52 protein-coding genes and 1 tRNA gene (2 of these 53 only partly in view) are annotated in these 57,671 nt (G+C 60.5%); 21 read left to right on the forward strand and 32 right to left on the reverse strand.

Annotated features, from left to right (window positions below):
• From A7317_RS15135 to A7317_RS15145, 3 genes are all read left to right on the forward strand, one after another.
• Nucleotides 1-538 carry the end of a tartrate dehydrogenase gene (locus A7317_RS15135; RefSeq protein ID WP_069076200.1) on the forward strand. The gene continues 542 nt to the left of window position 1, outside the view, so the window shows 538 of its 1,080 coding nt (coding positions 543-1,080); its start codon lies beyond the left edge, outside the window; the stop codon is at nt 536-538.
• A 107-nt stretch (nt 539-645) separates the two neighbouring features.
• Entirely contained in the window at nt 646-1,572 is a 927-nt protein-coding gene (locus tag A7317_RS15140) for a 2-hydroxyacid dehydrogenase (protein WP_024074567.1), read from the forward strand.
• Between the two features lie 330 nt (nt 1,573-1,902).
• Entirely contained in the window at nt 1,903-2,637 is a 735-nt protein-coding gene (locus A7317_RS15145; protein ID WP_069076201.1) for an EthD domain-containing protein, read from the forward strand.
• 122 nt (nt 2,638-2,759) lie between these two features.
• Here the strand turns inward: A7317_RS15145 and A7317_RS15150 are convergent, their stop codons facing one another.
• The 20 genes from A7317_RS15150 to A7317_RS15245 form a co-directional block, all read right to left on the reverse strand.
• Complete coding sequence (locus A7317_RS15150; protein ID WP_081329205.1) at nt 2,760-3,893, reverse strand: FAD-dependent oxidoreductase; 1,134 nt, start codon at nt 3,891-3,893, stop codon at nt 2,760-2,762.
• Nucleotides 3,894-4,200: 307 nt separating this feature from the next.
• Nucleotides 4,201-5,670 carry an NAD-dependent succinate-semialdehyde dehydrogenase gene (locus A7317_RS15155; RefSeq protein WP_069076202.1) on the reverse strand — a complete coding sequence of 490 codons (1,470 nt, stop codon included), beginning with the start codon at nt 5,668-5,670 and terminating at the stop codon, nt 4,201-4,203.
• A 16-nt stretch (nt 5,671-5,686) separates the two neighbouring features.
• Nucleotides 5,687-6,703, reverse strand: a complete 1,017-nt coding sequence (locus A7317_RS15160) for a dihydrodipicolinate synthase family protein (RefSeq protein WP_024074563.1) — start codon at nt 6,701-6,703, stop codon at nt 5,687-5,689.
• A 28-nt stretch (nt 6,704-6,731) separates the two neighbouring features.
• Nucleotides 6,732-7,742, reverse strand: a complete 1,011-nt coding sequence (locus tag A7317_RS15165; RefSeq protein WP_069076203.1) for an ornithine cyclodeaminase family protein — start codon at nt 7,740-7,742, stop codon at nt 6,732-6,734.
• 99 nt (nt 7,743-7,841) lie between these two features.
• Nucleotides 7,842-8,792: a LysR family transcriptional regulator gene (locus A7317_RS15170; protein ID WP_024074561.1), complete on the reverse strand. Its 951-nt coding sequence runs from the start codon at nt 8,790-8,792 to the stop codon at nt 7,842-7,844.
• On the reverse strand, nt 8,789-9,520 hold the full coding sequence (locus tag A7317_RS15175) for a FadR/GntR family transcriptional regulator (RefSeq protein WP_069076204.1): 732 nt from the start codon (nt 9,518-9,520) through the stop codon (nt 8,789-8,791). The genes A7317_RS15170 and A7317_RS15175 overlap by 4 nt, the downstream gene beginning before the upstream one ends.
• Complete coding sequence (locus A7317_RS15180; RefSeq protein ID WP_024074559.1) at nt 9,517-10,302, reverse strand: cyclase family protein; 786 nt, start codon at nt 10,300-10,302, stop codon at nt 9,517-9,519. The genes A7317_RS15175 and A7317_RS15180 overlap by 4 nt, the downstream gene beginning before the upstream one ends.
• The gene (locus tag A7317_RS15185) at nt 10,289-11,296 is read right to left on the reverse strand and encodes an NAD-dependent epimerase/dehydratase family protein (RefSeq protein ID WP_024074558.1); all 1,008 of its coding nucleotides are present in this window, start codon (nt 11,294-11,296) and stop codon (nt 10,289-10,291) included. Before A7317_RS15185 ends, A7317_RS15180 begins: the two co-directional genes overlap by 14 nt.
• A complete protein-coding gene (locus tag A7317_RS15190; RefSeq protein WP_069076205.1) occupies nt 11,287-12,279 on the reverse strand; it encodes a fumarylacetoacetate hydrolase family protein in 993 nt (330 codons plus the stop codon). Before A7317_RS15190 ends, A7317_RS15185 begins: the two co-directional genes overlap by 10 nt.
• Nucleotides 12,276-12,848: a cupin domain-containing protein gene (locus A7317_RS15195; RefSeq protein ID WP_024074556.1), complete on the reverse strand. Its 573-nt coding sequence runs from the start codon at nt 12,846-12,848 to the stop codon at nt 12,276-12,278. Before A7317_RS15195 ends, A7317_RS15190 begins: the two co-directional genes overlap by 4 nt.
• Before the next feature lie 62 nt (nt 12,849-12,910).
• Nucleotides 12,911-13,864: a PDR/VanB family oxidoreductase gene (locus A7317_RS15200; RefSeq protein ID WP_069076206.1), complete on the reverse strand. Its 954-nt coding sequence runs from the start codon at nt 13,862-13,864 to the stop codon at nt 12,911-12,913.
• Nucleotides 13,861-14,901: an aromatic ring-hydroxylating dioxygenase subunit alpha gene (locus A7317_RS15205; protein ID WP_069076207.1), complete on the reverse strand. Its 1,041-nt coding sequence runs from the start codon at nt 14,899-14,901 to the stop codon at nt 13,861-13,863. Before A7317_RS15205 ends, A7317_RS15200 begins: the two co-directional genes overlap by 4 nt.
• Nucleotides 14,902-14,949: 48 nt before the next feature.
• The gene (locus A7317_RS15210) at nt 14,950-16,152 is read right to left on the reverse strand and encodes an MFS transporter (protein ID WP_069076208.1); all 1,203 of its coding nucleotides are present in this window, start codon (nt 16,150-16,152) and stop codon (nt 14,950-14,952) included.
• Nucleotides 16,153-16,278: 126 nt separating this feature from the next.
• Entirely contained in the window at nt 16,279-18,807 is a 2,529-nt protein-coding gene (locus A7317_RS15215) for an efflux RND transporter permease subunit (protein WP_069076209.1), read from the reverse strand.
• 4 nt (nt 18,808-18,811) lie between these two features.
• Nucleotides 18,812-19,915 (reverse strand): WD40/YVTN/BNR-like repeat-containing protein, encoded by a 1,104-nt coding sequence (locus A7317_RS15220; RefSeq protein ID WP_069076210.1) that lies wholly within the window; start codon nt 19,913-19,915, stop codon nt 18,812-18,814.
• 71 nt (nt 19,916-19,986) lie between these two features.
• The gene (locus A7317_RS15225; protein WP_024074549.1) at nt 19,987-21,351 is read right to left on the reverse strand and encodes a DUF1329 domain-containing protein; all 1,365 of its coding nucleotides are present in this window, start codon (nt 21,349-21,351) and stop codon (nt 19,987-19,989) included.
• 12 nt (nt 21,352-21,363) lie between these two features.
• Nucleotides 21,364-23,043 carry a DUF1302 domain-containing protein gene (locus A7317_RS15230; RefSeq protein ID WP_069076211.1) on the reverse strand — a complete coding sequence of 560 codons (1,680 nt, stop codon included), beginning with the start codon at nt 23,041-23,043 and terminating at the stop codon, nt 21,364-21,366.
• Nucleotides 23,044-23,170: 127 nt separating this feature from the next.
• Nucleotides 23,171-24,295 carry an FAD-dependent oxidoreductase gene (locus tag A7317_RS15235; RefSeq protein WP_024074547.1) on the reverse strand — a complete coding sequence of 375 codons (1,125 nt, stop codon included), beginning with the start codon at nt 24,293-24,295 and terminating at the stop codon, nt 23,171-23,173.
• A gap of 157 nt (nt 24,296-24,452) precedes the next feature.
• The gene (locus tag A7317_RS15240) at nt 24,453-24,836 is read right to left on the reverse strand and encodes a Rieske (2Fe-2S) protein (protein ID WP_069076212.1); all 384 of its coding nucleotides are present in this window, start codon (nt 24,834-24,836) and stop codon (nt 24,453-24,455) included.
• A gap of 15 nt (nt 24,837-24,851) precedes the next feature.
• Nucleotides 24,852-25,790 carry a VOC family protein gene (locus A7317_RS15245; RefSeq protein WP_024074545.1) on the reverse strand — a complete coding sequence of 313 codons (939 nt, stop codon included), beginning with the start codon at nt 25,788-25,790 and terminating at the stop codon, nt 24,852-24,854.
• Nucleotides 25,791-26,104: 314 nt separating this feature from the next.
• On the opposite strand from A7317_RS15245, the gene A7317_RS15250 reads away from it, so the two are divergent.
• Both A7317_RS15250 and A7317_RS15255 read left to right on the forward strand, forming a co-directional pair.
• Nucleotides 26,105-27,016: a LysR family transcriptional regulator gene (locus A7317_RS15250; protein WP_024074544.1), complete on the forward strand. Its 912-nt coding sequence runs from the start codon at nt 26,105-26,107 to the stop codon at nt 27,014-27,016.
• Nucleotides 27,017-27,214: 198 nt separating this feature from the next.
• The gene (locus tag A7317_RS15255) at nt 27,215-28,372 is read left to right on the forward strand and encodes an alpha/beta hydrolase family protein (protein WP_024074543.1); all 1,158 of its coding nucleotides are present in this window, start codon (nt 27,215-27,217) and stop codon (nt 28,370-28,372) included.
• Between the two features lie 172 nt (nt 28,373-28,544).
• On the opposite strand, the gene A7317_RS15260 is transcribed toward A7317_RS15255, so the two are convergent.
• A complete protein-coding gene (locus A7317_RS15260) occupies nt 28,545-30,983 on the reverse strand; it encodes a TonB-dependent siderophore receptor (protein WP_069076213.1) in 2,439 nt (812 codons plus the stop codon).
• Between the two features lie 488 nt (nt 30,984-31,471).
• Here A7317_RS15260 and A7317_RS15265 point away from each other — a divergent pair, with 488 nt between their 5' ends.
• From A7317_RS15265 to A7317_RS15325, 14 genes are all read left to right on the forward strand, one after another.
• Nucleotides 31,472-31,996, forward strand: a complete 525-nt coding sequence (locus A7317_RS15265) for a sigma-70 family RNA polymerase sigma factor (protein ID WP_069076214.1) — start codon at nt 31,472-31,474, stop codon at nt 31,994-31,996.
• Nucleotides 31,980-32,942, forward strand: a complete 963-nt coding sequence (locus tag A7317_RS15270; RefSeq protein ID WP_069076215.1) for a FecR family protein — start codon at nt 31,980-31,982, stop codon at nt 32,940-32,942. Before A7317_RS15265 ends, A7317_RS15270 begins: the two co-directional genes overlap by 17 nt.
• Before the next feature lie 267 nt (nt 32,943-33,209).
• The gene (locus tag A7317_RS15275) at nt 33,210-33,497 is read left to right on the forward strand and encodes an STN domain-containing protein (protein ID WP_069077412.1); all 288 of its coding nucleotides are present in this window, start codon (nt 33,210-33,212) and stop codon (nt 33,495-33,497) included.
• 5 nt (nt 33,498-33,502) lie between these two features.
• Nucleotides 33,503-34,330: an energy transducer TonB gene (locus A7317_RS15280; protein ID WP_237141794.1), complete on the forward strand. Its 828-nt coding sequence runs from the start codon at nt 33,503-33,505 to the stop codon at nt 34,328-34,330.
• A gap of 40 nt (nt 34,331-34,370) precedes the next feature.
• Nucleotides 34,371-35,123: a MotA/TolQ/ExbB proton channel family protein gene (locus tag A7317_RS15285; RefSeq protein WP_069076217.1), complete on the forward strand. Its 753-nt coding sequence runs from the start codon at nt 34,371-34,373 to the stop codon at nt 35,121-35,123.
• Entirely contained in the window at nt 35,120-35,542 is a 423-nt protein-coding gene (locus tag A7317_RS15290) for an ExbD/TolR family protein (RefSeq protein ID WP_069076218.1), read from the forward strand. The genes A7317_RS15285 and A7317_RS15290 overlap by 4 nt, the downstream gene beginning before the upstream one ends.
• 16 nt (nt 35,543-35,558) lie before the next feature.
• The gene (locus tag A7317_RS15295; protein ID WP_069076219.1) at nt 35,559-37,271 is read left to right on the forward strand and encodes an ABC transporter ATP-binding protein/permease; all 1,713 of its coding nucleotides are present in this window, start codon (nt 35,559-35,561) and stop codon (nt 37,269-37,271) included.
• Nucleotides 37,268-39,046: an ABC transporter ATP-binding protein/permease gene (locus tag A7317_RS15300; protein WP_237141766.1), complete on the forward strand. Its 1,779-nt coding sequence runs from the start codon at nt 37,268-37,270 to the stop codon at nt 39,044-39,046. Before A7317_RS15295 ends, A7317_RS15300 begins: the two co-directional genes overlap by 4 nt.
• Nucleotides 39,047-39,059: 13 nt before the next feature.
• Complete coding sequence (locus tag A7317_RS15305; RefSeq protein ID WP_069076220.1) at nt 39,060-40,406, forward strand: TldD/PmbA family protein; 1,347 nt, start codon at nt 39,060-39,062, stop codon at nt 40,404-40,406.
• A 28-nt stretch (nt 40,407-40,434) separates the two neighbouring features.
• Nucleotides 40,435-40,791 (forward strand): thioredoxin, encoded by a 357-nt coding sequence (gene trxA / locus A7317_RS15310; RefSeq protein WP_069076221.1) that lies wholly within the window; start codon nt 40,435-40,437, stop codon nt 40,789-40,791.
• Between the two features lie 36 nt (nt 40,792-40,827).
• On the forward strand, nt 40,828-42,282 hold the full coding sequence (tldD, locus tag A7317_RS15315; protein WP_069076222.1) for a metalloprotease TldD: 1,455 nt from the start codon (nt 40,828-40,830) through the stop codon (nt 42,280-42,282).
• Between the two features lie 23 nt (nt 42,283-42,305).
• Entirely contained in the window at nt 42,306-44,066 is a 1,761-nt protein-coding gene (locus tag A7317_RS15320) for an enoyl-CoA hydratase-related protein (protein ID WP_069076223.1), read from the forward strand.
• Between the two features lie 26 nt (nt 44,067-44,092).
• Complete coding sequence (locus A7317_RS30680) at nt 44,093-44,236, forward strand: hypothetical protein (protein WP_155766404.1); 144 nt, start codon at nt 44,093-44,095, stop codon at nt 44,234-44,236.
• A gap of 44 nt (nt 44,237-44,280) precedes the next feature.
• A complete protein-coding gene (locus A7317_RS15325) occupies nt 44,281-45,315 on the forward strand; it encodes a DUF2891 domain-containing protein (protein ID WP_237141767.1) in 1,035 nt (344 codons plus the stop codon).
• Between the two features lie 120 nt (nt 45,316-45,435).
• On the opposite strand, the gene A7317_RS15330 is transcribed toward A7317_RS15325, so the two are convergent.
• The 5 genes from A7317_RS15330 to A7317_RS15350 all read right to left on the reverse strand — a co-directional run bounded on the left by A7317_RS15330 (nt 45,436) and on the right by A7317_RS15350 (nt 49,150).
• Nucleotides 45,436-45,511 (reverse strand) — tRNA-Gly (locus A7317_RS15330).
• Between the two features lie 63 nt (nt 45,512-45,574).
• Complete coding sequence (gene pgsA, locus A7317_RS15335) at nt 45,575-46,135, reverse strand: CDP-diacylglycerol--glycerol-3-phosphate 3-phosphatidyltransferase (protein ID WP_012723427.1); 561 nt, start codon at nt 46,133-46,135, stop codon at nt 45,575-45,577.
• 32 nt (nt 46,136-46,167) lie between these two features.
• Nucleotides 46,168-47,991: an excinuclease ABC subunit UvrC gene (gene uvrC, locus A7317_RS15340; protein ID WP_024074542.1), complete on the reverse strand. Its 1,824-nt coding sequence runs from the start codon at nt 47,989-47,991 to the stop codon at nt 46,168-46,170.
• Between the two features lies 1 nt (nt 47,992).
• Nucleotides 47,993-48,634 carry a response regulator transcription factor GacA gene (uvrY, locus tag A7317_RS15345; RefSeq protein ID WP_003190387.1) on the reverse strand — a complete coding sequence of 214 codons (642 nt, stop codon included), beginning with the start codon at nt 48,632-48,634 and terminating at the stop codon, nt 47,993-47,995.
• Between the two features lie 159 nt (nt 48,635-48,793).
• Nucleotides 48,794-49,150, reverse strand: coding sequence for a helix-turn-helix domain-containing protein (locus A7317_RS15350; RefSeq protein WP_024074541.1), 357 nt, complete (start codon nt 49,148-49,150; stop codon nt 48,794-48,796).
• An 83-nt stretch (nt 49,151-49,233) separates the two neighbouring features.
• Here A7317_RS15350 and A7317_RS15355 point away from each other — a divergent pair, with 83 nt between their 5' ends.
• Nucleotides 49,234-49,473 (forward strand): DNA-binding protein, encoded by a 240-nt coding sequence (locus A7317_RS15355; RefSeq protein ID WP_024074540.1) that lies wholly within the window; start codon nt 49,234-49,236, stop codon nt 49,471-49,473.
• Nucleotides 49,474-49,508: 35 nt separating this feature from the next.
• Here the strand turns inward: A7317_RS15355 and A7317_RS15360 are convergent, their stop codons facing one another.
• Nucleotides 49,509-49,949, reverse strand: a complete 441-nt coding sequence (locus A7317_RS15360) for a GNAT family N-acetyltransferase (RefSeq protein ID WP_069076225.1) — start codon at nt 49,947-49,949, stop codon at nt 49,509-49,511.
• A gap of 19 nt (nt 49,950-49,968) precedes the next feature.
• Complete coding sequence (locus A7317_RS15365; RefSeq protein WP_069076226.1) at nt 49,969-50,715, reverse strand: carbon-nitrogen hydrolase family protein; 747 nt, start codon at nt 50,713-50,715, stop codon at nt 49,969-49,971.
• Nucleotides 50,716-51,336: 621 nt separating this feature from the next.
• Between A7317_RS15365 and A7317_RS15370 the strand changes: the two genes are divergently transcribed.
• Entirely contained in the window at nt 51,337-52,428 is a 1,092-nt protein-coding gene (locus tag A7317_RS15370; protein ID WP_069076227.1) for a 3-deoxy-7-phosphoheptulonate synthase, read from the forward strand.
• A 51-nt stretch (nt 52,429-52,479) separates the two neighbouring features.
• Here A7317_RS15370 and A7317_RS15375 read toward each other — a convergent pair whose 3' ends face one another.
• The 4 genes from A7317_RS15375 to A7317_RS15390 all read right to left on the reverse strand — a co-directional run.
• Nucleotides 52,480-53,181, reverse strand: coding sequence for an NAD(P)H-dependent oxidoreductase (locus tag A7317_RS15375; RefSeq protein ID WP_069076228.1), 702 nt, complete (start codon nt 53,179-53,181; stop codon nt 52,480-52,482).
• 135 nt (nt 53,182-53,316) lie between these two features.
• Nucleotides 53,317-54,924, reverse strand: coding sequence for a 5-guanidino-2-oxopentanoate decarboxylase (locus A7317_RS15380; protein WP_069076229.1), 1,608 nt, complete (start codon nt 54,922-54,924; stop codon nt 53,317-53,319).
• Nucleotides 54,914-57,022, reverse strand: a complete 2,109-nt coding sequence (locus A7317_RS15385) for an acetate--CoA ligase family protein (protein WP_069076230.1) — start codon at nt 57,020-57,022, stop codon at nt 54,914-54,916. The genes A7317_RS15380 and A7317_RS15385 overlap by 11 nt, the downstream gene beginning before the upstream one ends.
• An 18-nt stretch (nt 57,023-57,040) precedes the next feature.
• Nucleotides 57,041-57,671: the 3' portion of an acyl-CoA dehydrogenase family protein gene (locus A7317_RS15390; RefSeq protein ID WP_069076231.1), read on the reverse strand. The gene runs 530 nt beyond the window's last position; 631 of the gene's 1,161 nt are visible here — the last part of the coding sequence; its start codon lies beyond the right edge, outside the window; it ends in the stop codon at nt 57,041-57,043.

The raw sequence follows: 57,671 nt of genomic DNA on the forward strand, positions 1-57,671 counted from the left end.
CCGCCCGAAGAAACACCTCACCTCCGCCACCAAGTCCAACGGCATCGCGATCACCATGCCGTACTGGGATGAGCGCGTCGTCGAGATGGGCAAGAAATTTCCTGAGGTAAAGGTCGACAAGTACCACATCGACATCCTCACCGCGAACTTCGTCCTGCATCCGGACTGGTTCGATGTGGTGGTCGCCAGCAATCTGTTCGGTGACATCCTTTCCGATCTCGGCCCCGCCTGCACAGGCACCATCGGTATCGCGCCGTCAGCCAACATCAACCCGGAGCGTAACTTCCCGAGCCTGTTCGAGCCGGTGCACGGCTCGGCGCCGGACATCGCCGGCAAAGGCATCGCCAACCCGATCGGACAGATCTGGTGTGGCGCGATGATGCTCGAACATCTGGGCCACCCGCAGGCGGGCGCAGCGGTGCTGGCTGCCATCGAAACCGTACTGGCGATGGGGCCGGATAATGCACCATTGACGGCCGATATTGGCGGCAAGGGCAACACCGAAGCCTTGGGCAAGGCCATCGCCGCTGCGGTCTGAACCGGCAAATAACGCGCAATCTTCCGTTCACGGCCCGTGATACGGGAGATTGTTGCGTGTGACTTTGGCATCGTCTGAACACCTTGCCAGCGCTTGCGAGAGACACCATGACCCTGCTATTCAAAGTCGACGAGGCCCGTGGCCGCGCCTGGAAATCGCTGTTCGAAACACACGCGCCGGACATCGACGTGCGCTTCTGGCCGGACATTGGCGACCCGTCGCAAGTACGCTACTTTGCCGCCTGGCAACCGCCACGACAGCTGCATGAACGCTTCCCGAACCTGCAAGTGATCTTCGCCACCTCGGCGGGAGTCGATCAATTCGACCTCGGCGAGCTGCCAGAGCCTATCAAGGTCGTCCGCATGCTCGACCCCGGCATTGCCCAAGGCATCGTCGAGTACGCCTGCTTCGCCGTGTTGAGCCTGCACCGACAGATCCCTCTGTACCTGCATCAACAACAGGCCGGGCGCTGGCAAGACCACTTCCTGACCCCGGCAGCGCAACGTCGGATCGGCGTCATGGGCCTGGGTAATCTGGGCGTTGCGGTGCTGCAGAGCCTGCGTGCGTTCAACTTCCAGTTGCATGGCTGGGCGCGCTCGCAGAAGAGTATCGACGGTGTGCAATGCCATGCCGGCGACGACCAGCTCGAGTCCTTTCTCAGCCAGTGCGACATTCTGATCTGCCTACTGCCACTGACCGACGACACTCGCGACATACTAAACGCGAGGACGCTGGCCGCACTGCCAAAGGGTGCCAGCCTGATCAACCTGGGCCGGGGCGGTCATCTCAAGGAAGACGATCTACTTCAAGCGCTGGATAGCGGACAACTGAGCCACGCCATTCTCGACGTGCTCAACGAAGAACCGCCATCGCCGGATCATCGGTTCTGGCAGCACCCACATGTCTGGCTGACGCCGCACGTTGGCGCAATGACGGCACCGCAGAGCGCGTTCGAGGTATTGCTGGCCAATATCAGGCGTCATCAGGTCGGCAAGCCCATGCAAGGCTTGATCAAGCGCGATCATGGCTACTGAGGCTCCGCACAGTACGTCCGGCCAAGTCACCTTCTGAACTCCAGCACTAAGGCCGACGGTGTCCGCGAGCGGCTCCAGTGATCCGCATCGATGCCATTTGGCTCGCCACCGAGCCGATGGAAATGCGCGCCACCACCCACCCAAGGCTCGTCAAGCATGCTATTGCGCGATACCTCCTAGCGGAAACGCTGATTGGTTCGCCAGTCCGTTCTGGTTATATATTTTATTGCTGAATAAAGTAACGCCCGAACATCGCGCATAACAAATATGCATTAAATATTCAGGACACTACATTCATTTAAAATCAGTCCAATAAACGCGAGAGCTCTCATGATTAAAATGCTAGCCGCCGTACGCCGAAAACCTGGAATGACCCATGCTGAGTTTTTGGAATATATAGAGCATCAGCACGGAAAAATCGCTCGAGCCAAACCATTGAGTGTCAAACGATACGTACAAAACCATATCATCGACGGCGCGTTCGGAATGGACTCCGATGTGACCTATACAAGAAATTTTCACCGAGACTCCATCACGGAGTTATTTTTTGATGATATGCCGGGTTTGATTCACACGTTCAGCGATCCCTATACCCAACAAACCGTAGGGCCTGATGCAAAAAACTTCGCGGACCTGTCTAACCAGGCCGCTCAGTTGATGGATGAAGTCGAAACCGTCCCTGCAAGTTCAGGGTCCCTCCACAGCAAAGTGATGATTTTTTTGAAAAAGAATCCAACGGTGTCTTTGGATTCTTTTTTCAGCGCATGGGATTCGGCGCACGAGGCAATCATCAGCCGACACCCAGACTTTCAAAGTGCACTCCGCCGGCATGTTCGTTCCAGATACCTGCCCGACGGTGACAGGGTAACCGCCTATTTCGGCCCCGACATAACGGTATATGAAGGCGCTTGCAGCATGTGGTTTGAAAATGAAAGCGCTCTTTCCAGTTTTCGTCAGTATCAGCGCGCACTGTTCCAACAGCTTTCTGACGAAGGGATTGTGGTGTCAGCGGAGTCTTTTTTCGTATATGTCAAAGAGGTGGTGATTATGGGCCTGAACCGGTAAACACTTAATCAACGGAACTGTGCTCAACCGCGCGTCAACGCGGACTCAAGCCGCTGAGTCCGCGTCCTGTGCCGCGCACCATAGACATAAGTGCCAGGCACCAGAACAGCGACTTATTTGATTCAGATGGGCTCGGCCAACATCGCAGTAGACTCGCGCATGATCTGAGCATGCTCGTCCTTGTCACCCCCACTTTTTTCTATCTCGCACAGCCGCGCGGAGTTTTCGACCACGAGCTGGCAACGCTCCCAACGCCGCGCTTCGAACCGGTTCAGGGCAGTCTGTAGATCGGCGCTGGCGAGCAACTCTTCGGCGAGCACGATGGCGCTCTCAATACCAATTCCAGCCCCGGAAGCCAGATGTGGCGTGGTGGCATGCACCGTGTCCCCAATCATCACCATGCGGCCTTTATGCCAGGGCAACGGCACCAATAGATTGGCCAGCGGACGATAGTCGATATTGGCGCCCGGCTCATACAATTGAGGCACCAGCGCCTGCAGGATCGGGGCGGGGAACTCACCCAGCAGCCGCGCCATTTCACCTGGCCAACTGGCCGGATCGATCCACTCGGAAAACTCGCGGCTTTCCATGAGGAACATGTACATGTGCGTTTCGGAAATCGGATTGACGCCAACCTTGGTGCGTCCGAGCCAGTGACTGGGCCGCACGATTTCCGGCGGACGCCTCAGTACAGCACGCCAGACACTCTGGTGAATGGGTTTCGGCGCAGGCGCTTCGGGGAAAAACGCCTTTCGTATCTGCGAATGCACACCATCGGCGGCAATGACCAGGTCATAGCGCCCAGAGGTGCCGTCGGTGAAAGACACTTCAAGGTCATCCGCGTGCTCGATGATGCCGTCGAACGTGATGCCGAGGCGCACATGGGTGCCTACTTGCCGTGTCTTGTCGGCAAAAATACGAGCCAGCACCGGGCGCAGAATGCCGCCGCCACAAGGAATCGCTTTATCACTGAGCGGAGGTCGAAGCGCCAACTGCACAATCAGGTCGCCTGCCGGTGAAAACACATCGAAATTGGTCGACAGATACCCTTGCGCGGCCACCTGTTCAAGAATCCCAACGGTATCAAGCGCTCGTAGCGTGGGCCCACTCAGGGTAATTCCCGCCCCTAGAGGGCACCACAAAGGATCTATTTCGACCAGGTCAACTTCCACCCCCTGGCGGGCGAGCTGGATAGCCGCGGTCATACCGGAGAACCCTCCTCCGATCACCAGGACCTTATTGACTGCTGCAATCATCACGCTCTCCTAATTATTCTTATTCACCCGGCTGACAGTGCATGGCACACCGACGAGCGTTGCGGCGTCGTCGAGTCAATGCTGCAGAGTCATGAGTTTCCGACGGAAAATGTCAGATCAACGACGAGACTATCGAATTGGTTATCTGCGCTGAAATCGCTTTGCACAATCCGAGGTATCGCTTCAGCTGATGGGTCTTGGCGTTGCGACAAAACCCGGTGTTATCCGCGTGCCTACGGATAAATAAAAAAACCGATTGATTGCAGTTCATTCGAACCGCAATCAATCGGCCTTCAACGACACGGATTCACACGCTTTCCAAGCCATCCCAGCAGAGGTATTTCACTTCAAGAAATTCGTCGATCCCAAGGTGCGATCCCTCGCGCCCAAGACCGCTCTGCTTGACGCCGCCGAAGGGCGCGACCTCATTCGAAATCAAACCACAGTTGATGCCCACCATGCCCGATTCGATACGAGCGGCGTTGCGCCAGATGCGTGCCGCATCACGGCTGAACAGATACGCCGCCAGGCCAAACTCGCTGTCGTTGGCCATCGCAATGGCTTCGTCATCGCGGTCGAAACGCAACAGCGGCATGACCGGGCCGAAGATCTCTTCGCGAGCGATCCGCATCCCATGGGTCACGTCGGCCAGCAGGGTGGGCTGGAAGAAACCTCCTCCCAGCACATGGGGCTTGCCGCCGGACAGCAGTCGAGCCCCTTGCGCCAGCGCGTCATCAACCAGGGCCTGGGACTTTCGTACTGCCGCGTCATCGATCAACGGCCCGACCTGCACACCCGGTTCCAGGCCATTGCCCACCTTCAGGCGTGCCATGCGCTCGACGATGCGTTCGGCCAGTGCGTCATAAATCCCTGACTGCACCAGCACCCGGTTGGCACCGATGCATGACTGCCCGCCATTGCGAAACTTGGCCAACATCACCCCGTCAGCGGCGGCATCCAGATCAGCATCGTCGAAGACAATGAACGGGGCGTTGCCGCCCAACTCCATGGAGCATTTCTTCACCGTCTGCGCCGCTTGCGCGAGCAACAACCGACCCACTTCGGTGGAGCCCGTGAAAGTGAGCTTGCGCACCAACGGGTTGGCCGTGAGCTCACCGGCAATGTCGCGGGTGTCGTTACCCGTGATCACACTGAAAACACCGGCCGGCACACCCGCGCGTTGCGCGAGTTCGGCCAGCGCCAGTGCGGTCAGGGGCGTCTGACTGGCCGGTTTCACGACCATCGTGCAGCCGGCCGCGAGGGCCGGGGCGGCCTTGCGCGTAATCATGGCAGCGGGAAAGTTCCAAGGCGTGATCGCGGCGCACACCCCGATGGGTTCGCGCAGTACAACGATGCGCTGAGTGTCCTTTACGCCGGGAATCATTTCGCCGCGAACCCGCGTGGCTTCCTCGCCAAACCAGCGCACAAAAGACGCCGCGTAATCGACTTCGCCGCGCGCCTCCTCCAGGGGCTTGCCCTCCTCCAGGGTAATCAGCGTGGCAATATCCTCCCGATGTTCAACCATCAACTCATACCAACGGCGCAACACCTCGCCACGGCGTTTGGCCGTCAGGCGCCGCCACGGCCCAAAGGCCTCCTGCGCCGCGTCGATGGCGTGCCGGACTTCAGTTTCGCGACAGCGTGGCAACTCGGCCAGCACCGTTTGATCCACCGGATTACGCAGCGTGTAACGACCGTGTGGCGTCTCGGTCAACCAGTCTCCAGCGATGTAGGCTCCGGTACGCCACAGTGTCGGGTCCTTAAGTAAATGCTTCACGGTGCAACCCTCCTGATCAGCACGGGTGACGCCCGATCATGAAGGCGGCATCAGGGTCCGAAGTCACTGGCAGCCCCGACGCGACCAACCCTTGACGCAGAGACTTCATGAAGCGATCCGGCACACGCATCGCCGGGGCGCGGAGTGGGCCGCCGTTGAAGCCGGCGAGCCAGTCCTGGTATTTCCACATCGTGCGGTTGAGCACACCGGTGCCGCCGGCATAGCTTTGCGCAGCGGCGCCGTTGGCGCTGCGTGCCGGATTGACCTTCCAGTACAGTTCCATCGCTTCTTCGAAACGCCCCGTGCGGGCCAGCTCGAAAGCTTTCGGGTAGTAGTCGCTCATCCACGCGGTGTTGCTGGTGCCGGAAAACTGCAGCTTCATCAGGCTCATCAAGGGGATCGCATCGCCTTCGATCGGGCAACTGATCACCACTTGGTCACGGAAGTGGTGGTACATCTCGCAAATGCCCGCCGGCAATGGGAACCCTTGCTCGGACTTGATGGCGGCGATATTCGGGCAATCGGCCAGCAGGCGACGGACCAATTCCAATGACATCCCCGCCGGATGCACGCGCTCAAAGCCCCAGAGCGGAATCGGGAAGAGCATGACCGCAAGGTCCGTGGCGTCGCAGAATGCCTTGGTGTAGTCGTAGATTTCCTGCTCGCTGGTCGGCCAGAACTGTGGCGGATAGGACAGCAGGACGATGTCAGCACCGGCATTCTCGGCGAGCTTCACCGCCTCGATATTCTCGGCAAGCGTGCCAAAAGCCGCGTGGAAGAACAGGATCAGGCTTTTCCCCGACTCACGCGCCCAAGCGGTGAATTGCGCGTTTTCCTGGGCAGAGATGGCCAGCTCGCTGCACAGCAACGTGGCGCTGTAGCCCAGCCCGACCGTATGTTCGATGTCGTGGCGTATGCCACGCTCATTGAGGCGCTTCAGATCAGCACTGAAGCTTGGGAGGGTGACAGCCGAGCAGCCCACCAGGTTTTCACGCGCCCAGGCACGGGCATCCGCTTTGTTGTAAGTCGCCATGATGATTTTCCTTCGGACAGTGGAGGGGTTATTTCGAGACAGGGACAATGCTGGCAGGCAACTCGAGTCCGAGGCCTTGTTGCCGGGCGCGCTCGTACAGCACTTGCGCAATGACAACGTCTTGCAAGGCCGAGCCCACCGATTTGTAGAGAACGATGTCGCTGTCGTTCTGGCGCGGGATGACACGCCCTGCCACCAGGTCCGACAGCGCGACCAATTTGTCGGCGACATAGACACCGGCAGTGATCGCCGCAATGGCATCCCCCGTATCGTGGAGTACCTCTTGCGGCATATCCGCGACGATGCACACGGCTCGCTCCATCGTGACCGGGTCAACTTCCCGTTGTTCAGGCAAGGTCGAACCCAACGATACGATTGTGGTACCCGGGCCAAGCCACGCGCCTTGCAGTACTGGAGACTCGTCACGGCTGCGGGCGGCACAGATCACCACATCACAGTCCTGCACGGCCTCTTGCGCGCTGCCCACCGCGTGAATATCCAGCCCCGGCCTGAAGCTGTCGGCAAACCGTTCGCGGCTCGCAGGCGTTGGACTGAACACGCGAACATGGGCGACATCGCGCACGGATTTGAGGCAATCCAAGGCGCCACGCGCCTCGAACCCCGCGCCAATCACACCCACCCGCAGCGCACGCTGGGGCGCCAGCAAATCCACCGCCAGCGCAGCGGTTGCCGCGGTGCGCAATCCGGTTACCCGATTGCCGTCGATCAGGGCACTGAGCGCCATGGTTTGCTGGTTGAACAACGCGATCAAATAGCTGGCGCAACGTGCCCGCATGGAAGCCGCGATCAACTTGCAGCCCATATGGCCGCCAGTCGGTGGTACGGCGGTCAAACTGCGCAGCCAGATCCCATCGCCCCGCGCCATCGACCGGGGCGGCACCATGGCATCCGAGGTAGGGCTGGCATAGGCCTGGGCGAGCGCCGCGACGGCGGCGCTCCAGTCGGCGAGCGAGGCCACATCGGCATCGCTGAGAAAAAGCGTCGGGGCAACGACGTGGTGCTGTTGGGCGTGATGCATAGCGCTAACCTCGCAATCGAGTATCAGTCGGTGATTGACTGACACCCTACGAGGCACATCCCCCACCGAATACTGCTGGGGATCGAAAGCAGCTATCGCTCAAATCGATGGCATCGCCAGGCTGCCGATCAAGCGTCGCACTTCACGGGAGGCACGGGTCAAGGGGCGACGTGGTGACTCGACCAGTACCACAAAGCGCTCGAGAAGCGGCTCGACGATACGTGACGAACTCAGTCGCGGGTCCAGAGAGCCCGGTAGCACAGAGGCGATCGCATAGCCGCCACCCGCGGCGACGACTTCATATTGGAGCTGCACGGAGTCGGCTTCGACGGCAACGCATAATTCCACGCCTTGCTCGGTGGCCAGATGGTCGAGCCTGGCCCTCAACAGATGCGGTCGCCCAGGCACGACCAATGGCAACCTCGATAGATTTTTTAATGCAATATCTCGCTTGACGAACAGCGGATCGGCGGCCGGTCCTACCAGGTGCAACGGCAGCCTGGCCACAAGATGGGCCTGCCCGATGCTTGCCTCGCTCTCGCGCAGCACCAGCGCCATATCCAGACGACCATCGTGCAACTGCTCTTCGAGTTGAGCGCTCGCGCCCTCGATCAGGTGCAACCTCACACCGGGCATCTGGGCGCGTACCGCAGAAAAAAGCGTCCCGGCAAACCGACGCACCGCAGACGGCAACATGCCCACGACCACCTCCCCCACCGGCTTTCCCCGCAGGTTGCGAATGTCATCGGCAAGGCCTTCAGCGTCCGCAAGAAGATCCGATATGCACGGCAGCAGTTGCTCCCCAAATTCGGTCAGGACCACCCCGCGCCCCGTGCGATGAAACAGGCGCTCGCCACATTGCGACTCGAGCAAGGCAATATTGCGACTCACCATGGACTGCGGCATATCCAGCAGTACCGCGGCTTTGCTGAGACTTCCAGCCGCCACGACACGCACGAACAAGGTCCAGCGAGGATCGATGATGGTCAGCGCTGTTGCCGGATAGTGCGAGCCATTGCCCGGTACATCGGCACTCTGAAGGTCCTTCATGGCCTCAACGCTTGGCGAGCCTGCTGCAGGTACTCGCGACTGTCCTGAAGATGCAGGCGCATGGCCGCGCGCGCGTATTCAGCGTCCTGGTTGAGGATCGCCTGATAGATCTGTTCATGCTCGCTTTGCATGCGCTGTTCATAGTGCAACGGCTCATCATGAAACAAACGCGCAGAATCCAATCGACTGCGCGGAATGATGATCACGCCCAGGTTGGCCAGTGTGTTGGCGATGTAGTGATTACCTGACGCCTGGGCAATGCTCAGATGGAACTGAAAATCCAACGCCGCCCTGTCATTGACACTGACGGCTGGCTGTCCGAGTTGATCGAGAAGCCCCCGCAACCCGGCCAACTGATCCGGACGACGTCGCTGGGCGCACAGCCCGGCAGCTTCCACCTCAAGACCGATTCGAAACTCCATGATCGCCAGCGAATCATCGAGGATGCCGAGGGTAGCCGGGTCGATGAATGCCCCCAGCGACAGGGCGCTGCCGCGCACAAACGTGCCGATCCCGTGGCGTGTCTCAACCATTCCAGCAGCCTGTAGACGCGACATGGCCTCGCGCACCACGGTCCTGCTGACCCCATGCTCAAGCATGAGGGCCGACTCGGTGGGCAACTGTTCACCGCCCCGCAGTCGCCCCTCCAGAATGTGCCCGGACAGCAGCGCCTCCAGCCCCCGGGACAGGCTGCTGCGTTTTTTTCCTGCGGCCGCCGGCACGTTCACGCCTCGAAAATCGCTACGGCACGGACGAAACCGGCCGACGCGTGCCGGATCTTGTAGGGGAAGCAGGACACCTGGAAACCATGAGCCGGCAGGCACTCCAGGTTGGCCAGTTTCTCCATCTGGCCGTAGCCGATGTCACGCCCGGCCTTGTGCCCTTCCCAGATGATCGAGGCATCGCCCGTGGCCGCGAAGCGTTCGCGTGTGTACTTGAACGGCGCATCCCAGCTCCAGGCATCGGTGCCGACCACACGCACGCCGCGCTCGAGCAAATACAACGTAGCCTCGCGGCCCATACCGACCCCGGCATCCAGATACCCTGGCTGACCGAACAGCGCGCCGGCGCGGGTGTTGACCAGGACAATGTCCAACGGCTGCAGCACGTGGTCGATGCGCGCCAGCTCCGCCTGCACTTCGGCGGCGCTGACCACATGGCCATCGGGCAAATGACGGAAATCCAGCTTCACGCCGGGTTGCAGGCACCAGTCCAACGGCAACTCGTCGATGCCGAAAGCCGGCTTGCCACCGTCGGTGGTCGAGGCATAGTGCCAGGGGGCGTCCATATGCGTACCGCTGTGCGTGGTGATCTGCAGGCGCTCAGCCGCCCAGGATTCGTCGCCAGGCAGTTGCGCCTTGGACAGGCCGGGAAACATCGCGGCCATCTCCGGCCAGCCTTGCTGATGGTCCATGTAGTCGATTTTCGGCAGCAACGGCGGTGGATCGGTGTAGGGGTTGTTGTCCAGGGTAACGGACAGGTCCACCAGGCGGCGTTTAGTTGATTGCATGTTCGCTCACTCCAAGTGCCACCCGCCCACGCGCACGGCGCGCCGGGGCAGCAGCATTCAAACTGTTTCGTATCAAGGCGGCAGCCGAGCCGTCATGGCGAAAGCCAAGGGCACGGGCCAGAGGGGTTTTCATGGCAGGGAAGTTGCCAAACAACGCTTGCAGCCCGGCATCCGGTGCGAAGCTGATCAGCGCACGGCGTTCCTGGCCATAGGCAGCGGCCAGGGCATCGATGACCTGGGCAATGGACAGGCGCAGCAGCGGGAGTTGCCAGACGCGTGACTCGCCAAGCTCGGCGGCCGGCAGTTCGGCGGCCCGCAACAGGTTATCCACGCAACACCGCACCGACATCCACCAGGCCTGCGCCTGCGGTGAAACCGGGCAGCAATACGGCTGGCCTTCGGCGAAGGCATGCAGCAGGTCGCTCATGAACGCCGAGCGCAGCCCGTTGGGTTCACGTGGACGGGCAACGATGCCGGGCAGGCGTACGGCACGGCCGTCCACCTCGCCTCGTCGGGCCAGGTCGTTGAGCGCCATTTCCACCATCGCCTTGTGCGCACCGTAACTCAACTGCGGGTGTGGCACGGCGCGCTCATCGAGGCGCGCCGGCAAGTCGCCGCCGTACACCGCCACGCTGCTGGCATACACCAGCACCGGCGCGCCAGGCTGCGCGCGCAACTGGTCAAGCAACTCCAGGCTTGCCAGCAGGTTGACCTGATAGCCCAGTGAATAATGCTGCTCGGCCGCTCCCCCAGGGATGCTGACCAGGTGAAAAACCACATCAATGCCATCGGCCAGGGCGCGACGCAATAACGCGGCATCGGTCACACTGCCGCAATGCCGACGCAGGCGTTTATCGTCAGCAAACCCCACCAACTCTTTATCCAGCAGGATCAACGCGCTGATCGAACGGCCTTGCCATTCATTCGCCTGGAGCAATCGGTTGACCAGCGCCCGGCCGACAAAACCATTGGCCCCGGTAATCATCACGCGCATGGGAGGCCTCCGCGCACGACACGTTGGTCTATCGCCCCGAAGACCGACTGCCCGCGCAGGTCGAGAACTTCCATGCGCACGCGATCACCGAAGCGCATGAAGGACGTCTGCGGCGCCCCTTGCTCGATCATCTCGACGGCACGACGCTCGGCGATGCAGGCCGCGCCAACCGTGGGGTCGGCATTGGAAACCGTGCCAGAACCGATCACGCAGCCGGCCCTGAGGCGCCGGGTCAGCGCCGCATGGGCGATCAACTGATGAAAGCCGAAATGCATGGCGCCACCGTGGGCATGCCCGAACCACTGGCCATTCCATTCGACCCTCAGTGGCAAATGCACACGCCCGTCCCGCCAGGCCTCGCCCAACTCGTCGGGGGTGATCGCCACCGGGGCAAAACTTGACGAGGATTTGGCCTGGATAAACCCGAAGCCGGTCTTCATTTCACGGGGGGCGAGCGCACGCAAGCTGACATCGTTGACTTGCACAATCAGCCGAATATGGTCGGCGGCGTCTTGCGCCGAGCAGCCCATGGGCACCTCATCGACCACCACCGCGAATTCACCTTCAAAGTCGATACCGTGGCTTTCACTGGGCAGCACGATGTCGTCGTGGGCCCCCAGGAAATCATCGCCACAGCCCTGATACATCAAGGGTGTGTGTTCAACACCTTCGATCGGATCCAGCGCGAACGCTTTCTGCATGCGCTCGCCATGACTGAGGAAGGACGAGGCATCCAGCCATTGCCAGGCACGTGGCAAGGGTGCGGCAGCGTGCTGCGGATCGAAGGCGAAGGCGCCGGCCAGGGTGCCTTCATTCAAGGCGTCGTAGCGCGCGCGTAACGCGGTTTCGACGCTCGACCATTGTTCAATGGCAACCTGCAACGTCGCCGCAATATCGCTGGCATCGGCCGCCCAGGCGAGGTCGCGCGACACCACCAGCAGGCGACCGTCGCGGCTATGATTCTTGAAGGTACTGAGCTTCATGCCTGGCCTCCTTGCAGTTCGGGCGCGAAGCGGCCATCCAGCAGGACAAACAACATGCGTGCCATCTGCTCGGTGCGATTGCTCCAGGCGTGGTTGGTACCTCGCTGCACGACGATGTCACCGCGCTTGAGGTGCACTTCCTCGCCATCGAGCACCAACCAGACCTCCCCCTCCGTGACCACGCCGTAATCGAGGGTTTCGGTGCGATGCATCAGCTTGTGTTTGGAATCTGCCTGCCCCGTACCGGCATGGGCCTGGCCAATTTCGGCGAAGGCCGCCGCGGCATCCTCGGCGCTGACTTGGTTCTGTACGCTGTCGGGCGGGATATCCACCACACGGATAACGCTGCCCAACGGCGCCGGACTCAACTGAAGCGGCTTGCGGGTGGGGTCCTCGCCATTGTCGAGTACGGCCGGGCTGGCGCCACTGTTCCAGATCTCATGGAACACCGTACCGGGCACGGCCTTGAGCGGGAAGCTGTTGGGTGTCGGTCCGCTGAGCGCGACCACCGCCTGGCCGTGGGCATCGTGCCCGGTGACCACGCGTTTGAAACCTGGAAGCTGTTGCATGTTCGACTCCTCAATCAGTTGGCAAAACACCGCAGCGGGTAGAGATGGATGAATGGAAAACCTTAAAGATCGAGCACCAGCCGGGCACTCCTGGCACGCGAGCAACACGGTGTGAACTGGTCGTTGCGGGCCCGCTCGGCATCGGTCAAGAACATGTCGCGATGCTCCGGCTCGCCTTCCAGCACGCGCGTGATGCAGGTGCCACAGATGCCCTGCTCGCAAGACAAAGGGATGTCGATGCCGGCCTCCAGCAGCACCTGGGCAACGCTGAGCGTGGCCGGCACTTGGAAACACTGTCCGGTGCTGGCCAGTTGCACTTCGAACCCGCCCGCCTCACTCACCGGGGCAGCAGCAGCGGTAAAGTACTCACGGTGCAGTTGCGTTTCGGCCCAGCCCTGCGCACGCGCGGTGCCGAGCACGTGCTCCATGAAGCCATTGGGGCCACAGACGTACAGATGACGGTCACGGGTCGGCGCGGACAAAACCCCAGCGCTGTCCAGGCGCTGGCTAGCCTCGCCATCGTCCACATGAATGTGCACGCCATCGGCGAACGCCGAATGGCGCAGGTACTCGATAAAGGCCATGCGCCCGACCGAGCGGCCGCAGTAGTGCAGCTCGAAAGGCGCGCCGATCCGCGCCAGGCGCTCGGCCATGCAGAGGATCGGTGTAATGCCGATGCCGCCCGCGAACAGCACGCTGTACCCCGCCCCATGCTCCAGCGGGAACAGGTTGCGTGGCTCGCTGATCCGCAGCCGGCTGCCTTCGTGCACTTGCTCGTGCATGGCCTGGGAACCGCCACGAGACGCAGGGTCAAGCAACACGCCCAGCAGGTAGCGGTGACGTTCTTCCGGGTGATTGCACAGCGAGTACTGGCGCACCAGGCCATTGGGCAGGTGCACGTCGATATGCGAGCCGGCACTGAAAGCCGGCAGCAGGGAATCCTCGGCCGGGGCCAGTTCAAAGCTGTAGATGCCTTCGGCTTCGCGACGCTTGCGGGTCACCACGACATCGATCATCTCGGTGCACTCACTGGCTGCTCAGCGGCAATCAAGCGACGCAGAACACGTCGGCAACGCACGGCCCCGGCATCGACTGGCAGCAACACAGGGTTGAGGCCAAGCAGCTCAACCTCGCCAATCTGGCGCTGTTGAGCCTCGACCATGGGCTTGTCTTCACCGGCGAAAATCCCGATCAACATGTCCTGGATGAAGGTGTTCAACTGCGCATTGTCCTGCTCGAAACTGCGTGTGTTGGCGAAGAAGTAATGGGTGTTCGTCGCGTCCTGCGGCGTCATCAGATGCAGGTTCCAGGTCACGGGCCCCTCTTCCCTGGGGTGGCCGGGCGGCGTGGCGCCACTGCCCAGCAGCATCAGGCCGGGGGCGTGCCAGATGACTTCGGCCCAGACGTCTGCCCGGCTCGGGTCTTCAAGATGAGCGCCGAAAGCCGGTGGGGGGACATCGTCTGGCGCCCACCAACTGATGCGCACGCGGTCGTTGGGCAACTCCTCGATGGTCGCGCGCGTGCGTGACAACGCCCCGCCACCCAGCGTATCGGGGTGCAGGAAATCAACGTGGCTCAGGTCCATGATGTTGTCGGACAGCAACTCGTAGTGCGCGCGGGTTGGCAAATACCCATGCCCCTTGGCATGGGGTGGGGCCTGTTCGAGGAAGGAAAAATCAGGGATCTGCGCCTCGTTGGCCAGGCTCGAATCGCCAGGCCAGACCCAGATCGCCCCATGCCGCTCGACGACCGCGAACGCGCGAACGCAGGCGGCCTTGGGGACGGTCCCATCGCCATGGGGGTTGTGCGTACATTGGCCACTGCCATCGAAACGCAAGCCGTGGTACGGACACTGGACGCTATCGCCGACAACCTTGCCCATGTGCAGCGGGGCAAAACGGTGTGGGCAGCGATCGGCGAGCGCCTGGATCACACCCTGGCTATTGCGAAAGAACACGATGGGTTGCTCGACGATGGTCCTGCCAAGCATCCCACCTTGCGTCAGCTCGTCTGCCCATCCAGCGATGTACCAGGTGTTGAGCAAATAACTCATGATGATCTCCTCATTGTTCTTGTTTTCATGAAATGTCGAATAGACAGATCAGCGATCAGGCTCTGCGACGACCGCGCCGGCAAAAGCGGCCCCGCTGCCTCGCAACCGAAGGCAGGCCAGGGCCACCACAAGTTGAAGCCCTGCGATGATTCCCAGTGCGGCAGGCAAGGCGCCGATCACCCCGCCGGTGATCGCCAGCACCACCAGTGGGCTGGCGAACTCACCGGCAAAGAACAGCGCCGTGAAGCCGCCGGCCGCGCGGCCGCGCTGCTGGAAGTCAACCTGGCTCATGATCCAGGTGAGCAGGGTCGGCATCATCAGGCCGATGCCCAAGCCGTTGATCAGCACGGCGACCACCACCAGCCCATGACGGTCGGCCACCGCCAGCAACCCGCCGCCGATAGCGGCCGCGAAGAAAGCCAGGAGCATCTGCCGAGGCGCCGGGACACCACGCAACAGACGGAAACTCAAGGCGCCGACCAGTACGCCGAACTGACTGGCGCCCATGGTCAGGCCGATCTGCTGCGACCCTTCGACATGCAGCAGGTTGAGCAGATAACTGACTTGTACCGGCACGATGAACAGGCTCAAGCCAGCCAGGAATGCCAGGGCATACAAGGGGGCCAGGGCGCGCCAGGGGAATGCCCTGTCCGCTGTGGTTGTCGCGGTGACGGCCTGCGCGCGCGGCTCCCACAGCAACCAGGCCATCAGTGGCAGGAACACCAGCCCCAACCCATACAGGGCAAACGGCGTGCGCCAACCGTGCTCGCCGAGCACACCGCCGACGGCAATGAAGATCGCCGCCGACAGCGAGGTCGCAACCATTTGCAGCGCGAATATGCGTTCACGTCGCGCGCCGCTGTAGTAGTCCCCCATCATCGTGGTGCAACAGGTCATGATCGCCGCCTCGGCCACACCGATGCCGGCGCGGCTGATCACGATGACCTGCAGCGACTCCAGCCATAGCGGCAGCACGCCACAAACCGTGTAGAGCACCATCGCACCGATCAGCAACGGCTTGCGCCCCAATCGGTCGGCGATGATCCCGGCGACGGGGGCCAACAGCGCAATCATCAACGCCGGCAGCGTCAGGGCGATGGGCACCAGCACCGCGACACCTGGCGTGTCGGCAAAGTGTTCCTGCATACGCGGCAGGATGGGAGCCAGCAGCACCGCACCGAGCACCGGCAGGCAACTGCCGAGCAAGAGCAACAAGGACTGCGGCAGCCGCGCCTGGCGTTCAACGTTCATCACGCACCTCCGCTGATTGGGTCGCGCAGAACGCCATGCCGAAGGCGCTCAGGCCGGCGATAAGGTCAAGCCATAGAGGCTGTGGGAACAGATACATACGAGGCATCGCAACGTCCTTTCTTGTTGTTATGGCGCGACCGGATTAGCCGCCACAGAGACTGTCTTCTTGCACGATGAGTGCTGTTCCCTGGTCCTCTGCTCGGCGGTGACGGGCGTCAGCGCCGCAGTGACCAGGCAGTGGGGCTCATCCGCGACTGTGTGCCCAACCGGTTCCTTGCTCACACGCTTGCTCGGCAACAGGAAGTGAGCCAGGGCCGGCAGCAGAACCAGGGCACCGACCATGTTCCAGACGAACATGAAGGCCAGCAGCACGCCCATGTCAGCCTGGAACTTGATCGGCGAAAACATCCAGGTGGCCACGCCGATCGCCAGGGTCACCCCGGTCAGCATCACCACCTTGCCGGTGGACAGCAGTGCCCGGTAATACGCCTGCGACAGGCTTGTGCCCTGGCGCATATGCCCAAGCAGGATGCTCATCACGTACAGCGCGTAGTCAACGCCGATGCCCACGCCGAGGGCGATCACCGGCAGGGTCGCGACCTTGACGCCGATGTTCAGCCAGACCATCAGCGCCTCACAGAGTACCGAGGTGAGCATCAGCGGAATGACCGCGCAAATCGTGGCGCGCCAGGAGCGGAAGGTGACCAGGCACAGCAGGATCACCGCACCGTAGACCCAGAACAGCATTTCGCGGTTGGCCTGTTTGACGACAATGTTGGTCGCCGCCTCGATCCCGGCATTGCCTGCAGCCAGGAGGAACTGGACCTCGTCGGTATTGTTCGCCGCGGCGAATTGCTCGACGTGATCCACCAGGCGGCTGAGGGTTTGCGCCTTGTGGTCGGAGAGGTAGACGTACAGCGTCAGCAGGCTGCAGTCTTCGTTGTAGAGCCCGCGTGGTGCCCCGGCGGTGACCATGTTGAGCATCGCCTGGTTGTTCTGCAGCTCGTACCACTTCGGGCTGCCTTCGCTGAGGCCGACCAGCATGCGGCGGTTGAGCAGCGCCAGGGAATTGGTCGAATCGACACCCGGCAACGTGCGCAACTGCCAGTCGAGGGCATCGACCTTGTTCAGGATGTCATAGCGCGAACAGGCGCTGGCGGGGGTCTTGATCATGACCGCGAACAGGTCGCTGCTGGCGCCGTAATGCCGGGTCAGAAACGCGTCATCCTGGTTGTAGCGCGAATCGGCCCGCAGCTCGGGCGCGCCGGCATCCAGATCACCGACGTTCAATTGCAGGCTGACGATGAAGCCGAGCGTCGCCAGCGCCAGGCTCAGGGCGATGCACAACGCCGCCCAGCGCCGCTGGGTGAACAGGTCGAGGAAACGCCAGAACCCGTGGCGATGCTGACCGGCCTGTTCAGCGTGCTCGCTTTTCAGGCTCAATCGCGCCGCACGGCGGCTGACCCCAACGTAGGAGAGCAATATGGGTAGCAAGATCAAATTGGTGAAGATCAACACCGCCACGCCGATACTGGCGATCATCGCCAGGTCCTGGATCACCTGGATCTTGATGATCATCAGCACCGCGAAACCGACCGCATCACAAAGCAGCGCGGTGAGCCCGGCAAGGAACAGGCGGCGGAATGTGAAGCGTGCGGCGACCACCCGGTGCATGCCGCGCCCGATGTCCTGCATGATGCCATTCATCTTTTGCGCCCCATGGCTCATGCCAATGGCAAACACCAGGAACGGCACCAGCACCGAATAGGGGTCCAGTTGATAATTCAGTAACGGCAGCAAGCCAAGCTGCCAGACCACCGCCACCAACGAGCAGAACACCACCAGCAAGGTGCTGCGAATGCAGCGGGTGTACCAATAAAGCACGACCGTGGTGATCAGGATCGCCACGGCGAAGAAGATCAGGATCTGCCGCAGGCCGGCAATCAAGTCACCGACTTTCTTGGCAAACCCGGTGATGCGAATGTCGATGCTGTCGCTCTGGTATTGGCTACGCAACGCCTCCAGCTGTTGCGACAGCTGGGTGTAGTCCAACGCACGGCCATCCGGGGTGCGCTGTAACAGCGGCACTTGAATGATGCTCGATGCCTGGTCGAACGCCACCAACTGGCCGAGTTCATTGGACAGCTGCACATTGCGCCGCAACGCCGCAAGGCTCGCGGCGCCGCCATCGTATTTATCCGGAATGACCGGCCCACCCTCCAGGCCCGCTTCGGTCACCGCCACCCAACGTGTGGCCGGTGTCCACAGCGACTTCATGTACGCACGGTCGACACCGGGCAGCAGGTAGATCTTGTCGCTCAACGCCTGCAGGGTCTTGAGGTAGGCGCTGTCGTAGATATCGCCCCGCTTGTTGACCACGGCGATGCGCACCGCATTACCCAGCCCGCTCAGCTCCTTCTGGTGCTCAAGGTAGTTGGCGATATAAGGCTGATGGGTGGGGATCATTTTTTCAAAACTGGCATTGAGCTCGACACGACTGGACTGCCAACCCAGCACCAACGTGGTCGCCAGACACAGCAACAACACCCACAGGCGATGGTTGAACAGGGCTCGTTCGAGCACCGAGCCAGAACGCGGATCGAAGTCTTCGAACGCATTGGCTGGGGACTGGGGGAAATTACCAGGAGACGTCATAACCTCACTCCGAAGCGGCAGTGGCTGGCTGCGCAAGACGCTGCAGCCCGGTGAAACCAGCAACGATCAGGCTGCCATCGGCGGCCTCGATCACACTTGAAACAGGCTTGCCCAAGGGGTTGCCCAGTGGCAGCAGCGCCGCCCCGGTCTGCTCGCTGTTGCGAAACAGCGTGCCGCCCTGGTTGACCAGCAGCAGCTGGCCGTCGGCCAGGCGGATGGAGTCGTTGAAGGAGATGGGTATGGGAACTGACAAGCGCTGGAAACTTGCGCCGGCATCGTGGGAGACAAAGGCATTGCCCTTCAGGCCGGCGACCACCAGTGCGCCATCGGCGCGGCTCTGCAGGGTGAAGAAACTGCCTTCGTAGGGGCTGTCCAACTGACTGAACGACAGCCCGTCGTCGTCCGAGCGCGCCAGGTAACCCTGCTCGCCAGCCAGGAACCAATGTGTGCCCTGCCGACTGATGGCGTACAAGTGCAAGCCGTTCGGGTTGGCGATACGCCCCATGAGCGACTGCCAGGTGGCGCCACCATCGGTGGTCAGCAGCGCCAAACCGTAGGCACCGACGATCAACCCGCGGCGGGCATCGACGAATTCCAGGGCCAGGAAAGGTTTGTCTGGACCATCGGCGACAAGACGCTCGGCATTTTGTATCCGTACCAGTGCGGCATCCGGGTCGCTAGCCGTGGCCTGGTCCGCCTTGGCGGCGTCCAGTTCCAGCTGCGCCACGCGCACGCCGTCGAGCTGCAACGTCCAGTGCTCGCCACCATCCAGCGTCGCCAGCACCACGCCCGCGTGGCCGACCGCCCAGCCCTTTTGTGCATCAACGAAGCGTACCGCCGTCAGGCTGACCGAGACCGGCACCGACGCCTGGCGCCAGGTTTGTCCATTGTCGTCGGAGAGCAGTATCAAGCCACGCTCGCCCACGGCCACCAGGCGTGTACCGGCACGCGCCAGGTCGATCAATACGCTGTTCTGCGCAGCCGGTACCCGCATGGCCGGGGTATTGAGCGGCACGCCCACCGCAGCCTGCCCCGCCAGGCACTGGCTCGTGACGAAGGGCAAATACAGGGCCAGGAGCAAAGCACCCGCCTGACTGATTCTGTTCATAACCTACCTCGGACAAACACTCGTACCCCAAGGACATGCCGACGGGCATGCCCTTCACGCTCGGTTCAGGTTTAACGCACGCCGCGTCCGGCCATCGCCGCAGGCGAGAACTCCGAGGCCTTGTAGCGATCAACCGCGCGATACTGATCCGGCAATCCGGCGTAGACGTTCTGGATAAACCACGCCCCCGAAGTCAGGTCATAAAAACCCGAAGACAGTTGCACCAGGCCAGGCAGGTCGGGCAGTACGGACGGCAGGGACCAGAGGGTCTTGGCCAGTTGACCGCTGGCATCCCAACGGTCACCGAGCAGGGCTTGCCAGGTGTCTTCGTCGAGGTAGTAGCGGCCTTTGGGCAGTTGATGACGCTTGCCGGCGGCCAACGTCGACTCGACGACCCAGACGCGGTGCAACTCCCAACGCACGTAGTCAGGATTCAGATGGTGCTTGGCGAACAGGTCTTGCGGCTGGGCGGCGGCCTGCACCTTGTTGGTGTTGTAGGGAACATACATTTCCTGCTTGCCCACCAGTTTCCAGTCGAACCGGTCCGTGCGCCCGCCCCACACGCTCAGCTCATCGAACGACATGACGCCAGCGGTGGACGGCGTCGGTGTATCGCAGCAGGCGTTGGGCAACGTGCGCACCCGGCGCTGGCCGCTCAGATAGACATGGGCCTGGGATTTGTCGCCGTTGATGTTCTCACGCCCCAGGATCTGTTCGCCGGCACGAATCGCCGGGCCGAGATTGACGAAGCGCACCAGCCAGTAGTCGCCCGAGTAGTTTTCAGGGCCACCTTCCTGGAAGTAGTAAGGCATTTCCTGGGTCAACAAGCCGTCGCTGGTCATCACCTGGTTGCCGTCGGCCGTCATCAGATAGTGGCGGAAATGCCCCGCCACCGAGGTGCCGCGCCAGTTCAGCAGGTGGTTCCAGATGGCTTCGGTACCGTTCTGTGGAATCGGAAACGGGATCCCGCCATAGGCACCGTCGGGGATCAGGCCGGCGCTGCTGTTGACCAGTTTGGCGCGGGTCGCATTCTTGAAGGTGTTGTCATACACCCACTGCGGCGCGGCCGCCGTGCGCCGGGTCGGATAGACATCGATGCGATAGGTGTCCGGGAAGCGCTTGAACAGCTCCTTGGTGCCGTCGCTGAGCTTGTCGGCGTACTTCGCCACGTTTTGCGCGGTGATGCTGTACAAGGGTTTGTCCGCGGCAAACGGATCGCTGCGCTTGCCCCCCGGAACGTAGGCCGGATCGACCTTGGTGTAGCCACCGTCCCAGGCGGGAATGCTGCCATCGGCATTGCCTGCTTTCTCGGCACCAAAGGGCGTCAGGGTCTTGCCCAGTGCGGCGGCTTGTTCGGCGCTGGCGGCCAGCGTCATCGGCGCGGCAACAGCCAGCAGGGTCAAGCACAAGGCCTTTAGAGTGAACTGAATGGTCATGCGCGAATCCTCTTAGAACGTGGTCTTGACGGAGAAGGCCAGGTAATCCCGGTCCTTCAACGACTGCTTGTAAGTGAACTGGCTGGCGGCGTTGAGGCTGGTGTCCTCGGGACCGTAGTAGTGCGTGTAGGTCAGCCCCACGGTCACTTGGTCCAGGTAGGTGGCGGAGACGCCGATGTTCATGTCCCCTCCTCTATCGGGACCAAACCCGCTGATCACCGCCGACTTGCCCATGGGGAAATAGCTGATGCCCAGCGGCACGCTGATATCGATGCCGGGGAAGAACTGGCGATAGGTGGGCGTGTACACCAGCTTCAAGCCCAGGCCATCGTCGGTGGCGTTGGGGTCGAGGGCTGCGCGGTTCCGGGTCACGGCCAGCAGGCGGTTCCAGGCCACTTCCCCTGTCAGGTTGGCTTCATTGGAAACGAAGGAAGGGCCCAGCGATGCCAGGACGTTGAGGTTGACATGGGCCGTCCGGCCAACCGCGTACAAGGCGTTATCGTTGTTGTCCGCCTCAACGCCCGGCAGGACGGTCTGGGCGTTGGACACCAGCGGCATGTTCCAGCGCATCGATGCCTCGCCGGCAAAGCTGTACTCGTCCACGGAGGTCGCGAAACTGGCGCCCAGGACACGGATATCTTCCGGGTAGACCCAGGAATACTCGCCGATTTGCCCAGTACTGAAGTTCGGCCCGGTGGCATTCGGTTTCAAATACAACGTGGGCGTTTTCTCGTGATACTGCAGCGCGTACAGGCCGTAATCCGTCGTCCCGGTGTTGAACTTGAGCTGCAGGCCGCCCTGGCCGGAGTCCCTGGCTTTCTTATCCTTGCCATGGAAAAAAGCCGCCGGGCTATTGGCATTACCGCCAAGGACATCCGGGAACGGCCCGCCCGTGATCAGCCGTTCATTGCCCTCGCCGATGGTATCGCTGGTGGAGAAATAGCTGCCGGCGCCCGGCAAGCGGGTGGCCTCCCACTCCAGTTGGTAGAAGGCGCCCAATGACACACTGTCGGTCAGTTGGTAGGCGGTCGAGAGCTGGTTGACCGGCCGGGTGATTTCCTTGAACTGAGTGTTGGGCACCGATTGCGCCTTGACCACGTCCACCGGCGCCATGGCACCGGCGATGCCGTTACTACCGAAGAACAGGCTCTCGCCCCAGATAAGGCCGTGGCGCCCCGCGCGAACCGATAAGGCACGGTCGGCCAGGGTACCGTTCCAGTAGACAAAGGCATCCAGCAGTTCGCCATCGCCACCATGCAGATGACGCGTGTCACTGGTGAACTCGTCGAAGCCCACCGAACGCTGGTTGGCACTGGCCGCGTCGTGGTTGTCGTTGCGTTCCTGGTAAACGGTGTCGTACCAGGCTGCACCGCTCACCCGCGCGCCGAAGTCGCGATAACCGATGTCCAGTTCGGAAAGGATATCCAGGCGATCGGAAATCAGCCCCTTTTTGAAGTTGTGATCGCCGTCGTTCTGGTTCAGCGCCGTCTGCCCCTCGCTGAGCTTGCTGCTGGGGTCCTTCAGGCGCCAGGCCGCGCTGTACTTGAGCGTATTGTCCCAACGCAAGCTGAGATCGGGATTGCCGGTATCGATCTGAAATGCCTGGGCGGCCGTGGCGCCGAGTCCCAGGCTGGCCGCAAGGGTCAGGGTGAAAGGGACGCGCCGCGACGCAGCGATCTTACGAGTAGCCATCGAAGTAACCCTCTTTATTGTTTTTGTATGTCAGTTCTTCAGGTGAAACAGCGCCCACGGACGAACCGGGCCAAGCCTGCACAGGCATAAAGCATCCGTGGGAGCGCGAATTCGGTCTTGCCGGGCCTTAGATGGGCTCTGCCGTGACTTCGAGCATCCGCCTGACCAGGCCGATCCGGTCGAAGCCGCTGTCGTGGGTCATTTCCTTGTCACCGGCCAGCACCGAGCTTTCGCTGATGAATTTGCAGCGCTCGTATCGGCGCGCCATGAAGCGTTCGAGCTGCTGTTCGACGCTGCCGTCGGCGACCAGCTCTTCGCCGAGCACCACGGCATCTTCAATGGCCATGCCAGCGCCCTGGCCCAGGTGCGGCGTCGTGGCGTGCACCGCGTCGCCAATCAGCACGACACGGCCGCGGTACCAGGGCTCGCTGACGAACACCACCTCCAGCGGCTTGTAGACCACCTGGTCGCTGTCGAGGATCTGCTCGCGCAGTTCACCGATCAGCCCGGTGAAACCGTTCAGGCGCTGGCGCATCTGGGTCGCCAGCGTGGCGGCATCCATCCTCGGGTTGGCGGGTTCATGAGAGGTGACGAACAGGTACATCTGGTCGCGTCCCAGCGGCACCAGCCCGGCATTGCCGGCGGGGCCTTGGAAGGTCGCCAGGTGATCGATTCCAGCCGCGCGTGGGAAGTTGTAGCGCCACACCGACTGGCCGGTGAAACGCGGCCGGTACTGCTCACCGAACAGCAAACCGCGTATTCGCGAGTACAGGCCATCGGCGCCTACCACCAGGTCGTAACAATCGCGACTGCCATCGGTGAGCAGCACATCAACGCCCTCGTCCACCTGCTCCAGGCTTTGCACGCTCAGGCCCAGGCGAATCGAAGCACCCAGGGCAATCGTGGTTTCGCTGAGGACTTGATGCAGGGCCAGGCGCGAGATGCCGACGTTGGCCGGATACTCGGGGCCCGCCAGGCGTTGGCCGGGAATTCGCGCCAGCTGTTCACCGGCCGTGGTATTGATGGTCACATCCTCGAACGCGTAGGCAGCGTCCAGGTAACCGTCCAACACACCCAACTTGGCCATCTCACGCACAACGTTGCTCTGCTGGATGATGCCGACACCGTAGACTGTCCACTGCGTCTTGAGCTCGACCAGGTCGACTTCGATAGCCTGGCGACGCAACGCGATTGCGGCGCACAATCCACCGATACCACCACCGACGATAAGCACCTTTTTCACTGCGTTCATGCTTGTCTCACTCTTATTCTTGTTATTCACGCAAGCGTTCTGCCGGAGCGATCCGAAGCCTCACTACCGGCTGTTTCTGCACGCATTCGCTAGCGCGTTGTGCTCACTTTCTCGGCAAAGCAGGCGTTTGACTAATCGCATGTAGGGATACGATGTATCAGCAACCGCGATACGTTGACTCAGGTGCACACGCCTCCAATTGACCCGCTTCAAGCACCAGCCAATCGGCCTGCGCCTGCCATTTCAAAGCCGTCAGGTGCTCGCCCAGACACGGCCCGTAGACGCACAGGCCACTGTCCGGAAGGAAGCGGGCACCATGGGCGTAACAGACAATCTGGCTGCCATCGACGCTGAGAAAACGGTCCTTGCGGTACTCCAGGCGCACCTCCAGGTGCGGGCAACTGTTGCGATAAACCCGCACCTCGCCGTCATGGCGCAGCGCAAACACGCTGTCCTTTCCCGTGCCCAGGGGATCGAACCCACGGGACTGCCCTTCGAGCAGTTCATCCAGGCGACATAGCGCAATCACGTCGTGACTCATGGACGAAATCCGCACTCAGGCCTGCTTGGGCGGCGGGCCGCTGGGGAACCATTTTTCCCGGGACGTGAACAGGAACAACTGCGAGTTATCCGCCGACAACGGCGCCTGACGCGCTTGCCAGGCGTCATCGTGCTTGTCCATGTCGGCGTCGTATTCGATGTGGCAGCCCAGCGGGCTGTTGAAGTACCAGAACCAGTTGGAGCCGAAGAGGTGACGGCCCGGCCCCCAGAAACTGGTCCAGCCTTGCTGTTCGAAACGGCGCCCGGCCAGCAGCACTTCCGTGCCGCTGCCCATGTGAAAGGTGAAGTGCTCGCAACCCTTCATGTGCGGTGGCGTCTGGATCATGAACAGGCAATGGTGGTCATCGGAACCGGCTGGACGCATGAACGGGCCGGCGCCCACGAAGGTGTCGGTGGTCGTGAAGCCCAGGCGTTTGTAAAAGGCCTCGGCCTTGGCCGCATCCGGCACGAAATACACCACGTGGGAAAGGGTGCGTGGCAGGGCCTGCATGTCGGGGGTGATGCCCGGTTGGTTGACCGGACGCTGGGGAGCATGGCCCGGCGCATTGGTCAGGTCGGCTGGCGCGCTGTAGGGGCGCCGTACACTGATCTGGAAACCCAGGGCAAACCCCATATCGTCCACACTGTGCACCGAACCATCCGCGCCACGGGTCACCAGGCGATCGCGCCCCAACTCATCGGCGATGGCCTCAAGATCAGCGACGCTGGCCACGCCATAAATGGTTTCACGAATCGAGGGCGCTGGCCCGATGGCCGCCGGCAGACGGGCATCGTCAGCACGACGGATAATCACGGCCGTGCCGTCGAGGGCTTCAAAACGGCCGCCCTCGCTGTCGACATCGACAGGTTGCAGGCCATAGTCACGCAGGCAATGGGTACAGGCTTGAATGTCGTCGACGCCAAAAATCAAGGCATCAAGGCCAATGATGTTCATTGTTACCACTCCATTTGAATTATTCAGCACACGGGCCGGACAGCAATGCCTGGCAGTGCGCTGCTGATGCTGGTTGTGGAGTCGATAGAGCGTCACGGCCAACCGACTGTGGGCCGATACTGAAGTGGCAAAAACGTACTGACTAATCGCTTGTCGGGATGCGACCTATCGGCAAACGCAATACCTGGTCGCGCAGCACCCAATGACGGGGAAAAACCCAAAGACACAGGCCGACGCCCCTCGTCAGGGGGCTTGACGGCGCGATAGGAAGGTCGGAAGGTATTTACAAAATAAATACAAGAATCGAGACCGCCATGCGTTTTAACCACTTGGATCTCAACCTCCTGGTGGCGCTGGATGTGTTACTGGAAGAGCAGAACATCACACGCGCCGCCGAACGCCTGCACATGACCCAATCCGCCACCAGCGGCGTACTGGGCAGGCTGCGCCTCTACTTCGAAGACGAACTGCTGGCGCAGGTCGGGCGCAAGATGCAACCCACGCCCTACGCCCGCGAACTGGCGGCGCCCGTGCGCCAGGTACTGCTGACGATCCAGTCCTCGATCACCGCCAAACCGGTGTTCGACCCTGCCACCAGCAAGCGCCATTTTCGCCTGATCACGTCGGACTATCTGATCAGCGTTCTGTTTGCCCGGGTGATCCAGAAGATCTCCCTGGAAGCCCCGCACATTACCTTCGAACTGCTGGGCCCTGGCGATGCCTCCACCGAGCTGCTGATGCGCGGCGAGGCCGACATGATGATCGTGCCCGAGCGCTACCTGATCGAAGGCCACCCATCGCAACTGCTGTTCGAAGAAGAGCATGTTTGCGTGGTGTGGGACGGCAACACCCAAGTGGGCGACAGCATCACCCTCGATCAGTACATCGAGATGGGGCATGTCTCGGTGATTTTCGGCCGCAACCGGCAGTTGAGCGTCGAAGAATGGCTGATGAGCCAGTACGGTTTCACGCGGCGCATGGAAGTGGTGACCCACGACTTCAACACCTTGCCGCAGTTGATCGTCGGCACCCAACGCGTCGCCACCATGCTCCAGCGCATGGCCAGGCTCTATGCCGACTACCTGCCGCTGCGCATCGTGCAACCCCCGGTGAAGATCCCGGTGATGCGTGAGTTCATGCTATGGCACCGGACCATGGAGGGGGATCCGATGCACCGTTGGCTGCGGGCGAAGATCAGTCAAATCATCAACGAGTTGGAGCAGTAGTGGCTGCTTGAAGGGCGAGTAGAAACCCTCGGGTCGACGGCGCGCATACGTTCTATCTGCGTTCGCAATACCTCCCATCCTGACTCGCGATTAGCCAAACAATGGGCCTCCCCTTAGCCTGCTTCGAACCGCCAGGTCCGGCGATCACCGCTCAAGACCTGGCCGTCTGCCTTTGCTTGCACAAGGACAATTACCCTCATGTTTCGCTACTTCCCGACCAACTACGTATGGAACCTCTCCGTCGATCTGGCCATTGAAATGGGCGCCCGCATCGGCGAAATCGAAGAGATGTGTGCGCCACTGCAAGAAGCCGCCAAGCAGCCGGATGCCGCCGGCAGCAAGGCCTTCCGTGAAACCTGGGCGAACATGGCCGACAAGCTGTGCGGCCTGGCTGAAGAAGACGAAGCCAAAGGCCGAATGTTGTCAGCCGGCGAAAAATACAACCGCGCCGCCACCTATTACCTGAGCTGCGAACGCCTGCAGGCCCATGGTGCTCCTGGCCGCACGCAGCTGTACCAACGCTTTCTGCACACCTTCCAACGCGGTATCGAGCTGGCGCGAGAAAACTGCGAGCGCGTTGAGATCCCTTACGAAGGCAAACACCTTTCCGGTCTGCTGGTTCGTGCCGAAGGCGTCAGCGGCCCGGCGCCGATTCTGGTGCAGGTCAATGGACTGGATTCCACCAAAGAAATGAAATACCGCGTCGGCCTGCCCGCCTGGCTGGCCAAACGTGGCGTGTCGTCATTGATCATCGACCAACCCGGCACGGGCGAAGCACTGCGCCTGCATCACCTGACGGCGCGTTTCGACAGCGAGCATTGGGCCAGCCGCGTGGTGGACTGGCTGGAAACCCGCGACGACATCGACGCCAAACGTATTGGCCTGGAAGGCGTGTCGCTCGGCGGCTATTACTGCCCGCGCGCGGTCGCCTTCGAACCGCGCTTCGCTTGCGGCGTAGTGTGGGGTGCCAACCATGACTGGCGTGATGTGCAGAAGCGTCGCATGGAAAAGGAAGGCAGTTTCCCGGTGCCGCATTACTGGTCGCATGTGTCGTGGGTATGGGGCGCCAAGGATACGGACGAATTCATGACCATCGCAGAGAACGTCCATCTGGACGGCATCCTGGATCGCATCAAGGTGCCCTTCCTGGTCACCCACGGTGAAAAGGACTCGCAGATTCCGCTTAAGTGGGCACACCGAACCTATGAGCAACTGGTAAACAGTCCAAAGCGCGAGCTGAAAATTTTCACCGAACGCGAAGGGGGTGTGCAGCATTCAAGTTTTGATAACAGCATCAATGCCGGTCAGTACATTGCCGACTGGGTGGCTGAAGTGCTCGGTGGTCATACCGCATGATGGGGGTCAAACGTACCAGGCCCTCGGCAAGTGTCGGCCTTGCCTGAAACTACAACTGCACGACTCGGCGATGTTATGCACAACGGGCCCGAGTCCTGTATTCAAATGTTCCAAGTGGAGCACTTTTCAAGAAAAAGCCGGCCAATATGCAGGCCGGCGTTTTTGGGCCGTTTTAGAAATTATAGGTCGCTGTCAACCGGGTTGTACGCTCAGCCCGCACCCCGATATAGGCTGGCGTCGCCGTGTATGAGTAAAGCGTGCGGTCAAAGATGTTTTTGACGCCCAACGTCAGTGACCAGTCTTTCTGCCGGTAGAAAATCGACGCGTCAGTCTGAGCCCCGCCCGGAAGGGTGAAGTAATTGTAGCCTGAAGCGTACCCGTTTACCGTGCTGCTATAGGCATTCACGCCTACCCCCGCTCCCAAGCCTCTGAACGTGCCGTCCAATAGTTCATAGGAGGTCCAGACGCTGCCAGAGTGTTTTGGCTGGCCGACCGTTTGAGTGACGTCGGAAAAAGAGGGGTTCCTCGCTTGTGGCCCTGACGGCTCGGCGAAATCACTATAGGTATAGCTGGCATTGATTGCCCAGCCCGGGAAAATTTCACCGGCCAGGTCAAAATCCACGCCCTTGGACTTTCGCCCTTGGTTACCGATCGTTCGGCCAAATCCATCGGAGACTGGTACGCCGGTTTCTTCCATCTGGAAAATGGCGCTGGTCAAGGTCAGAGCGTCGTCGTTGAACTTCACTTTTACCCCGGCCTCCTTTGAATCGCTTTGTCTAGGAGGCAGCGGCGCGCCAGTGGCGTTATCAGCAACGTTGTTGGCCTGGAAACCTTTGTAATGGTTTGCATACACCGTTACATCGGGCGTGATGTCGTAGCTGATGCCGTAGCTCGGAACCCACTTGCTGCTCTTGAAATCCTCCTGAGAGGACGTGCCACGTATATTGGCCGGATAATCGGGCAGGTCGGGTACATAAATAGTCGAGTTGGCACTGTACAGCGTACGTCTCGCGGCAAGCATGACGTGTGTCTTATCGCCAACCTTGACCAAGTCCTGCAACAACAGCCCCTTTTGGGTCTGAAGATAGCTGCCGGAGCGGTAATAGTTGGGGGATGTGTAACTGAATTCAGGTAGATCGAAGTCGTGGCCCAGGTTGAGGTTGCCGCTGGCTGAAGCCCGATTCGCAGTGTCAAACGCCGTTGTTGTGTAGTGTTGGTAGTCAACCCCAGCCAGAAGTTTCTGTTCGAGAATACCGGTGGTCAACGTGTAAATAATATTGTTTTGGGTGTTGAAGGAATCGGTGTTCGATCCCGATTGTAGGCCTCTAGAGCGGATCAAGCCGTTCGGCCCGTAGGCCGGAGCACCACCCGCCCCCCCTGGCTCCCATAGGTGAATCTGATCTTCTTCACGGGTATAGGTCGCCTTGCTTTCAAACGTGAGGTTGTCCGTGAAGTTGTGACTGAATTCGTAATAACCTGTTTTGGTATTACCGGTGATTCGATCATCCTTGCCGGTGATGCGGTAATTGGAAAGCTTTTGTATCTTGCCTTGGTAGAAGTACGTCGCAGCGCCTGGCGTGCCTCGCCGGCCTTGGAATTCTGCGCCAATCGTCAGGCTGGTATCGTCATCCTTCCAGCGTATGACAGGAGCGATATAGTCACGACGGCCGCCGTTGTAATCCGGCTCGCTTTCATTAGCCGTCATATGGATGAGGTTAAGTCGATAGCTGAACTGTTTGTCATCACTCAACGCCCCCCCGAGATCCAGCGCTTGCTGAAATTCACCTTTGCTGGTCACGTCCACGCGAAGTTGATGCAATGGCGTGGTGATCGGCGCTTTGCGGACCAGATTGATCGAGCCCGAAGAACCCGCGCTGCCGGTCATGATGGAGTCCGGACCTTTGATGACTTCGACACGGTCCAACCCCTCGATGGGTGTAGCACCGGCGCCAACATCCGCCACCCCATTGGTGCTGGTGTTCGCAACGCTGAAGCCCCGAATGAAGTAACTATTGACTCCGCGGTTATTTTGCCAGGTTGTTACGCCGCCAGAGCTGCGCAACGCGTCTTCGAGGGAAGAGGCTTGGCGGTCGGTCAACAGTTTGTTACTGATTACCTGAACCGAGCGTGGCGTTTCCTGAATGGAGGTGTTGCCCCGCATTGCGCCAGTGGCATTGCTTGGGTTGTAGACCTCCGCATCCTCGTTTTCGGTGCTGCTGCTCACGGTTATGCGGGGAAGTACGGCATCGTTATTGGTCGCCGCTGGCGCTACGGCGGCTTGCGGAGCACGTTCAATGGTCAGTGTGCCGTTGCCGGTGATACCCAGGCGCAGGTCAGTGCTGCGCAATGCCTGAGCGATGGCTTGCTCGGTGCTCAAGAGTCCGGTAACCGCCGGCACGCGGTAATTTTTAGCCAAGGCCGGGTCGAAGGATATGGTTCTTCCGGTCTGTTGCCCGATTGCCAGAAGTGTCTGGTCCAGCGAGCCCGCAGGAACATTGAACTGCGCTGCGGCCTCTTGCGCGGTTGCCGCCAGGACAACTTGCACAGGTGACATTCCAGAAATCAGCGAAATAGCCAAAGCGAGTTTTGCCAAATTGCAGCTTGATGCCATACGTTTGCGCTCCACTTGTCCCCAGGAAATCAAAATGTTCGGTTACTGGTTCTGTGTGACGAGATGGCAAAAGCGTGAGAGGCGTGACGAAAAAAATGTATTTTCTTGGATCTACTTCCTCCTTGTTGAAGAAGGATATGAGGGCGTCGGGAGGCAGCGTCTTCCGGAAGTGTCGTTGCCGAGTAAATTTCCTACAACGGGTAGTTTATCGCTTTACCCAGGTGCATCTAGGTAACACTCATCAAGCCCGCAGAATGAATAAAAAAATTCCCGCAGCGCTATTCTCTCCGTCGATCAATGATGGAGCGCTACGGTTTTCTCCCGCACCAGTATGGCGCTCAATTACCACAACGTTGCGTATCCACGGTGTTACCTCAACTTGCCGAGCTGTGTTGGCCCAAGATTTGCGTACGTGTGCCCAGCCGCTTGACTAAGTCGCCGGACAGTCTGTGTTGAGCGTATTTATTTGCAGTTGAACGGGTGCATTCATGGCCGCCACTGACTCTCTTATTCGATCCGACTTCCTGACTGTGGTCTTTCGCAGCGACTACCGCTGGCTGACTGCACGCTTGCGGTACAAGCTTGGCTGCCGATACAACGCCGAAGATGTCGCTTCCGAGGCCTTCACCCAGTTGGCTGCAATGCCCACCCTGCAGGAAGTCAAAGAGCCACGGGCGATGCTCACCACCATCGCCAACCGGGTCATGTATGAACTGTCGCGTCGCCGGGACCTGGAACGAGCCTATATGGATGCCCTGGCTCTGGCACCCGAGGCGTGTCATCCTTCGCCGGAAGAGCAGCACTTGCTGATGGAGTCACTGTTGGCGGTCGACAAGGCGCTGGAAGGGCTGTCGGTCAATGCCCGGAGCGCGTTCCTGTACAGCCAGCTCGACGGTTTGACCTACGCGCAAATTGGTGAACTGCTCGGAGTCTCGGCGGCTCGAGTTCGCCAATATATGGTCAAGGCACTGCGGTGCTGTTATGAGGCGGCTCGCCATGAGCAAGGTATCTAAGAACAATACTGACGACGCAGCCGAGCAGGCGATCGAGTGGATGGTGTTACTGCGTTCCGGTGAAGCCACGCTCGACGATGAGCACGAATTCGCCGCCTGGCGAGCCCGCAGTGCGGAACACGATCAGGCCTGTGCCTACATAGAAGCGACGCTGGGCCGGATTCCACTCAGGCTGGCACCTACCCAGCATCAGGCGGTGCGCTCTACATTACTGGCACCATCGCGTCGTCGTGAGTTCCTGCGCAACGCCCTGTGCGTGGCAGCAGTAGGCGTAATGGGTGGCGCGCTGGTCGATAGAACCTATCCGGTCGGCAACCTCCTCGCCGATCTTTCGACCCGCACCTCAGAGCGTCGGACCTTGACCTTGGGTGACGGCAGTTCGCTTACGCTGAATGCGCGCAGTGCGGTCAACATCGATATCGATGAGGTTCGCGGCAAGCGCAAGATCAAATTGATTGAAGGGGAAATGCTGCTGCAGGCAGCGGCTTCCAGGCTACCCCTTAGTATTCAGTTGACGGGCGGCCGGGTGGAACTGGGCGATGGTCGCCTGTCCATCCGGCATCTGAATGATGGCTTCAGGGTGGCGGCCCTCACCGGGCCTGTGCAGGTATGGGATGCGGCCGGCAATTCGCGCATGCTTGCCGTAGGGCAAGGCGCTTCGGTAGGGACGAATGGCTTCAATATCTTCCCTATCTCCGCTGTAGCCGAATGTAGCTGGACGCGGGGGCTGCTGGTGGTCGATGACCAGCCGCTGGCGACCGTGATCGAAGCCCTGCGCAACTATCGTACCGGCGTGGTGCGGTTGGATCCTCATGCCGCCGCCATGCGGGTGAGTGGCATATTCCCGTTGGACGACAGCGACACTGCCATCGAATCAATAGCGCAAACCCTGCCGATTATCGTACAGCGCACCACGGGTTTCTGGGTCAGCATCAGCGCTGCCTGACGTCTGCGCTTGCCTGCTCGTGTGCTCTCGCCCTTGGCTTGACCGGCCAGAACCCGCGCCACTCCTGCCTTCACTGCAGCCCTGCAAAAAAAATCAAAAATAATCGCATTCGCCCCTCACGCTTTTACTTCCTCGTTGCACATAGGTAGTAAGAATAACTGTTAGGCGATAACCAACGTGCTGCACTCCCTCCTTCCCAAGCGTATTTTTCGGCCTGCCCAGGCCGTGAGCCTGTCAGTGCTGATGGCGGGAGGTTGTGGGAGCAGCATGGCTTGCAGCTTGGCCGATCAGCGCGATTACTCGATAGCTGGCGGCACGTTGAGCAACGCGCTGCTTGAAGTTGGGCGTCTCAACGGGTGCTCGATCGTGTTTGATCCGGGTTTGATCAGCCAGATGCACAGTGATGGCGTTCGCGGCCATTTTAGTGGCTACGACGTTGCGCGGATGCTCCTGCATAGCTCGGGGTTCGAATTGGTGCTCACTGCCAACGGAACCCTGACCCTGCAGCCAGCGGATATCCAGGTCAAGCGTACGAGTGCGGGGAGAGGCGTGTGACCAATATGAATGTGCGTGTAGAACAGCTGCCCCACGGACGTGGCTGGGATGCCAGCCAGATTGGCAAGTTTGCCGAGCCGAAAAAAAGCCGCTTGCCTATCGTCACGGCGTTTAGCTTTGCAGTGCTCATTCATGTGGCGGCGCTTGTGCTGCTGGTCACCCAGGTCAGCAAACGAGAGTTGACGATGGACGCTTCCGCGCCGGTCACCAGTGTGCGCGTAAGCCTGATCGCCATGCCGCCACCGCCGCCCGTGGTGGTGCCGCCACCGGTGGTCGAGGCGCCCGTTGCGCCAGAGCCTGCCGTGCTCACCAGTGAGTCGGCAACACGCACGATAGAGCAGGCGCCGCCCAAACCCGAGGCCAAGCCAAAGGAAGTAAAGCCCAAGCTTAAGCCCAAGCCTGTTATCAAGCCTGAACCGAAGAAAAAACAGCCTGTGGTCGAGCAAAAGCCGGTCGAGCCGAGCCCGCCCACTGAAGCCAAGCCTGACCAGAATTCGACGCAGGCCCAGGCGGCACCTGTTGCGCAAAAGCTGATGGATCTGCCCTCCGCAGTGCCCAAGGATGTGCCTTCCATAGGTTGCCGCGTGCCGGCGCCGGATTATCCGCGTAGAGCCCGGCGGCTACATGCCCAGGGACAAGTGCTGGTACGCCTGGAAATCAACCCTAAAGGACTGGTACAGCGCGCGGACGTCGTTCGCAGCAGTGGCAATGAAGACCTTGACGAGTCCGCTGTTAACGCCGTACGAGGCGCTGTTTGCAACCCTTATATAGAGGGCGGTCAAGCCATCTCGGTGCGCGCAGTGCAAACCGTTGACTTCAATTTGAGCAAATAACCGCTCGACGATGCTCGAGTGACACAGAAGAGGATTGATCATGCAAGAATTGGGGTTGGCCTACGCTTGGCAAACAGCGGATATGGTGTCGAAAACTATCGCTTTCGTCCTGCTGATCATGTCAATACTGAGCTGGGGAGTAATGATCATCAAGGCTGGGCAGTTGATCAAGCTTCGCAGCATGACGCGCCGCGCGGTGACATCGTTCTGGCGCGCCGAAAGCTTCGAGGAGGGTGTGAAGCTGCTCAATACTGGCGACGGAAACCCCTTCGTCCATCTGGCCCAGGCCGGCGTTGCCGCCAATACTCACCGGCAGCAACAGAGCTCCCAGCTGCACAGCCGGTTCGACCTGAGTGACTGGTTGGCACGCTGCCTCAAGGATGTGGTGGAAGAGCATTTGTCGCGCCTGCAAATGGGCTTGGCGGTGCTGGCGTCGATTGGTAGCACCGCACCGTTCGTGGGGCTCTTTGGTACCGTCTGGGGTATTTACCACGCGCTCAAAGTGATAGGAACGTCGGGCGATGCGTCCCTGGCCCAAGTCGCCGGGCCTGTAGGCGAATCGCTGATCATGACGGCGTTCGGCCTGTTCGTGGCGATCCCCGCAGTGCTGGGTTACAACGCGATTTCGCGTCGCAACAAAAGCGTGAGTCATGCGCTGGCGCGATTCGCTCACGACCTGCACGCTTACTTCCTCACCGGCGCCCGCGTCAGCATTACCGACAGTGCTGTACAGCCCGCCGCGGCAACTTCCGTCAAGTGCTCCGACACTGTCGCCGAGAGGGCACGGGCATGAGTATGGGTGGCTCACAGTTCGATGCCGACGACGTGATGTCCGATATCAACATGACGCCGTTGATCGACGTCATGCTGGTGTTGTTGATCATCTTCATCATCACCCTCCCCGTCATCAACCACGCGGTGAAACTCGAGCTGCCCAAAGCCGACAGCCACGCCATGGAAAAGCAGCCAGATGCGATCGATGTATCGATCACCGCCGACGGCCAGGTGCTGTGGAACAAGGAAGCGCTGGATGATGAGCAACTCAGACAACGCATCGCAGTGGCCGCAGTGCAGGATCCCGTGCCCAACGTGCGCCTGTTCGCCGACAAGGCAGTGCGCTACGAGCGGGTTGCCACCGTGTTATCCGCGGCACAGGGTGGCGGCCTGAGCAAAATCGACTTCGTGACTGAAGCCAAACCGGCAACTCCTTGAGTCCTTTGGTACCCCTATGACCAGTGCCGTAAAAACCACTGCCAGGCCCTCGCTCGCCCAGCTTTTGCTGCCCTACTGGGTTTCTGAAGACCGGTATTGGGCTTGGGGGCTTTTGGCGACCAATCTCACGATCAACTTCGGTTCGGTCTACGTGTCCCTCGCGGCAATCCGAATTGTGGCAAAAACGACGGATGCGCTGGTCGCACGAGATTGGCCTACGTTGTGGGGGGCACTGGGATTGGGGTTGGCGCTGGGGATGACAATGGCGTTTCTGGCCATCGTCAATTATGCGGCGCAGGATTACTTGCGCATTCGCTGGCGAACCTGGATGACCCACGGTTTTCTCCACCAATGGACCGTCGATCAGCGGTTTTATGGCGTAGAGCGCGACGGGCTGCTTAGCAATGCAGACCAGCGCGTGGCCGAAGACATCGACGTATTCGTGCAGCGCGCGCTGTCCTTGAGCGTGGGGACAATAACGGCTGTAGTGAATGCTTTCGCGTTCGGTGCGGTGCTGTGGTCAATGTCCGGTACCGTTGAGTTCAACCTGGCCGGAAACCACTACGCAATTCCTGGTTATCTACTCTACGCCGTGGTCCTGTATTCACTGCTGGGTATGCTGATAGCGCAATGGATGGGCAAGCCGTTGATTGCCCTCAATGCGCGCAAGCAGACCGTCGAGGCGGACTTCCGTGCGCTGGGCATGAACCTGCGGGAAAACGCTGAACAAATCGCATTTTATAGCGGTGGTCCCCAAGAGGGGCGCCGCATGATGCGGCAGTTCCGAGAGATACAGCTCAACTTTGTCGCGTTGTTGATTCGCACCTGCAAGCTATCGATTACCAATGTGACCTATTTTCACATTGGCAGCCTGGTTCCCACCGCACTGTCGATGCCGCGTTACTTGTCAGGTGCGGCCTCTCTAGGGGACATCACTCAGATTACGGCTTCTTTCGAACGCGTTCATTCCTCGCTGAACTACTTCATCTCCAGCTATGTCGAGTTCAGCATCTGGCTGGCCTCTGCCAACCGGTTGCGTGACTTCAAGGCGGCGCTGGATAAACTGCAATTCAACCGCTCGGGTATCAGGTTTATACGCTCAAGCGAGGCGGTATTGACTGCGTCGCCCCTGGCGCTGAAGGCACCCACTGGTGAACTGCTCAGCCATGTGGCCGCCATCCGTATAGAACCAGGCCAGCGCTGGTTGATCAGAGGGGCCTCCGGCTCCGGCAAAAGCACGTTGATACGCGCGCTTTCCGGGCTGTGGCCCCATGGCAACGGCGACATCACTCTGCCGGGAAGTCAGGCGACCACGCTGTTCGTCCCGCAAAAAAGCTACATCCCCGAGGGCAGCTTGCAAGCCGCACTTTGCTACCCGGATGTTGAGACCAGGTTCAGCACGGAGCAATGCAGGCAGGCGCTTCTCGATGTCGGCTTGACCGAGCGCGCGGGGTCATTGAGCGTATGTGATGACTGGCAGAAAGTACTCTCTGGCGGCGAGCAGCAGCGCTTGGCCATTGCGCGAGTGTTATTGCAACAACCGCAATTCGTCTTTTTTGACGAGGCCACCAGCGGGCTGGATATAGCCAGCGAGCGCACGCTTTATGAGGTGGTATTCGCCCGCTTGTCCAACAGCGCCATTGTCAGCATCAGTCATAACCAGCAACTCGATTTGCACTATTCACATCAACTGAACGTCACATCCGCGCGACATGCGGTGCCGGCATGAGCGCTACCGATCAAAGAACCGACAGCAGCAGGCTGCGTCCGGGTATAGGTCGCCTCGTAATAGGGTTCTGGATTTCGGAGGAGAAGTGGCTGGCCTACCTGTTGTTCGCTGTGTGCGTGAGCATTACCTTGGGTGGGGTATATGTCGCCGTGTGGGCGAACAAGGCCGGTGGCAACCTGGTCGATGCGCTAGTCGCGCGGAATTGGGCAACGCTGTTTCCCGTGCTGGTGCTCAACTTTTTGCTGGCGTTGGCCACTCCGGTATTGATGCTCATAGGCGCGGTCTTCCGGCAGCTACTTGAGTTGCGTTGGCGAACTTGGTTGACGCGTCACTATGTAGAACGCTGGACGCAGGCCAACCACTTTTTCGAGCTTGAACGCGAGGGCGTGCTCGGCAATGCCGATCAGCGCATCGCCCAGGACGTTGCCCAGTTCGTCGATATTACGCTCAACAATATTCTCAACATCATTCAAGTAGTGGTCAGCGCCGTGTCCTTCGGGGTGGTGCTCTGGGGACTTTCGGGTGAGTTGTCATTCAGTGTATTCGGGCTGGCCTTGGCCATTCCGGGATATCTGCTGTTAGCCGCTTTTGCATACACCTTTGGCCAACTGGCTGTGGTGCACTGGGCAGGCAAGTCGCTGATAGGCCTCAACAACCACAAGCAAACGGTGGAAGCCGAGTTTCGTTCCCTGGCGATGCGCTTGCGCGAAAATGCGGAGCAGATCGCTATCTATCGTGGTGGCGAAACAGAAGGTCAGCGGCTATCTGGCGCCTTCATGCGAGTACGCAGCAACTGGGTGGCAATCATCAAACGGACCTCCAGGCTGATGTTCGCCCGCGACGCCTATTCCGAAACATTCTCGCTGCTGCCTCTCCTGCTTGCGCTACCGCGCTACTTGAGCGGGGACATCAGCCTTGGCGACGTTGCGCGCATCCGAGGTGGCCTTGGCGGCCCAGCCGGTGGGGCGTTCGGCGCAATGACCAGCGTTTTGAACCTGTTCGTGCAGATATACCCAACCTTTACCCTCTGGTTGGCGCTGGTTAACCGGCTGCGGGACTTCAGCTGGGCAATCAACAAACTGGATGCGAAGCCCAATGGCTTTGAGCTGCAGCGTGGCGGCGACCGATTGATTTGTCGCGATGTGCACCTGCTCAAACCGTTGGGTCAACCCTTGCTGTCGCTCAGGTCGCTCGACATCAGCCAGGGCCAGCGCTGGTTGATCAAGGGCGCTTCCGGGCGGGGCAAAAGCACCTTGCTGCGCGCCATCGCCGGCCTGTGGCCACATGGCAGCGGGATGATACGGACGCCGAGCCATTGGCAGGTGATGTTTGTTCCCCAGCGCAGCTATACGCCTACCGGCACGCTCAAGGCAGCACTTTGTTACCCCGCCGAGGCGGCTCAGTTCAGTGACGCGCAGTGCGAGCAGGCGCTGCGTGACTGTCAGTTGCCGCACTGCGCAGCGCTGCTCCATGAAGAAGCTGCGTGGCAACACAAGTTGTCCGGAGGTGAACAGCAGCGGCTGGCGTTTGCAAGGCTGCTACTGCAACGCCCGGACCTTGTGTTCCTCGATGAGGCCACCAGTGCGCTGGACGCTGAGACCGAGCTCGCCGTTTACCGCCATATGGTCGCTCAGTTGCCTGCCACCACGGTCGTGAGTATCAGCCACAGACCCGCCCTGGACAGCCTGCACGACCACGTACTCGATCTGGACGCGCCACCGCCGTTCTCATTCAACCATCCGCAGCGTGAAGGCGCTTCTGGATATTCTTTCTGAACAGGAGTTATCCATGAATCATCAGTTCGCTTATACCGAGGAACAACTGGCAGAAGTGGCTCATGACTTGATCGCACAGGCCCAGGCGGCTGGTGCAAGCGATGTGAAGGTCTCTCTCTCAGAGATGGCCGGCCTGAGCGTCGAGGTCATCGACGGCCGTGTGAACACGCGCTCGCAACATGCCAAAAGCGGGCTTTCCCTCACGGTTTTTCGCGGTGATCGGCAAGGCACCACGCACTCCACCGATTTCAGCCCGGGCAACCGACAGCGCATGGTGAGTAAAGCGCTGGATATCGCCCGCTACACCAACGAGGACCCCCACGCGGGATTGGTGGACGGCGACGGGCTTAGCCGTTTTTACGCAGACCTCAAGCTCGACAACCCCTGGGACCTGAGTATTGAGGAGGCGCTTGAACACGCCCATCGCGTTGAGGCCGGCATACGCTCGGCAGGCAGTGAAGTGCGCAGTGACGGAGCCAGTTTGAGTACTTCGCGCTCGCAATTCCAACTGGTGACGTCACGAGGATTTTGCCGGACGACGACGCGTACCGACCACAACATCTCCGCGAGAGTCATTGCCAATCGTAATGGGCAAAGCAAGCTGGATTCGTGGATGGATTATCAAACTGCACCGCTTCGCCTCCAGGCGCCGGAAGCTACGGGTGAGCGCGCTGCGCGATCTGCGCTTGAAGCCTTGGGCGGGTGCTCAATCAGTTCGCGCAGTTGCCCGGTGCTGCTCGCGCCCAGGGCTGCCCATAGCCTCACTCAGCATTTTTTCCAGGCGGTAAACGGGAGCGAGCTGTCACGCGGTTCGAGCTTTCTGCGTGACAGCCTTGGTCAAGTGGTTTTTGCCGAGCACATTGACGTGCTCGAGGACCCCTTCCTTGTCGGTGGCACGGCCAGCGCCTGTTTCGACACCGACGGCGTGGCCGGGCAACGTCGCGCCGTGGTCGAGCATGGCAGGGTCAACGGCTATTTTCTCGGTGCCTACAGTGCGCGACGCCTCGGCATGGCCAGCACCGGCAACGCCCAGGGTGCCTACAACCTTATCCTCAAAAGCCAGCTGACGCGTGCCGAAGATGACCTGCCAACCATGCTGCGCAAGCTGCATACGGGGCTTCTGGTCACCCACCTCATGGGTGATGGCGTACGCCTGGCCTCCGGTGATTATTCGCGCGCCGCCCAAGGCTTCTGGGTTGAAAACGGCCAGATTCAGTTTCCGGTCGAGCAAATCACCATTGCCGGTCATCTGCGCGAGATGTTTGCCGGCATCGTAGCGGTGGGAAGCGACACCCTGACCCTGGGCAATATCAGCAGTGGCTCGATCCTGATCGACCAGCTGCGAATCGGCGGCCAATAACTCGTAAATTCTGAACGGAGCGAACCACATGAGCGAATTGATTCAAGACCTGTCCCTAGCGACCTTCGACGCACTGGTGACTGATTCCGAATTGCCGGTGCTGGTGGATTTCTGGGCGCCCTGGTGCGGCCCATGCAAGATGCTCGCGCCGGTGATCGACCAATTGGCCGAAGAGTATGACGGCCGGCTCAAGGTCATGAAATGCAATATGGACGAGATCAACGCCCAGGACCCGGAGGCCGGCAAGGCACGGTTCCAAGTGGCGGGTATCCCCGCCCTGGTGATTTACCGGAAAGGCCAAGAGGTTACGCGGGTTGTCGGTGTGCAGTCGCGACTGCGGCTACGCGGTTTTATCGATAAGGGAATTGCGGCCGACGCCGACTGATCATCCACCTCATTTGAACGAGCTACCCGGGATATCATGAACGCACCTCATACACACATAAATAATCTGCAGGCCGCCAGGCAGTTGCTGCTCGAACCCTATGGGCTGGACGAGCGTCTCTTGGCGCGCGTCCTGGACGATGTCATGGCGCACCAGGTCGACTTTGCGGATTTGTATTTGCAGTCGGTCAAGCGAGAGCGCTGGAATATCGAAGGAGGACTGATCAAGTCTGGTTCGTTCAGTGTTGATCAGGGCTTTGGCCTGCGGGCGCTGGACCAGGACCAAAGTGCTTTTGCCTACTCCCAGCAGATCAACGAGCGGTTCCTCATGGATGCTGCGCGTGCAGTACGCACCATTGCCCCCCCAGGGGGTAAGCAGATTCAAGTCAACCTTCAACCTACGGCACCGCAGGCGCAGTACGCCAACGTTGATCCGATCGATTCTGTGGACACGGATGCCAAGGTCGCAATCCTGAAAAGCATCGACCGTATGGCCCGGGCCATGGACCCGCGGGTAATCAATGTCTTCGCCATGATCGAGGTAGAGCAACAGACCGTAATGGTCATGCGCCACGATGGACGCCTGGCTGCCGACGTGCGTCCGCTGATCATCGTGCAAATGAGCGTGATGGTAGCCAACGGTAAGCAACGCGAAATGGCCACTACCGGCCTCGGTGGACGTTATGCGCTGGAGACGCTGGACGAAGCGAACATAGCCGAGGAGTTGCGCAAGCTGGTCGATGGCGCGTTGCTCAACCTTGATGCCATTCCCAGCCCGTCCGGCAGTATGCCGGTAGTGCTGGGGCCCGGTTGGACCGGCATTCTTCTGCATGAAGCCATGGGTCATGGGTTTGAAGGCGACTTCAACCGCTTGGGGACTTCCGCCTATAGCGGGCGCATGGGGGAAAGAGTGGCGCCCAAAGGCGTCAACGTGGTCGACGATGGCTCGCTGCTCGGCCAGAGGGGCTCGGTGAATATCGACGATGAGGGCGAAGCGGGACAATGCACGCCTCTGATCGAAGATGGGATCCTGTGCGGCTACATGCACGACAGCCTCAGCGCTCGTTTGATGAACATGTCCCCTACTGGCAACGGCCGTCGCCAGTCATATGCCCATTTACCGATGCCTCGTATGACCAACACCTTCATGCGCAATGGCGACTTGGTGCCTGAGGAAATCATCGCTTCAGTGAAGCGTGGTCTTTACTTGGCCACTCCAGGCAGCGGCCAGGTCGATATTGTCAGTGGCCAATTCACTTTCCAAAGTGCACTGGCCTACCTGATCGAAGACGGCAAGTTGGTTGCCCCTGTGCGCGGGGCCACCCTGACAGGTAACGGCCCGCAAACGCTCAGCCAAATCAGTATGGTCGGCAATGATCTAGCGCTGGACCCGGGGATGGCGGTCTGTGGAAAAAAAGGCCAGAGCATACCGGTCAGCGTCGGGCAGCCCACTCTGAAAATTGACAATCTTATCGTTGGAGGGACGGCCTGAGCCGTCTCCCACAGGAGCCCTGCATGTCTCTGGTCAACTATCGGCGGGAAGGTTCACTCGCGCTGCTGCAACTGAATAATCCGCCTTTCAACGCCTTCAGCGAAGCGCTGCTGGATGATTTCGCTCGCTGCCTGGCGCTTTACGAGCAGGACGGCGAAGCGCGACTGGCTGTCGTCCATGGGCAAGGTGCGGATTTCTCGATCGGGGCCTTAGCGCACGAGTTGGGCGTGGTGTACAACAGCGACGCAGCACGGCCTCTGGTGGACGCGGTGGAGGCTTGCGCGAAGCCGCTCATAGCCCTGATGCACGGTCGCGTACTAGGGGCGGGGTTGGAGCTTGCGCTGGCGTGCCATTGGCGCCTGGCAACCGCGACCGCCCGTATCGGGGTCCCGGAAATCCACATAGGCCTACCACCGGGGGCTGGCGCCACGCAACGCTTGCCACGGCTGATCGGGATTGAGCCAGCCGTGAAAATGCTGGTGGAAGGTACGCTCATCACGGCCGCACAGGCACGAGACCTGAAGCTGGTTGATAAGGTCCTGGAAGAGGATTGGGCGGGCCATTTCAAAGATATCGTGGACTGGGCGGCGACGCTCGGAGCGCCTCTACAAACCCGCAATCGAAGTCACCTACTCGCGCAAACACCGGAAAACTTCTTCAGCGAATTCCGGGCCACCCAGCCCGCAGAGTTTTTTTCTTACAAAGGCAAGGCTGCCGTATTGCAGGCGGTGGAAGCCATCGACCCGGATGACTTTGATAAGGGTTATGAGTTGGAGGAACGCCTTTATTTAGAGGTCGAGCAATCCGGACAAAAGATGGCCTTGATGAACAGCTTTTTGCACGATGAGGCCGCTGCTTGGCGTACGACACCACGGCCCGACGAGCATGCTCCGCCACTAAGGGCGGTGACGTTATCCGCAGCGCAGCTTCCTCTCGGCTGTAAGCTGAGCGTCGATGGCGTGCAGATTAATTGGATCAAGCCTAATGCAATGCGATCCGAGACACTGTCCGCGTTGGAAGCTACAGACGTATGGTTGGACTGTACCGAGGGACCACAGGCAGATCGGTTGGAGGCCCTCGCCAGCTATTGCGCGGCGATGAAACCGGGCGCGGTTATTGTTTATGCGATTCGCGAAGGGGAAAGCGTTGACTTGACTCAGCTCCCCGAGCAGATACAGGGGCATGCTTTGCTGCCTGCTTTTATCTACGGCACAGGACCCAAGACACTCCTACAGTTCTGGATTCGCGAGTCGAATCAACCCCAGCACGTTCAGTTGGCAGTGCGAGGTGCACGAGCCATAGGGCTGGCGTGTGTGCATTCACCTGGCCAGCGGCTATTAGGGCAAGAAATGAGGACTGGTTGGGCGGCGGACCTCGATAACCTCCTGGTCGGTGGTGTAAGCCTGGAATCCATTACGCGAGTGTGCCGAAGTTTCGGTCTATCGCTGACGGCCATGCAATGGTCGCCGCTTGGCTCCCGCCCGATCACCGAGCTCGATTGCCCGCTCGACGATGAAGGTGTGCTCCAGGCGATTCTCTGTTCCATTGCCAATCAGGGCTGTCGCCAGCTAAGTGCAGGACTGGCGATGAATCCTGAGGATATCGACATGCTGATAACCCGCGGCTATGGCTACCCACCGCACCAGTCTGGCCCCATGGCGCGCTGGTCCCAAGGCGTGGTGTCGCTGCACGACAACCTGGCGAAGTTGCAGGCGCAGTTTGGTGAAAGCTGGGAACCAGCGCCCATGCTTAAACGTTTGGCTAAGGAATTACGGCGCGCGTAGTTCCCGTAGGGCAGCTATTGCGCAGCATGCCCCCGGCCAGTCAGGGTTATCTCGTTGGCGTGCATGCCGGCCTGGAGCACGTCACCGATTTGATTGAAGACGTCCATCGTGCCCCAGGCATCGCTTTCCAGAGCCCCGCGCCGGAGTTGCCCGATGATTTGACTCCCTGACGACATCATCCATGGTGTCGTGGGTTTCAACTTGCGCGACCCCAGTGAAATTCACCTTAAATACGAAGCCGTTATCTTTAATGAACAATCTCCAATTCGTACATATCGTTTCAGCGACTCTGCGACACGTGCGCCAGGAGTTTCCGTACTCCCAAAACCGCGTGTTCGAGTCTGCCGAAGACCTGCAAAAACCAAGTAGTGTGCACCCGATTTTCTATGGCAGTTTCGACTGGCATTCCTGTGTCCATAGTCACTGGCTTCTGCTTCGTGCCTTGGAGCGAGCGCCACAAGATCCGCAGGCGCAGCAGATTGAGCAGCACTTCAACAGCCACTTCACGGGACCGAAGGTAGAGGCTGAGCTAGACTTCTTTCGTCGACCGGCCCAGGCCGGTTTTGAGCGCCCTTATGGATGGGTCTGGTTGCTCAAGCTCGCCGCCCAGCTCAAAGAATCGACCTTGCCACAAGCGCCGCAGTGGCTTGCGAACTTGGAGCCTCTGGCCGAGTTGATAGCCTCACGACTAAAGAGCTATTTGCCAAAACTTGTTTACCCGATTCGCTCCGGACAACACAACAACACCGCCTTCGCGCTCTTGCTTGCGCTCGACTATGCGCAGGCCTTCAACCACATTGAGTTTGACCGGTTACTACAGGGACTGGCCCTCTCATACTTCCAGGATGCTGTCGCTTGCCCAGACCTTGAGCCGGGCGGTGAGGATTTTCTATCTCCCACCTGGCAGCAGGCCCTGCTGATGCAACGGGTTCTGGCACCGGAAGCGTTCCGTCAGTGGTTCTCGAAATATCTACCCGCTCCGAGCTTTTCTGCGACCGGCAGTCTTTTCATCCCTGTCCAGGTCAGTGACCGCACTGATGGTCGCCTGGCCCATCTGGACGGGCTGAATCTCAGTCGCGCCTGGTGTATGACCCGTATCTCCCAAGGCTTTGCTGCCGGCAGCGATGAGCGTCGCCGACTGACCGAGTCGGCGGCGATGCATCTGCAGGCAAGCAGCGACCACCTGCATGACCATTACATGGGCGAGCACTGGCTCGCCACCTTTCTATTTTTGGCGCTTGATGCCTGATCTCTATCTCCAAGAGGGGCGTTGGATGCACCCTGCCCCCCCCAACGCTAAGGTCTGACGCCTCAGCACATAAATTCCAGGCAAAAAAAAGCCACTCATATGAGTGGCTTTTTTAAATTTTGGAGCGGGAAACGAGACTCGAACTCGCGACCCCGACCTTGGCAAGGTCGTGCTCTACCAACTGAGCTATTCCCGCGTCTTGGTGATGCGCATTCTATAGAATCCTCACCACCCGTCAACCCCTTGATTCAAAAAAGTTTTATTTCTTTTCAACGGTGGTACGCAGATGCGGCCAGGCAGCGCGTAAATACTGGAGCATGGACCACAACGTCAGGCCAGCGGCGATCAGGAGCAAGGCATAGCCCAGCAGCACCCAGAAGGTGAAATCCGACGGGTTGGCCAGCAGGATCACCAGTGCAAGCATCTGCGCGGCGGTTTTCCATTTGCCCATGTTCGAAACAGCCACATGGGCACGGGCACCAATTTCGGCCATCCATTCGCGCAGGGCCGAGACAACGATCTCGCGCCCGATGATTACGGCAGCCGGCAAGGTCAACCACAGGTTACCGTGCTCCTGTACCAGAAGGACCAAGGCCACGGCGACCATCAATTTGTCGGCCACCGGGTCGAGGAATGCGCCGAACGGCGTGCTCTGTTCCAGGCGGCGAGCCAGGTAGCCATCAAGCCAGTCGGTTGCGGCAGCAAAAGCAAATACCGAACTGGAGGCCATATAGCTCCACTCGTACGGCAAATAGAACAACAGAATGAAAATCGGAATAAGGAGAACGCGTAGAACGGTGATCAGATTAGGGATATTCATCGGCACAACTGGCTACGAGGTGAGAAGGCATTCTATTCGCTGTGCAGATTGGCATAAATCAACTCAGCGAGCTTTTTACTGATACCGGGAGCTTTGGCAATTTCGTCAATGCTGGCACGGGATAGCTCCTGCAAGCCACCAAAATGTTTAAGCAGATCGCGTCGGCGTGTCGGGCCAACCCCGGCAACCCCTTCCAGCGTTGAAGTTCGCCGGGTTTTACCGCGACGGGCACGATGGCCGGTAATGGCGAAACGATGCGCCTCGTCGCGGATCTGTTGGATCAGGTGCAGCGCGGGGGAGTCGCCCTTCAAGGTGAACTCATGGGCGGCATCATTCAAGTACAACGTCTCGAAACCAGCCTTGCGCGTGGTCCCCTTGGCCACGCCGAGCAGGATCAGGTCAGGCACCGCCAGTTCGTTAAGCACGTCACGGGCCATGGACAACTGGCCCTTGCCGCCATCGACCAGCAGGATATCGGGCAGTTTGCCCTCCCCGTCCTTCAACTTGCTGAAGCGGCGCGTGAGGGCCTGGTGCATCGCGGCGTAGTCGTCGCCAGCGGTGACGCCTTCGATGTTATAGCGCCGATAATCGGACTTGATCGGCCCCTCCGGCCCGAATACCACGCACGAGGCCACCGTCGCCTCGCCGCTGGAGTGGCTGATGTCATAGCACTCCAGGCGCTGGGGTGGCTCGTCCAGGTTGAGGACTTCGGCCAGGGCCTCGAAGCGTGCGGCCACGTGCTGTCGATTGGCCAGACGTGCCCCCAGGGCCTGCTCGGCATTGGTCACGGCCAGTTGCTGCCAGCGGGCACGGGTGCCGCGCACGCGGTGGCTGATGTCCAGCTCGCGACCACGCAGTTCGTGGATCGCCTCGATCAATGTGGGGAAATCTTCATGCACCACGTTGACGATCAATTCGGACGGCAAGTCGCGCTCGGGGCTGCTGACGTAGTACTGGCCAAGGAAGGCGGCCATGACTTCGGCCACCTCCTCGTCGATACCGGTCTGCGGGAAGAAGTTCTTGCTGCCCAGCACCCGCCCGCCACGCACGCTGATCAGGTGCACACAGGCGCCGCCCGGGTTGACGAAAGCCGCGACCACGTCGACGTCGCCGGTGCCGCCCTCCATGCTTTGCTGGTCCTGCACACGGCGCAACAGGGAGATCTGGTCACGCAGCTCGGCAGCGCGCTCGAAATCCAGGGTGCTGGCTGCCTGCTCCATGGCACCGGACAGTTCATCGGTCAGGGCATTGCTGCGACCTTCGAGGAACATCACCGAGTGACGTACATCTTCGGCGTACTCCGCCGGCTCCACCAGACCCACACAGGGCGCCTTGCAGCGTTTGATCTGGTATTGCAGGCACGGCCGCGTACGGTTCTTGTAGAAGCTGTCTTCGCACTGGCGCACGAAAAAGGTCTTCTGCAGCAGGCTCAGGCTTTCGCGGATGGCGCCGGCGCTGGGGTAAGGGCCGAAGTACTTGCCCTTCTGCTTCTTCGCGCCACGATGAATGCTCAAGCGTGGGAAGTTACCGTCGGATAAAAACACGTAGGGGTAGGATTTATCGTCGCGCAGCAGGATGTTGTAAGGCGGCCGCCACTCCTTGATCAGCGTCTGTTCCAGCAGCAGCGCTTCGGTTTCATTGGCCGTGATGGTCGTCTCGACCTGGGCGATGCGCGCCACCAGGGCGGCCGTCTTGGGCGCCAGGCCGCTCTTGCGAAAGTAGCTCGCCAGGCGGTTTTTCAGGTTCTTGGCTTTGCCGACATAGAGCAGGCGTGCCTCGCTGTCGAACATGCGGTACACGCCGGGGCGACCACTGCAGGTTGAGAGGAAGGCACTTGGATCAAACGGTGTGGTCATGTCAGGCGCTGGCGTCCACCATGCCGTGGCGGACCGCGAGCAGGGTCAATTCAACATCACTGCTGATGGCGAGCTTCTCGAAAATCCGATAGCGGTAGGTATTGACGGTCTTGGGCGACAAGCACAGCTTGTCGGAGATTGTCTGTACTTTCTGGCAACCGACAATCATCAAGGCGATCTGGATTTCCCGCTCGGACAGCGCATCGAATGGCGAGTCGCTGGTGGGCTGGAAAGATTTGATGGCCAACTGCTGGGCAATCTGTGGGCTGATATAACGCTGGCCTGCAAACACCAGGCGAATGGCTTGCACCATCTCTGCCAGGCCCGCACCCTTGGTCAGGTAACCCGCCGCCCCTGCCTGCAAGAGGCGGGTCGGAAACGGGTCTTCCTCACATACGGTCACCACTACGACCTTGATGTCCGGGTGACTGCGCAACAACTTGGTGGTGGCGCCAAGACCGCCAATCCCAGGCATCTTCACGTCCATCAACACCACATCCGGCTTCAATTCCCGAGCCTTGATCAGGGACTCCTCCCCCGATTCAGCCTGGCCGACTACTTGCAGGCCATCGATGTCAGCCAGCATTCGTGTAATGCCTGTACGAACGAGATCATGGTCATCGACTACTAGCACCCTAATCAAGCAGACACCTCGCGATATGGTCTTATAGGTTGCCGAGCACCTTAGCAAAAACCAAGGCACAGACCTAGTTGCAAGTGTCATATATATAGAGTTTAAACGCGCTGCGCCTGTTCCTCGGGTGAGGAACAGCGTTGTTTCCTGGGCAAAAGGTCAGGAACCCTAGGGCAGCGGCTTGAGTTTATCGTTCACTATCGATGAAAGCTCGGCCAAGGTTGAGGTCAAGCGCCGGATCGCATCCTGGTCCTCCTTGAACATTGCCCGGTAGTTGCCCAGGACTTTTTCTTCGAGATGACTCAGGTTATCCAGTTGCGTCGGAGTAGGAGTGCCCGTCAACACGTACAGGATGTCCACACCTCTCGCTGCCACGCGCGACAAGTAATCCGCTTTCGGTGCGCGCCCTCCGTTTTCATACTTGCCTTGGGCGTTGGCCTCTACGCCTCCTATCTCACCAAAAACTTTTTGCGACAGGCCAAGCCGCTCTCTTTCTTGCCTTAAACGCGAACCGATTCCACTCATTTGGATGTATGATCCTAAATTGGCACACCCCAAGAGGTGATACGTTCATCCCTTGGTTAAACAAATTTGAACGGTTTTGAACTATGCCCGGAATCCGCACCGCTGCACAAGCCAAGGCTTGGCTTGAACACCAAGGTAAATCAGTTCAAGCATTCGCCCGGGAACACGGCGTGGACCCGGCAACCACGTATCAAGTGCTCGCTGGGCGCAAAAAGGGACGGCGTGGAGAGGCCCACAAGGTGGCAGTGCTGCTGGGCATGAAAGAAGGGATTATCCTGGATGAACCTGAAGTCCAGCACAGCGATAGAGAAGTAGTTTCCTGAAGCCAGTATGCGCTAATTCAAGTGCAGTGCCTGTTTTAGTCGAGAGTCTGACAAAGACGCTCCATTTGCCAGAAGCACTCTTCATCCCGGACGACATTCAATCCGTGCCGGAGATAAAGCAACCTGGCAGGATTGGTCTTGAACACCGTCAGACGCAGCAGCCTCAAACCCAACGCGCGAGTCTTGAGGACCATCTGCTCCAACACCCAACTGCCCGCGCCTTGCCCGCGAAACGCCTCGACCAGGTGTAACTCGCGGATGAACAGCGCCTCATCGTCCCGGCTCAGGCTGATAAAACCTATCACGGCATTGTCGCGACAGATCAACCAGCTTTCTCGTCCCGCCCAGGCTGTATCGAAGCCTTCATTGGACCAGATGAAACCGAATTGCTCGTAGTAACGATTCATCGCTTCACGGGTGAGCGTACGTGCAAACAGCCGGTCCTGATCCGTCGCCTCGCGCAAGTGGAATGTCATACCGTCACGCCCTCCCTTTTCAGATCGCCACCTGCCGTCCGGTCCAGCGCCCAGCCTCGCGACGCGCAATGACCAGTGCTTCGCCAGTGCCGGACGCCGCAGCAACCAGGCCATCGGCAGCCCAGATGGCACTTTGCCCGGCAGAGGTCCAGCCGCCCGTTGGGCCCCCATGGTTGGCCATCACTACCAGCATACGGTGCTCAGCCGCGTACCCCTGCAACAGAGTGGTATCGGCAGCATAGCCAGCCTCGCTGATCAACACGCCGGCGGCATACACGTTTGCTCCCGATTGCGCGGCATTGCGCGGATGACTGGAGTGGGAGAAATCTGCGCACACCGCCAGCGCAATCCGATCGTCTCCCCACGCCAACGCTGCACCGCCCTGTCCCGCAATGAATGCCACCTCTTCGCCGGGATGCAGATGCTGCTTGGTGTAGACCCCCAAGGAGCCATCCGCCCCCAGCACCAGGGCACCGATCAACACGCCCGTGCCTGGAGCCAATCGGATCGGCATGCCCACCACCGCCGTCAACCGCAGCTCTCGCGCCATTTCCCGCAGGGGCGCCAGCCGTGCGTCTTCAGTCGCTATGGCCAATTCATCCGCCAGGGACGGTTCATACCCGGTCAATGACAGCTCTGGGAACACCAGCAATTGCACGCCATGGCCGGCTGCCGCCCGCATGAACGCCAGGTGCCGCTGAAGATTGGCCGGCACATCGCCCGCGATGGAAGTTGTTTGGGCTGCTGCAAGGGTCAAGGCAGTCATGGTCGCGTCCCCGCAATCATTATCGAAGTGCGACCAGCATATCGGCACTCCCCCCATAGTCGTAAGTACCTCCACGTAATAGAAATTACTGATTGAATCCAACCGCAAGCCTCTAGTAAGCTCCCCCCATCATTTGGAGACATACCATGTTGCAACTCACCCAAACCCAGGTTTGCCCTGCTTCCAGCGCCCCGCGCTCGGTCGTGGCTACCCGCGTTAACGGTTTGAGCGCACTGGTCAGCTTTTATTTTGGGTATTGGTTTAGCCACTGGCGCGCCTGATACCTGAAATCGGCGCCCACTACTCAAGGGGTCGCCTACCAGAGAAATCTAACCCCCGGTCGGCTCCCCGACCGGGGGTTTTGTTTTTTCAGGCCGCCACTTTTTTTGATTGATCAAGAACACTTAAAGGAATCACGTCATGAACTACGCCACTTATTACCGCTACGACACTTCCACTGCATGGCGATTTAGCAAGCTCCGCTCGGGACAGCCTGCCGCCTCCGATCGGTCACCTATTGGTGGCAAGCCAACTCACGTAGCCAATACGGCCAATTGTCGAACACCCCAGTAGGGCCAAGCGTGCGGGAACAGCCCGCCGCTTGCCCAGGAAGCCTTGAATATGAACTCCTCCGTCGCCGCTCTGCCCCTCTCTGCCCTGAACAGCGCCTTGACCAGCGCCAATGAAGCCCTGACCCAGCGCTTGCCCAGCGCGCTTGAGCTCAAGCACCAGTTGCCCCTCAGCCCGTTCCTCGACCAGCAGATCCACGCCCATCGCCAAGCCGTGCGTGCCATCCTCAATGGCGACGACTCTCGCTTGCTGGTGATTGTCGGCCCCTGCTCGATCCACGACCCGAAATCGGCCATGGAATACGCGCGCAACCTGAAGAGGCTGGCCCTGGATGTCAGCGACCAGATGCTGCTGGTGATCCGCGCCTACGTCGAAAAACCGCGCACCACTATCGGCTGGAAAGGCCTGGCCTACGATCCCCACCTGGATGGCAGCGACGACATGGCCGCGGGCCTGACCCTGTCCCGCGAGCTGATGCGCGAAATGCTGCGCCTGGGCCTGCCGGTTGCCACCGAGCTGCTGCAACCCATGGCCGCCGGCTACTTCGACGACCTGCTCAGTTGGGTCGCCATTGGCGCGCGCACCACCGAATCGCAGATCCACCGCGAAATGGCCAGCGGCCTGGGCCTGCCCGTGGGCTTCAAGAACGGTACCGACGGCGGCGTCGCGATTGCCTGTGACGCGATGCGCTCGGCCTCCCACCCGCATCGACACTTCGGCGTCGACAGCCAGGGCCACCCGGCGATCATCCAGACCTCGGGCAACCCCGACACCCATCTGGTGCTGCGCGGCGGTCACCGTGGGCCGAATTACGACGCGCAGAGTGTGGCCCAGGTGAAACTCGACCTGGCCAAGGCCAAGGTGGCCGCGCGGATCATGGTCGATTGCAGCCATGCCAACAGCGGCAAAGACCCGCTGCGTCAGCCGGCGGTGTTCAATGACGTGCTGGAGCAACGCCTGCAAGGGGATACCGCGCTGATCGGCATGATGCTGGAAAGTCATCTGTTCGAAGGCTGCCAACCGTTGAGCGCATCGATGAACTATGGCGTGTCGGTGACCGATGGTTGCCTGGGGTGGGATAGCACCGAGCAGTTGCTGCGCAATGCGGCAGAGCGTTTGCGGGAACACCGCGCAGCCCACTGACGGGCATCTGGGAGGGGACAGGCCCCCTCCCCCATTGAAGGGATGTTCGGTTCAGGACAGGGGGTGCAGCGCTTCGTCGAACTGCTCAAGTTTCGGGAACACCAGGGGCTGCTCATCCGCCAGCCCTTGCAGCCGCTGCTCGTACCCCATCAGAAAATCCTGCCGCGCTTCGGTGCTGATATACGGCACATGCCATGCCACAAACGGCGCCAGCACCTCAAACCCCACATACGCCAGCGTCCCGCGCAGAATCGGGCGCAACATCTCCTCCAACGGACCATGGATCGCCCCCTCGCCGAACATATGCTCGCGCCCACCCAAGGTTACCGTGACCAGCGCCCGCTTGCCCGCCAGCCCACCCTGATAGTAAAAGCGCTTACCGCCGTAACACACCCCCGACACCAGCACCCGGTCGATCCACCCCTTGAGCATCGCCGGTGCCGAGAACCAGAAGATCGGAAAATTAAGGATCAACAGATCAGCCCACAGCAACTTATCCAGCTCACCCTGGATATCCGCCGCTATCGACTGCTTTTTCACCCCCAGGCGCTGCTCCAGGGCGTACACCAGGTAGTCGGGATTCTCTCGGGTGGAAAAATCCGACGCCGATACCACCGGGTTCCAGTTCATGGCATACAAATCGCTGACCTGCACCGCATGCCCCAGTCCTTGCAGCGTGGCGATGGCCTGGTCGCGCAGCGCGGCGGTAAACGACTGCGGCTCCGGATGGGCATGCACAATCAAAACTTTCATGTCAGTTCCTCAAGCAATAGGCGCCGCCCGTTGGGCCAGTCAAACCGCTCGGCCACAACGCTGGGTGTGAGGATGTCCCGTAGGTGCATGGCTTGAGTCATGTGGTGTTCGCCCATGGTCTTGCTCCTCTGAAGGTCAACAGGCACAGGCATGTTTCAGCTCGATCAAGGTCACGCCATTGCGCTTGAAGCCATTGCGCAAGTCCGTTTGCAGTTCATCCAGGTTCTGTGGCTGGTTCACCGTGCAGCCGAATGCCTGGCCGAGCAGCGCGAAATTCGGATTGCGCGGCAGCACGCCGATAGGTTCGATCTCGAGGCTCAGCATGTCGTCGCGGATCTGGCCAAGGGCGTCGTTGTTCCACAGCAGTACCACCAGCGGGCTGTCCAGTTCCTCGACGGCGGTCGCCAGTTCCTGGGCGGTGTAGAGAAAACCGCCGTCGCCCACCAGCACCAACCCCGGGCGTTGCGGCGCGGCGAACTTGGCACCGATGCCCGCCGGCAGGCCATAGCCCAGCGTGCCGTAGCCAGTGGGGTGCAGCCAGCTGCGCGGCGCGCGGCTTTGGAAGGCATAGTTGCCGGTATAGGCCAGTTGGGTCATGTCGCTGCTGATGAAGGCGTTGACGGGCAACTCGGCGTGGATACGCTCGAAAATGGCCTGGTGGATCGACTGCAATGGACCGTGCCCCCGCGCTATTGCCTGCCGCAACGTCGCGACGTGTGATGCCGCCGCGTCAGCGTCGCGCGGTGCAGACGGCAGGCGTTCCAGCAAGGCCCGTAAGGTCTGCTCGGCGTCGCCGTTAAGCGCCACCGCACAGGGGTAGACATCATTGAATTTGCGCGGGTCGATATCCACCCGCAGCAGCTCGCCCTTGAGCGGCAAACGCTCGCACCAATAATCGGTGTCGGCCATCTCGGTGCCGACTGCCAGCACCACATCCGCCTCGCTGATCAGTTGCCAGCCCGGCGCCACGCAAAGGGTCGCACCGGCATTCAACGGGTCATCGATCGGCAACAGGCCTTTACCCGCGACACTGGTGAAAAACGGTGCCGCCAGCACTGTGCTCAAGCGCCGCAACACCGCACCGGCCGCCAGCGCGCCACCGCCGGCAATGATCATCGGGCGCCTGGCCGCAGAGAGTTTCGCCGCCGCCTGATCCAGGCAGTGCGCCGCAGGCAGGCCGCGCCCGGGACGCCGCACCACCTCATGGCTCCAGTCCCTTTGAATGGGCGCCGCCAACACATCCAGTGGTACCGAGATATGCACCGGCCGTGGCCGCTCACTGTCGAACACGGCATAGGCACGGGCGATCAATTCGGGCAAGTCCTCGGCACTCAAGGCCACCGCTGAAAACGCAGTGATCGGCGCGGTGATCGCCCGCTGGTCCTGGGTCTCATGCAAGCTGCCCCAGCCCTTGCCCAGGCTGGCGGTGTGGTTGACGCTGGAAATCACCAGCATCGGGATCGAGTCCGCGTAAGCCTGGCCGATGGCCGTTGCCGCATTGGTCACGCCGGGCCCGGTGATCACAAAGCACACCCCCGGCTTGCCGCTGACCCGCGCATAACCGTCGGCCATAAAGCCTGCGCCCTGTTCGTGGCGAGCCAACACGTGGCGAATGCCGCTGCCAGGCAACCCGCGATACAGCTCCAGGGTGTGCACGCCGGGAATGCCGAACACCGTGTCGACCGCATAGTGGGCCAGCAATCGCACCAGGGCTTGGCCGCCGGTCATCGTTTTATCGTGCATGCTCATCTCCTAAACGAATCAACGCATCGACCGCCGTGGCGCCCTGGGCATTGACCAGTAATGGGTTTACATCCAGTTCCAGCAATTGCCCGGCGTTGGCGCATGCGTAGTCGGCCACTGCACGGATGGCGGCGACCAACGCGTCCATATCCGCCACCTCGCGCCCGCGAAAGCCTTGCAGCAAGACAGCGCTGCGCAAGCTGAGCACAGCATGGCGGATCGCATCATCCGTGGTGGGCAGCAGCAGGCTGCGGCTGTCTTTGAGCAATTCCACCAGGACGCCCCCGGCGCCAATCACCAGGGCCAGGCCGAAGTCATTCTCGCGCTTGATGCCGACGATCAACTCGGCCAACGGCGGCGGCGCCATGGATTCCAGCAACAATTGATCGAAGACCACACCCGGTGCGTACGCGGCAATGTGCGCGCGCATCTGCTCAAGCGCAGTCGCCAGGGCCCCGCCGTTTTGCAGGTTCAGCGCCACGGCCCCGGCTTCGGTTTTATGCGGTAACTGAGCGCTGACCGCTTTGAGCACCAGCGGGTAGCCCAACACGCTCGCATCGGCCAGTGCCCGCCCCGGTGTACTCAACACCGCGGCCGGGGTGTTCAAGCCGAAAACCCGCAAGGCTTGCTTGGACGCCCACTCATCCAGCGCCAGGCCCTGGCCTTGCAAAGGGAGGGGGCACAGCGGAGCGAGGCGGGATTCGCCCCGCGCCAGCAAGATGCGTCGCTGATGTTGATACCCAGCGATCCGTCCCCAGGCTGCGAGTGCGTCCTCCACACCTTGCAACGCAGCAATGCCTTGGGCATGCAAACGCTCACGGGCATGGGGCGGCAGCAATTCGGGAAAAGCCGAAGTGACGAAACCGGTCTTGCCGTGCCGACTGAGCGCATTGCAGAACAGCTCGAGCAACAGGTCGCATTCCTGGCGCTCACCGGTGAATTCAGCCGGGTAGTCCAGTACCAGCATCGCAGCATCGGCGTCGGTACGCAGGACTGTGTCGAGCATGCTGTTGAGTGCCGTGCTGTCGCCCCAGATGGCAGTGGTGAAGTCCAATGGGTTGACCAGGTTGGCGTAGCTGGGCAACACCTGCGCCAGTTCACCGCGCTGGTTTTCATCCAGTTTGGGCAAGGCCAGGCGGTTGCGCTCGGCATAGTCTGCGATCAGCCCGGCATCGCCCCCGGAACAGGCCAGCGCAATCAGGCGATGGCCGCCCGGTAGATTGCCGCACGCTGCCGCCTTCAACGTCTCGACAAAACTCACCGGGCCACTGACCCGGATCACGCCCAGCCGCGCAAACAGGCTGTCGTACAACACATCGGAGCCGGACAACGAACTGGTATGGCTCAACGCCAGCTCGGCACCGATCTGCGACACGCCGGTTTTCAACGCGATAATCGGAATACCCTTCTCCAGCGCCTTATGCGCGGCGCGGGCAAACCCCGGCACATTCTTCAAACCTTCCAGGTGCAGGCCGATGGCAGTAACGCGTGGTTCATCGAGCAACACATCCATCAGTTCGGCAACGCCCAGCTGCGCCTGGTTACCCACCGAAGCCATATAGGCCACCGGTAACGAGCGATCGCTCATCGACAGGTTATAGGCGAAGTTGCCGCTCTGGGTCAGCACCGCCACGCCCTTCTCGACGGCCTTGCCGCCATGGGCCACCGGCCACAGCGCCGAGCGGTGCAGGTAGTCGAGCAGGCCGTAGCAGTTGGGCCCCAGCAAGGCCATCTGCCCCGCCGCCGCCAGCAACTGCTGCTGTAACGCCGCGCCACTGGCACCGGTTTCGGCAAAGCCAGAGGCATAGCAGATGGCGCCGCCCGTGCCGATAGCCGCCAGCTCGGCGACGCAGGTCAACGTCAGCTCACGGTGGGTGGCGATAAATACCGCGTCCGGGCCGCACGGCAGGTCGGCGACGCGGCGCACACAGGGAATACCCTCGAGGTGGTCATGCTGCGGATTGACCAGCCACATCGGCCCGGTAAAGCCACCCTCGGCACAACGCTTGAGGGCACGCGCCATGCTGCGCCCGCCGACGAACGCCAGGTGCCGGGGCGCCAGCAGGCGCTTGAGATTGTCGCGAATAGCCTGGGACATGAGCGTTCTCCGCGCCGATCAACGCAACAGGGGCCGCAACAGTTCGCGGGCGATGATATGGCGCTGGATTTCCGAAGTGCCTTCCCAGATCCGTTCGATCCGCGCGTTGCGCCAGATACGCTCCACCGGGCCTTCATCCATCAAGCCCATGCCACCGAAAATCTGCACAGCTTCGTCAGCGACCTTACCCAGGGTTTCGCTGGCAAACAGCTTGGCCATGCCGGCCTCGCCGTCGGTCATGCTGCCCTGATCCATCTTCCAGGCGGTGTGCAGGGTCAGCAATTCGGCGGCGCGAATCTGTGTGGCCATGTCGGCCAACTTGAAACTCACCCCCTGATAGGTGCCGATGGGCTGGCCAAACTGTTTGCGGTCCGCCGCCCATTGCAGGGATACATCCAGCGCGCGCTGGGCCTGGCCGACGCAATTGGCGGCGACCATTACGCGGCCGGCGGTGAGCCAGGCGTTGGCCACGTCCCAGCCTTTGCCCACGTCGCCAAGCACCTTGGAGGCCGGGACCCGGCAGTCGTCGAAGAACATTTCATAGGTGTGGTAACCACGGTTGCTCACGCACTTGGGGCCCCGGCGAATGGTCATGCCTGGGGTACCCCGGTCCACCAGGAACGAAGTCACCGCATTGCGCTGGCGACCG

This window comes from Pseudomonas fluorescens (genome assembly GCF_001708445.1).
Taxonomy (GTDB): domain Bacteria; phylum Pseudomonadota; class Gammaproteobacteria; order Pseudomonadales; family Pseudomonadaceae; genus Aquipseudomonas; species Aquipseudomonas gorinensis.

Excerpts from the sequence above, each read along its gene's own strand:
- A7317_RS15270 (WP_069076215.1), top strand. The coding sequence starts at position 31,980 with ATGAGCAAGGTATCTAAGAACAATACTGACGACGCAGCCGAGCAGGCG.
- A7317_RS15235 (WP_024074547.1), bottom strand. The coding sequence starts at position 24,295 with ATGAACGCAGTGAAAAAGGTGCTTATCGTCGGTGGTGGTATCGGTGGA.
- pgsA (WP_012723427.1), bottom strand. The coding sequence starts at position 46,135 with ATGAATATCCCTAATCTGATCACCGTTCTACGCGTTCTCCTTATTCCG.
- A7317_RS15355 (WP_024074540.1), top strand. The coding sequence starts at position 49,234 with ATGCCCGGAATCCGCACCGCTGCACAAGCCAAGGCTTGGCTTGAACAC.
- A7317_RS15190 (WP_069076205.1), bottom strand. The coding sequence starts at position 12,279 with ATGAAGCTCAGTACCTTCAAGAATCATAGCCGCGACGGTCGCCTGCTG.
- A7317_RS15245 (WP_024074545.1), bottom strand. The coding sequence starts at position 25,790 with ATGAACATCATTGGCCTTGATGCCTTGATTTTTGGCGTCGACGACATT.
- A7317_RS15300 (WP_237141766.1), top strand. The coding sequence starts at position 37,268 with ATGAGCGCTACCGATCAAAGAACCGACAGCAGCAGGCTGCGTCCGGGT.
- A7317_RS15380 (WP_069076229.1), bottom strand. The coding sequence starts at position 54,924 with ATGCACGATAAAACGATGACCGGCGGCCAAGCCCTGGTGCGATTGCTG.
- A7317_RS15260 (WP_069076213.1), bottom strand. The coding sequence starts at position 30,983 with ATGGCATCAAGCTGCAATTTGGCAAAACTCGCTTTGGCTATTTCGCTG.
- A7317_RS15265 (WP_069076214.1), top strand. The coding sequence starts at position 31,472 with ATGGCCGCCACTGACTCTCTTATTCGATCCGACTTCCTGACTGTGGTC.
- A7317_RS15350 (WP_024074541.1), bottom strand. The coding sequence starts at position 49,150 with ATGAGTGGAATCGGTTCGCGTTTAAGGCAAGAAAGAGAGCGGCTTGGC.
- A7317_RS15160 (WP_024074563.1), bottom strand. The coding sequence starts at position 6,703 with ATGGCGACTTACAACAAAGCGGATGCCCGTGCCTGGGCGCGTGAAAAC.
- A7317_RS15220 (WP_069076210.1), bottom strand. The coding sequence starts at position 19,915 with ATGAACAGAATCAGTCAGGCGGGTGCTTTGCTCCTGGCCCTGTATTTG.
- A7317_RS15205 (WP_069076207.1), bottom strand. The coding sequence starts at position 14,901 with ATGAGTTATTTGCTCAACACCTGGTACATCGCTGGATGGGCAGACGAG.
- A7317_RS15140 (WP_024074567.1), top strand. The coding sequence starts at position 646 with ATGACCCTGCTATTCAAAGTCGACGAGGCCCGTGGCCGCGCCTGGAAA.
- A7317_RS15200 (WP_069076206.1), bottom strand. The coding sequence starts at position 13,864 with ATGATCGATGTCGTGGTGACCCGCAAGCGTCGCGAAGCCGAAGGCATC.
- A7317_RS15250 (WP_024074544.1), top strand. The coding sequence starts at position 26,105 with ATGCGTTTTAACCACTTGGATCTCAACCTCCTGGTGGCGCTGGATGTG.
- A7317_RS15375 (WP_069076228.1), bottom strand. The coding sequence starts at position 53,181 with ATGAAAGTTTTGATTGTGCATGCCCATCCGGAGCCGCAGTCGTTTACC.
- A7317_RS15290 (WP_069076218.1), top strand. The coding sequence starts at position 35,120 with ATGAGTATGGGTGGCTCACAGTTCGATGCCGACGACGTGATGTCCGAT.
- A7317_RS15170 (WP_024074561.1), bottom strand. The coding sequence starts at position 8,792 with ATGAAGGACCTTCAGAGTGCCGATGTACCGGGCAATGGCTCGCACTAT.
- uvrC (WP_024074542.1), bottom strand. The coding sequence starts at position 47,991 with ATGACCACACCGTTTGATCCAAGTGCCTTCCTCTCAACCTGCAGTGGT.
- A7317_RS15230 (WP_069076211.1), bottom strand. The coding sequence starts at position 23,043 with ATGGCTACTCGTAAGATCGCTGCGTCGCGGCGCGTCCCTTTCACCCTG.
- A7317_RS15360 (WP_069076225.1), bottom strand. The coding sequence starts at position 49,949 with ATGACATTCCACTTGCGCGAGGCGACGGATCAGGACCGGCTGTTTGCA.
- trxA (WP_069076221.1), top strand. The coding sequence starts at position 40,435 with ATGAGCGAATTGATTCAAGACCTGTCCCTAGCGACCTTCGACGCACTG.
- A7317_RS15180 (WP_024074559.1), bottom strand. The coding sequence starts at position 10,302 with ATGCAATCAACTAAACGCCGCCTGGTGGACCTGTCCGTTACCCTGGAC.
- A7317_RS15185 (WP_024074558.1), bottom strand. The coding sequence starts at position 11,296 with ATGCGCGTGATGATTACCGGGGCCAATGGTTTTGTCGGCCGGGCGCTG.
- A7317_RS15295 (WP_069076219.1), top strand. The coding sequence starts at position 35,559 with ATGACCAGTGCCGTAAAAACCACTGCCAGGCCCTCGCTCGCCCAGCTT.
- A7317_RS15215 (WP_069076209.1), bottom strand. The coding sequence starts at position 18,807 with ATGACGTCTCCTGGTAATTTCCCCCAGTCCCCAGCCAATGCGTTCGAA.
- A7317_RS15320 (WP_069076223.1), top strand. The coding sequence starts at position 42,306 with ATGTCTCTGGTCAACTATCGGCGGGAAGGTTCACTCGCGCTGCTGCAA.
- A7317_RS15145 (WP_069076201.1), top strand. The coding sequence starts at position 1,903 with ATGATTAAAATGCTAGCCGCCGTACGCCGAAAACCTGGAATGACCCAT.
- A7317_RS15370 (WP_069076227.1), top strand. The coding sequence starts at position 51,337 with ATGAACTCCTCCGTCGCCGCTCTGCCCCTCTCTGCCCTGAACAGCGCC.
- A7317_RS15225 (WP_024074549.1), bottom strand. The coding sequence starts at position 21,351 with ATGACCATTCAGTTCACTCTAAAGGCCTTGTGCTTGACCCTGCTGGCT.
- A7317_RS30680 (WP_155766404.1), top strand. The coding sequence starts at position 44,093 with ATGCCCCCGGCCAGTCAGGGTTATCTCGTTGGCGTGCATGCCGGCCTG.
- A7317_RS15150 (WP_081329205.1), bottom strand. The coding sequence starts at position 3,893 with ATGATTGCAGCAGTCAATAAGGTCCTGGTGATCGGAGGAGGGTTCTCC.
- A7317_RS15385 (WP_069076230.1), bottom strand. The coding sequence starts at position 57,022 with ATGTCCCAGGCTATTCGCGACAATCTCAAGCGCCTGCTGGCGCCCCGG.
- A7317_RS15275 (WP_069077412.1), top strand. The coding sequence starts at position 33,210 with ATGGCTTGCAGCTTGGCCGATCAGCGCGATTACTCGATAGCTGGCGGC.
- A7317_RS15365 (WP_069076226.1), bottom strand. The coding sequence starts at position 50,715 with ATGACTGCCTTGACCCTTGCAGCAGCCCAAACAACTTCCATCGCGGGC.
- A7317_RS15240 (WP_069076212.1), bottom strand. The coding sequence starts at position 24,836 with ATGAGTCACGACGTGATTGCGCTATGTCGCCTGGATGAACTGCTCGAA.
- A7317_RS15210 (WP_069076208.1), bottom strand. The coding sequence starts at position 16,152 with ATGAACGTTGAACGCCAGGCGCGGCTGCCGCAGTCCTTGTTGCTCTTG.
- A7317_RS15305 (WP_069076220.1), top strand. The coding sequence starts at position 39,060 with ATGAATCATCAGTTCGCTTATACCGAGGAACAACTGGCAGAAGTGGCT.
- A7317_RS15165 (WP_069076203.1), bottom strand. The coding sequence starts at position 7,742 with ATGCATCACGCCCAACAGCACCACGTCGTTGCCCCGACGCTTTTTCTC.
- tldD (WP_069076222.1), top strand. The coding sequence starts at position 40,828 with ATGAACGCACCTCATACACACATAAATAATCTGCAGGCCGCCAGGCAG.
- A7317_RS15255 (WP_024074543.1), top strand. The coding sequence starts at position 27,215 with ATGTTTCGCTACTTCCCGACCAACTACGTATGGAACCTCTCCGTCGAT.
- A7317_RS15195 (WP_024074556.1), bottom strand. The coding sequence starts at position 12,848 with ATGCAACAGCTTCCAGGTTTCAAACGCGTGGTCACCGGGCACGATGCC.
- A7317_RS15285 (WP_069076217.1), top strand. The coding sequence starts at position 34,371 with ATGCAAGAATTGGGGTTGGCCTACGCTTGGCAAACAGCGGATATGGTG.
- A7317_RS15280 (WP_237141794.1), top strand. The coding sequence starts at position 33,503 with ATGAATGTGCGTGTAGAACAGCTGCCCCACGGACGTGGCTGGGATGCC.